This is a genomic window from Mesorhizobium sp. CNPSo 4671 (genome assembly GCF_057784245.1).
In genome coordinates this window covers 1-55684 of the sequence record NZ_JBWLUW010000020.1, presented here as the reverse complement: position 1 = coordinate 55684, position 55684 = coordinate 1, and the positions used below count along the sequence as shown (strand labels likewise).

General features: G+C 63.6%; 55 protein-coding genes, 1 tRNA gene and 1 riboswitch (1 of these 57 cut by a window edge). Of the genes, 25 read left to right on the top strand and 31 right to left on the bottom strand.

All coding sequences use genetic code 11. From position 1 onward, the window contains the following. Together AC04SF_RS33555 and AC04SF_RS33550 are read left to right on the top strand one after the other, a co-directional pair. Positions 1 to 6, top strand: the 3' portion of a protein-coding gene (locus tag AC04SF_RS33555; RefSeq protein ID WP_488481263.1) for a DUF2125 domain-containing protein. The gene continues 993 nt to the left of window position 1, outside the view; the window shows 6 of its 999 coding nt (coding positions 994-999); its start codon lies beyond the left edge, outside the window; the stop codon is at positions 4 to 6. 6 nt (positions 7 to 12) lie between these two features. Next, the gene (locus tag AC04SF_RS33550; RefSeq protein WP_488481262.1) at positions 13 to 942 is read left to right on the top strand and encodes a sugar kinase; all 930 of its coding nucleotides are present in this window, start codon (positions 13 to 15) and stop codon (positions 940 to 942) included. Here AC04SF_RS33550 and AC04SF_RS33545 read toward each other — a convergent pair. Beyond that, a complete protein-coding gene (locus AC04SF_RS33545; protein ID WP_488481261.1) occupies positions 939 to 1874 on the bottom strand; it encodes a prephenate/arogenate dehydrogenase family protein in 936 nt (311 codons plus the stop codon). The genes AC04SF_RS33550 and AC04SF_RS33545 overlap by 4 nt on opposite strands. A 21-nt stretch (positions 1875 to 1895) precedes the next feature. Continuing rightward, positions 1896 to 3005: a histidinol-phosphate transaminase gene (gene hisC / locus AC04SF_RS33540; RefSeq protein WP_488481260.1), complete on the bottom strand. Its 1110-nt coding sequence runs from the start codon at positions 3003 to 3005 to the stop codon at positions 1896 to 1898. A gap of 159 nt (positions 3006 to 3164) precedes the next feature. Beyond that, positions 3165 to 3242, top strand: a riboswitch (SAM riboswitch). A 106-nt stretch (positions 3243 to 3348) separates the two neighbouring features. On the opposite strand from hisC, the gene metX reads away from it, so the two are divergent. Both metX and metW read left to right on the top strand, forming a co-directional pair. Next, positions 3349 to 4518, top strand: coding sequence for a homoserine O-acetyltransferase MetX (metX, locus tag AC04SF_RS33535; RefSeq protein ID WP_488481259.1), 1170 nt, complete (start codon positions 3349 to 3351; stop codon positions 4516 to 4518). Further along, entirely contained in the window at positions 4515 to 5129 is a 615-nt protein-coding gene (gene metW / locus AC04SF_RS33530; protein WP_027047441.1) for a methionine biosynthesis protein MetW, read from the top strand. The genes metX and metW overlap by 4 nt, the downstream gene beginning before the upstream one ends. Positions 5130 to 5136: 7 nt before the next feature. Here the strand turns inward: metW and AC04SF_RS33525 are convergent, their stop codons facing one another. The 4 genes from AC04SF_RS33525 to AC04SF_RS33510 form a co-directional block, all read right to left on the bottom strand. Then, positions 5137 to 5457, bottom strand: coding sequence for a DUF1330 domain-containing protein (locus AC04SF_RS33525; protein ID WP_488481258.1), 321 nt, complete (start codon positions 5455 to 5457; stop codon positions 5137 to 5139). A gap of 140 nt (positions 5458 to 5597) precedes the next feature. Next, positions 5598 to 6401: a DUF1194 domain-containing protein gene (locus tag AC04SF_RS33520; RefSeq protein ID WP_488481257.1), complete on the bottom strand. Its 804-nt coding sequence runs from the start codon at positions 6399 to 6401 to the stop codon at positions 5598 to 5600. Positions 6402 to 6489: 88 nt separating this feature from the next. Beyond that, the gene (locus tag AC04SF_RS33515; RefSeq protein WP_488481256.1) at positions 6490 to 8316 is read right to left on the bottom strand and encodes an ABC transporter ATP-binding protein/permease; all 1827 of its coding nucleotides are present in this window, start codon (positions 8314 to 8316) and stop codon (positions 6490 to 6492) included. A 133-nt stretch (positions 8317 to 8449) separates the two neighbouring features. Beyond that, positions 8450 to 9238 carry a class I SAM-dependent methyltransferase gene (locus AC04SF_RS33510; protein WP_488481255.1) on the bottom strand — a complete coding sequence of 263 codons (789 nt, stop codon included), beginning with the start codon at positions 9236 to 9238 and terminating at the stop codon, positions 8450 to 8452. A gap of 164 nt (positions 9239 to 9402) precedes the next feature. On the opposite strand from AC04SF_RS33510, the gene gloB reads away from it, so the two are divergent. Both gloB and AC04SF_RS33500 read left to right on the top strand, forming a co-directional pair. After that, entirely contained in the window at positions 9403 to 10170 is a 768-nt protein-coding gene (gene gloB, locus AC04SF_RS33505) for a hydroxyacylglutathione hydrolase (protein WP_488481254.1), read from the top strand. A gap of 22 nt (positions 10171 to 10192) precedes the next feature. Further along, on the top strand, positions 10193 to 10633 hold the full coding sequence (locus AC04SF_RS33500; protein ID WP_488481253.1) for a cupin domain-containing protein: 441 nt from the start codon (positions 10193 to 10195) through the stop codon (positions 10631 to 10633). Here AC04SF_RS33500 and AC04SF_RS33495 read toward each other — a convergent pair. The 3 genes from AC04SF_RS33495 to AC04SF_RS33485 are packed head-to-tail and all read right to left on the bottom strand — an operon-like array spanning position 10608 to position 13027. Beyond that, a complete protein-coding gene (locus AC04SF_RS33495) occupies positions 10608 to 11282 on the bottom strand; it encodes a lysoplasmalogenase family protein (RefSeq protein WP_488481252.1) in 675 nt (224 codons plus the stop codon). The two genes, AC04SF_RS33500 and AC04SF_RS33495, sit on opposite strands and share 26 nt — an antisense overlap. After that, positions 11279 to 12193 carry an aromatic amino acid exporter YddG gene (gene yddG / locus AC04SF_RS33490; protein WP_202352494.1) on the bottom strand — a complete coding sequence of 305 codons (915 nt, stop codon included), beginning with the start codon at positions 12191 to 12193 and terminating at the stop codon, positions 11279 to 11281. The genes AC04SF_RS33495 and yddG overlap by 4 nt, the downstream gene beginning before the upstream one ends. A 45-nt stretch (positions 12194 to 12238) precedes the next feature. Further along, positions 12239 to 13027 carry a DUF3108 domain-containing protein gene (locus tag AC04SF_RS33485; RefSeq protein ID WP_488481251.1) on the bottom strand — a complete coding sequence of 263 codons (789 nt, stop codon included), beginning with the start codon at positions 13025 to 13027 and terminating at the stop codon, positions 12239 to 12241. Positions 13028 to 13286: 259 nt separating this feature from the next. Here AC04SF_RS33485 and rpmB point away from each other — a divergent pair, with 259 nt between their 5' ends. From rpmB to AC04SF_RS33470, 3 genes are all read left to right on the top strand, one after another. Further along, a complete protein-coding gene (gene rpmB / locus AC04SF_RS33480) occupies positions 13287 to 13583 on the top strand; it encodes a 50S ribosomal protein L28 (RefSeq protein WP_010911765.1) in 297 nt (98 codons plus the stop codon). 158 nt (positions 13584 to 13741) lie between these two features. After that, positions 13742 to 14422: a queuosine precursor transporter gene (locus tag AC04SF_RS33475; protein ID WP_488481250.1), complete on the top strand. Its 681-nt coding sequence runs from the start codon at positions 13742 to 13744 to the stop codon at positions 14420 to 14422. 3 nt (positions 14423 to 14425) lie between these two features. Next, on the top strand, positions 14426 to 15100 hold the full coding sequence (locus AC04SF_RS33470) for a spermidine synthase (protein ID WP_488481249.1): 675 nt from the start codon (positions 14426 to 14428) through the stop codon (positions 15098 to 15100). Positions 15101 to 15187: 87 nt separating this feature from the next. Here AC04SF_RS33470 and AC04SF_RS33465 read toward each other — a convergent pair whose 3' ends face one another. The 5 genes from AC04SF_RS33465 to AC04SF_RS33445 form a co-directional block, all read right to left on the bottom strand. Further along, positions 15188 to 16216: an esterase-like activity of phytase family protein gene (locus AC04SF_RS33465; protein ID WP_488481248.1), complete on the bottom strand. Its 1029-nt coding sequence runs from the start codon at positions 16214 to 16216 to the stop codon at positions 15188 to 15190. Next, entirely contained in the window at positions 16213 to 18111 is a 1899-nt protein-coding gene (gene cobT, locus AC04SF_RS33460) for a cobaltochelatase subunit CobT (RefSeq protein WP_096450776.1), read from the bottom strand. Before cobT ends, AC04SF_RS33465 begins: the two co-directional genes overlap by 4 nt. 9 nt (positions 18112 to 18120) lie before the next feature. Continuing rightward, positions 18121 to 18507 (bottom strand): hypothetical protein, encoded by a 387-nt coding sequence (locus tag AC04SF_RS33455; protein ID WP_488481247.1) that lies wholly within the window; start codon positions 18505 to 18507, stop codon positions 18121 to 18123. 78 nt (positions 18508 to 18585) lie between these two features. Next, complete coding sequence (gene cobS, locus AC04SF_RS33450) at positions 18586 to 19572, bottom strand: cobaltochelatase subunit CobS (RefSeq protein WP_023776798.1); 987 nt, start codon at positions 19570 to 19572, stop codon at positions 18586 to 18588. Between the two features lie 123 nt (positions 19573 to 19695). Continuing rightward, a complete protein-coding gene (locus AC04SF_RS33445) occupies positions 19696 to 20325 on the bottom strand; it encodes a J domain-containing protein (protein WP_019861454.1) in 630 nt (209 codons plus the stop codon). A 180-nt stretch (positions 20326 to 20505) separates the two neighbouring features. Between AC04SF_RS33445 and AC04SF_RS33440 the strand changes: the two genes are divergently transcribed. Beyond that, positions 20506 to 20808, top strand: a complete 303-nt coding sequence (locus AC04SF_RS33440; RefSeq protein ID WP_095204008.1) for a BolA family protein — start codon at positions 20506 to 20508, stop codon at positions 20806 to 20808. A 46-nt stretch (positions 20809 to 20854) separates the two neighbouring features. On the opposite strand, the gene AC04SF_RS33435 is transcribed toward AC04SF_RS33440, so the two are convergent. Then, complete coding sequence (locus AC04SF_RS33435) at positions 20855 to 22408, bottom strand: acetolactate synthase large subunit (RefSeq protein WP_488481246.1); 1554 nt, start codon at positions 22406 to 22408, stop codon at positions 20855 to 20857. A gap of 143 nt (positions 22409 to 22551) precedes the next feature. Then, entirely contained in the window at positions 22552 to 23358 is an 807-nt protein-coding gene (locus AC04SF_RS33430; RefSeq protein ID WP_488481245.1) for an alpha/beta hydrolase, read from the bottom strand. Between the two features lie 437 nt (positions 23359 to 23795). Between AC04SF_RS33430 and AC04SF_RS33425 the strand changes: the two genes are divergently transcribed. From AC04SF_RS33425 to AC04SF_RS33415, 3 genes are read left to right on the top strand one after another with little or no spacing between them, the layout of a single operon-like run. Further along, a complete protein-coding gene (locus AC04SF_RS33425) occupies positions 23796 to 25745 on the top strand; it encodes a PrkA family serine protein kinase (RefSeq protein WP_096450785.1) in 1950 nt (649 codons plus the stop codon). Between the two features lie 18 nt (positions 25746 to 25763). Continuing rightward, positions 25764 to 27077: a YeaH/YhbH family protein gene (locus tag AC04SF_RS33420; RefSeq protein ID WP_488481244.1), complete on the top strand. Its 1314-nt coding sequence runs from the start codon at positions 25764 to 25766 to the stop codon at positions 27075 to 27077. A gap of 9 nt (positions 27078 to 27086) precedes the next feature. After that, positions 27087 to 28628, top strand: coding sequence for a SpoVR family protein (locus AC04SF_RS33415; RefSeq protein ID WP_096450789.1), 1542 nt, complete (start codon positions 27087 to 27089; stop codon positions 28626 to 28628). A gap of 224 nt (positions 28629 to 28852) precedes the next feature. Here AC04SF_RS33415 and AC04SF_RS33410 read toward each other — a convergent pair whose 3' ends face one another. The 3 genes from AC04SF_RS33410 to AC04SF_RS33400 are packed head-to-tail and all read right to left on the bottom strand — an operon-like array spanning position 28853 to position 31489. After that, a complete protein-coding gene (locus AC04SF_RS33410) occupies positions 28853 to 29743 on the bottom strand; it encodes an HlyC/CorC family transporter (protein ID WP_096450791.1) in 891 nt (296 codons plus the stop codon). 1 nt (position 29744) lies between these two features. Further along, the gene (gene aroB, locus AC04SF_RS33405; RefSeq protein WP_488481243.1) at positions 29745 to 30881 is read right to left on the bottom strand and encodes a 3-dehydroquinate synthase; all 1137 of its coding nucleotides are present in this window, start codon (positions 30879 to 30881) and stop codon (positions 29745 to 29747) included. Then, positions 30878 to 31489 (bottom strand): shikimate kinase, encoded by a 612-nt coding sequence (locus AC04SF_RS33400; protein WP_488481242.1) that lies wholly within the window; start codon positions 31487 to 31489, stop codon positions 30878 to 30880. The genes aroB and AC04SF_RS33400 overlap by 4 nt, the downstream gene beginning before the upstream one ends. Before the next feature lie 211 nt (positions 31490 to 31700). Here AC04SF_RS33400 and AC04SF_RS33395 point away from each other — a divergent pair, with 211 nt between their 5' ends. The 5 genes from AC04SF_RS33395 to AC04SF_RS33375 all read left to right on the top strand — a co-directional run bounded on the left by AC04SF_RS33395 (position 31701) and on the right by AC04SF_RS33375 (position 35635). Further along, positions 31701 to 31853, top strand: a complete 153-nt coding sequence (locus tag AC04SF_RS33395) for a hypothetical protein (protein ID WP_015315495.1) — start codon at positions 31701 to 31703, stop codon at positions 31851 to 31853. 27 nt (positions 31854 to 31880) lie between these two features. Then, on the top strand, positions 31881 to 32798 hold the full coding sequence (locus tag AC04SF_RS33390; protein ID WP_488481241.1) for a site-specific tyrosine recombinase XerD: 918 nt from the start codon (positions 31881 to 31883) through the stop codon (positions 32796 to 32798). Positions 32799 to 32896: 98 nt separating this feature from the next. Continuing rightward, on the top strand, positions 32897 to 33847 hold the full coding sequence (locus AC04SF_RS33385; RefSeq protein ID WP_488481240.1) for an acetyl-CoA carboxylase carboxyltransferase subunit alpha: 951 nt from the start codon (positions 32897 to 32899) through the stop codon (positions 33845 to 33847). A 239-nt stretch (positions 33848 to 34086) separates the two neighbouring features. Beyond that, positions 34087 to 35385, top strand: a complete 1299-nt coding sequence (locus AC04SF_RS33380; RefSeq protein WP_488481239.1) for a L,D-transpeptidase family protein — start codon at positions 34087 to 34089, stop codon at positions 35383 to 35385. A gap of 7 nt (positions 35386 to 35392) precedes the next feature. Continuing rightward, complete coding sequence (locus tag AC04SF_RS33375; protein ID WP_488481238.1) at positions 35393 to 35635, top strand: sulfurtransferase TusA family protein; 243 nt, start codon at positions 35393 to 35395, stop codon at positions 35633 to 35635. A gap of 5 nt (positions 35636 to 35640) precedes the next feature. Here the strand turns inward: AC04SF_RS33375 and AC04SF_RS33370 are convergent, their stop codons facing one another. Both AC04SF_RS33370 and AC04SF_RS33365 read right to left on the bottom strand, forming a co-directional pair. Further along, entirely contained in the window at positions 35641 to 36771 is a 1131-nt protein-coding gene (locus AC04SF_RS33370; RefSeq protein ID WP_488481237.1) for a CobW family GTP-binding protein, read from the bottom strand. Positions 36772 to 36775: 4 nt separating this feature from the next. Then, positions 36776 to 37942, bottom strand: a complete 1167-nt coding sequence (locus AC04SF_RS33365; RefSeq protein ID WP_488481236.1) for a D-alanyl-D-alanine carboxypeptidase family protein — start codon at positions 37940 to 37942, stop codon at positions 36776 to 36778. Between the two features lie 232 nt (positions 37943 to 38174). Here AC04SF_RS33365 and AC04SF_RS33360 point away from each other — a divergent pair, with 232 nt between their 5' ends. From AC04SF_RS33360 to AC04SF_RS33345, 4 genes are all read left to right on the top strand, one after another. Then, positions 38175 to 39338: a M20 aminoacylase family protein gene (locus AC04SF_RS33360; RefSeq protein WP_488481235.1), complete on the top strand. Its 1164-nt coding sequence runs from the start codon at positions 38175 to 38177 to the stop codon at positions 39336 to 39338. Between the two features lie 84 nt (positions 39339 to 39422). Then, positions 39423 to 39499: transfer RNA gene (locus AC04SF_RS33355), tRNA-Arg, on the top strand. 253 nt (positions 39500 to 39752) lie between these two features. Further along, positions 39753 to 41309 carry a VOC family protein gene (locus AC04SF_RS33350; protein ID WP_488481234.1) on the top strand — a complete coding sequence of 519 codons (1557 nt, stop codon included), beginning with the start codon at positions 39753 to 39755 and terminating at the stop codon, positions 41307 to 41309. Positions 41310 to 41311: 2 nt separating this feature from the next. Then, positions 41312 to 41935 (top strand): cytochrome b, encoded by a 624-nt coding sequence (locus tag AC04SF_RS33345; RefSeq protein WP_488481233.1) that lies wholly within the window; start codon positions 41312 to 41314, stop codon positions 41933 to 41935. Here the strand turns inward: AC04SF_RS33345 and AC04SF_RS33340 are convergent, their stop codons facing one another. The 9 genes from AC04SF_RS33340 to AC04SF_RS33300 all read right to left on the bottom strand — a co-directional run bounded on the left by AC04SF_RS33340 (position 41936) and on the right by AC04SF_RS33300 (position 51343). Next, positions 41936 to 42370 (bottom strand): YqaA family protein, encoded by a 435-nt coding sequence (locus AC04SF_RS33340; protein ID WP_488481232.1) that lies wholly within the window; start codon positions 42368 to 42370, stop codon positions 41936 to 41938. 6 nt (positions 42371 to 42376) lie between these two features. Further along, positions 42377 to 43882: a multicopper oxidase family protein gene (locus AC04SF_RS33335; RefSeq protein WP_488481231.1), complete on the bottom strand. Its 1506-nt coding sequence runs from the start codon at positions 43880 to 43882 to the stop codon at positions 42377 to 42379. 201 nt (positions 43883 to 44083) lie between these two features. Continuing rightward, on the bottom strand, positions 44084 to 44437 hold the full coding sequence (locus AC04SF_RS33330) for a cupin domain-containing protein (protein WP_488481230.1): 354 nt from the start codon (positions 44435 to 44437) through the stop codon (positions 44084 to 44086). A gap of 136 nt (positions 44438 to 44573) precedes the next feature. Next, positions 44574 to 45467 (bottom strand): sugar phosphate isomerase/epimerase family protein, encoded by an 894-nt coding sequence (locus tag AC04SF_RS33325; protein ID WP_488481229.1) that lies wholly within the window; start codon positions 45465 to 45467, stop codon positions 44574 to 44576. Positions 45468 to 45638: 171 nt separating this feature from the next. After that, positions 45639 to 46577, bottom strand: a complete 939-nt coding sequence (locus AC04SF_RS33320) for an ABC transporter substrate-binding protein (RefSeq protein WP_096450820.1) — start codon at positions 46575 to 46577, stop codon at positions 45639 to 45641. A gap of 80 nt (positions 46578 to 46657) precedes the next feature. Then, positions 46658 to 47647, bottom strand: a complete 990-nt coding sequence (locus AC04SF_RS33315) for an ABC transporter permease subunit (RefSeq protein ID WP_488481228.1) — start codon at positions 47645 to 47647, stop codon at positions 46658 to 46660. After that, positions 47644 to 49188 (bottom strand): sugar ABC transporter ATP-binding protein, encoded by a 1545-nt coding sequence (locus AC04SF_RS33310; protein ID WP_488481227.1) that lies wholly within the window; start codon positions 49186 to 49188, stop codon positions 47644 to 47646. Before AC04SF_RS33310 ends, AC04SF_RS33315 begins: the two co-directional genes overlap by 4 nt. Next, positions 49185 to 50564 carry a carbohydrate kinase gene (locus AC04SF_RS33305; RefSeq protein WP_488481226.1) on the bottom strand — a complete coding sequence of 460 codons (1380 nt, stop codon included), beginning with the start codon at positions 50562 to 50564 and terminating at the stop codon, positions 49185 to 49187. Before AC04SF_RS33305 ends, AC04SF_RS33310 begins: the two co-directional genes overlap by 4 nt. Next, entirely contained in the window at positions 50561 to 51343 is a 783-nt protein-coding gene (locus AC04SF_RS33300) for a DeoR/GlpR family DNA-binding transcription regulator (RefSeq protein ID WP_488481225.1), read from the bottom strand. The genes AC04SF_RS33305 and AC04SF_RS33300 overlap by 4 nt, the downstream gene beginning before the upstream one ends. 183 nt (positions 51344 to 51526) lie before the next feature. Between AC04SF_RS33300 and AC04SF_RS33295 the strand changes: the two genes are divergently transcribed. From AC04SF_RS33295 to AC04SF_RS33285, 3 genes are read left to right on the top strand one after another with little or no spacing between them, the layout of a single operon-like run. After that, entirely contained in the window at positions 51527 to 52570 is a 1044-nt protein-coding gene (locus AC04SF_RS33295) for a class II aldolase/adducin family protein (RefSeq protein ID WP_488481224.1), read from the top strand. Positions 52571 to 52585: 15 nt separating this feature from the next. Then, positions 52586 to 53860, top strand: coding sequence for an FGGY-family carbohydrate kinase (locus AC04SF_RS33290; RefSeq protein WP_488481223.1), 1275 nt, complete (start codon positions 52586 to 52588; stop codon positions 53858 to 53860). After that, complete coding sequence (locus tag AC04SF_RS33285) at positions 53857 to 54708, top strand: TIGR01459 family HAD-type hydrolase (RefSeq protein WP_488481222.1); 852 nt, start codon at positions 53857 to 53859, stop codon at positions 54706 to 54708. Before AC04SF_RS33290 ends, AC04SF_RS33285 begins: the two co-directional genes overlap by 4 nt. Here the strand turns inward: AC04SF_RS33285 and AC04SF_RS33280 are convergent. Then, positions 54695 to 55684: sugar-binding transcriptional regulator (locus AC04SF_RS33280; protein ID WP_488481221.1), on the bottom strand; the 990-nt coding region annotated here is incomplete at its 5' end. The two genes, AC04SF_RS33285 and AC04SF_RS33280, sit on opposite strands and share 14 nt — an antisense overlap.

The following is a 55684-nucleotide window of genomic DNA, read 5'->3' as shown; positions in this document are numbered from 1 at the left end:
CAATAACCGGCCATGGCAAAACCCCCGAAGCTCCTCAGCGTCGGCGCGCTGACGCTGGACACCATCCTACGTGTCGAGACGCTGCCCACGCATCAGGGAAAGTTCATCGCCGCCGATGGCGTGCAGATCGCTTCCGGCATGGCGACGAGCGCCGCTTGCGCCGCGCATCGCCTGGGCGCCGACGTGTCGCTATGGGCGAGCGCCGGCGACGATGCGGTCGGCGATCAGTTGGTCGCCGGAATCGAGGCCGAGGGTGTCAACTGCAGCTATGTCCGCCACGTCAGCGGCGCGCGCTCGGCATTGGCCTCGATCCTGATCGACGCCCATGGCGAGCGCATCATCGTGCCTTTCTACGACAGGCTGGCCCAGACCGATCCCGAGGCTTTGCCTTTCGCAGACATCACGGCATTCGATGCCGTGCTGGTCGACTTGCGCTGGCCGGGTGCAGCGACACTTGCCCTCAAGGCGGCGCACGCCGCCAACCGGCCGGCGATCCTCGATGCCGATACCGCGCCGCTGGCGGTGCTGGAGCAGCTGCTGCCGCTGGCCTCGCACATCGTCGCCTCCGAGCCGGCGGTGCGTATCATATGCGGCCATGCGCTGGATCTTGAGACCGCCTGCACCGACATGGCCTCCCGCACCGATGCCTTCGTCGCGATCACCGGCGGCGCGGCGGGCACCTGGTGGTTCGATCGGGAAGCGGGATCATCCCGTCATGTCGCGGCGCCAAAGATCAAGGCGGTCGACACGCTCGCCGCAGGTGACGTCTTTCACGGCGCTTTTGCCGTCGGGCTGGCCGAAGCCATGCCGGTCGAGCAGGCCTTGCGCTTTGCCAGTGCCGCCGCCGCGCTCAAATGCCAACGCTTCGGCGGCAGGCTCGGCGCGCCGGACCGGGCCGAGACGCTGGCGATGGTCGCGGCAACCTGGCCCGAAACAGCCTAGTTCTTCGACGGGTGCTCGACCGCCTGACGGCCGAAATCGGGCACATCGATGTCCTGGCCGGCCTCGATGATCGAGCGGCGCACGGCGCGGGTGCGGGTGAACAGGTCGAACAGCTTGTCGCCGTCACCCCAGCGGATCGCCCGCTGCAGGAAGGCTAGATCTTCCGAAAACCGCGCCAGCATCTCGAGGATAGCGTCCTTGTTGTGCAGGCAGACATCCCGCCACATCGTCGGGTCGGAGGCGGCCAAACGCGTGAAGTCGCGAAAGCCGGAGGCGGAATATTTGATGACTTCCGTCTTGGTCACCGATTCCAGATCGTCGGCGGTGCCGACGATGTTGTAGGCGATGATGTGCGGCAGATGCGAGACGATGGCCAGCGTCATGTCGTGATGCTGCGGATCCATCGTGTCGATGTTGGCGCCACAGCCGCGCCAGAATTCCGACAGCCGCTCGAGCGCATCCGGATCGGTGTCTGGCAGCGGCGTGAAGATGCACCAGCGATTGTCGAACAGATCGGCAAAACCGGCATCCGGTCCGGATTTTTCCGTGCCCGCCAGCGGATGGCCGGGAATGAAATGGACGCCGTCAGGCACGTGCGGCTGCATCTGCGCGATGACGGAGGCCTTGGTCGAGCCGACATCGGTGAGGATCGCCCCCTTCTTCAGCGCCGGCGCGATTTCCTCAGCCACCGCGCCGGACGAGCCGACCGGCACCGAGACGATGACAAGATCGGCATCGCGGACCGCTTCCTTCGCGTCGGTCGTGTAGGAATCGCCCAGTCCAAGCTGCTGCGCCCGCTTCAGCGTCGCGGCGCCGCGGGTGGAGATGGCGACGTGACCGGCCAGGCCTTCGCGCCGGATGACACGGGCCAGCGACGAGCCGATCAGGCCGATGCCGACCAGCGCGATCTTTTCAAACATCGGTGATGTCATGGTGTGCAGCTTTCGGGCGTTCTAACTTTTCAGGAATGTCGTGAGCGCGGCGACAACGCCGCGATTGGCCTCTTCGGTGCCGACTGTCATGCGCAGCGCGTTGGGAAAGCCATAGCCGGAAACGCGCCGCAATATGTAGCCCCGCGCGGTCAGATAGTCGTCCGCTGCAGCCGCCGAATGCTTCTGATCGTCGGGAAAATGAATGAGCAGGAAATTGCCGACGCTGGGCGTCACCCGCAGCCCGAGCCCGGTCATTTGTTCGCTCAGCCAGGCGAGCCAGGTCTCGTTATGCGCCACGCTGCGCTCGACATGGGCGCGGTCGCGGATCGCGGCGATACCAGCCTCGATCGCCGTCGCATTGACGTTGAAGGGACCGCGCACGCGGTTGATGGCGTCGACAATGTGCATCGGGCCATACATCCAGCCGATCCGCGCTCCACCGAGGCCGATCTTGGAGAAGGTGCGCGTCATCACCACGTTCTCGGCGCCGCCGACCAGCTCGATGCCGGCCTCATAATCGTTGCGGCGGACATATTCGGCATAGGCCGCGTCGAGCACCAGCAGCACATGCCTGGGCAGGCCGGCATGCAGACGGCGCACTTCCTGGAACGGCACATAGGTGCCGGTCGGGTTGTTGGGGTTGGCCAGAAACACGATTTTCGTGCGCGGCGTGACGGCGGCCAGAATCGCATCGATATCGGCGCGCTCCTCGGTCTCCTTGACCGCGATCGGCGCCGCACCGGCCGACTGAATGTAGATCTTGTAGACCATGAAGGCGTGTTCGGTGAAAATGGCCTCGTCGCCGGGCGCCAGATAGGTCTGCGCCAAAAGGCCGAGGATCTCGTCGGATCCGTTGGAGCAGATGATGTTCTGCGCGTTGAGGCCATGCACCTCGGCGATCGCCTCGCGCAGCCGCCTGGCGGTGCCGTCGGGATAGATATCGAGCCTGGCGGCAACCTCACGCGCGGCCTCGATCGACTTCGGTGACGGGCCGAGCGGATTCTCGTTTGACGAGAGCTTGTAGACCTTAGCGACACCGGCGGGTGCGGCGCTCTTGCCCGGCACATAGGCGTCTATCTCCATGATGCCCGCGCGCGGGGTTGGACGTGCCTGATCCGGTGTCTGCGTCATGTCGTAAAAATCCGTCGAGAACGCCTCATCCGAGGCCGCAGCGGAAATACAAGCCATGGCCGGCAATGTCGAGAGGTGGCAGTGGGGTCAGCAGCCGGCCCGGATGCCGGTCCAGACAGCCGGCATTGACGGCAGGGCAAGCGAGTTCTAGAAGGACAGCAACAGTTCCGTGGTGATTTGGCCGGTCGGCTTGCAGCCACGTTAAACAATTCGCTAAAGGGCCGTTTGCGTGACGTAACCGGCTTTGCGAATGGCAATGCCGGTTTTTTATTGTCCGCGGCCGGCCGGACGGAAGCATCAGCGGCGACTTTTCGCCTGATGTGATGCAGCAAGTGAGACGAGAATGGCCGCTCTGCGCGCAGGAAAGACCAACAACGAGGCCGACCAGCCGTCGAGCCCGGTGTTGCGCTTCGGGGCGGACAAGCCGCTCAAGCTCGACGCCGGCACGCTTTTGTCGCCGTTCCAGATCGCCTACCAGACCTATGGCACGCTGAACGATGCCCGCTCCAATGCCATCCTCGTCTGCCATGCGCTGACCGGCGACCAGCATGTCGCCAGCACCAATCCGGTAACCGGCAAGCCGGGTTGGTGGGAGGTGCTGATCGGCCCCGGCAGGATCATCGACACCAACCGTTTCTTCGTTATTTGCTCCAACGTCATCGGCGGCTGTCTGGGCTCCACCGGCCCGGCCTCGACCAACCCCGCCACCGGCAAACCCTATGGGCTCGACCTGCCGGTCATCACCATCCGCGATATGGTGCGCGCGCAGCAGATGCTGATCGACCATTTCGGCATCGAGAAACTGTTCTGCGTGCTCGGCGGCTCGATGGGCGGCATGCAGGTGCTGGAATGGGCGTCGAGCTACCCCGAACGCGTCTTTTCGGCGCTGCCGATCGCCACCGGCGCGCGTCACTCCTCGCAGAACATCGCCTTCCACGAGGTCGGCCGGCAGGCGGTCATGGCCGATCCAGACTGGCATGGCGGCAAATATTTCGAGCACGGCAAGCGCCCGGAAAAGGGCCTGGCGGTGGCGCGCATGGCTGCCCACATCACCTATCTCTCGGAAGCCGCCCTGCACCGCAAATTCGGCCGCAATCTGCAGGATCGCGACCACCTGACGTTCGGCTTCGATGCCGACTTCCAGATCGAAAGCTATCTGCGCCACCAGGGCATGACCTTCGTCGACCGCTTCGACGCCAATTCCTACCTCTACATGACGCGGTCCATGGACTATTTCGACATTGCCGCTGACCATGGCGGCAGGCTGGCGGATGCCTTTGCCGGAACCAAGACCCGCTTCTGCCTGGTGTCGTTCACATCGGACTGGCTGTTTCCGACGGAAGAAAGCCGCTCCATTGTGCACGCGCTCAACGCCGCCGGTGCCTCGGTGTCCTTCGTCGAGATCGAGACCGATCGCGGCCACGATGCCTTCCTGCTCGACGAGCCGGAACTGTTCGCCGCCATCAACGGCTTCATCGGCTCAGCGGCACGGGCAAGAGGACTCGCATCATGAGTGTGAACGGCAGCCAGCGCGTCGACCTCGAGGTCGTCGCCAACCTCATCCCGCCGCAGTCCCGCGTGCTCGACGTCGGCTCGGGCGACGGCTCGCTGCTTGAATTGCTGCAGGACACCAAGCAGGTCGACGGCCGCGGGCTTGAACTGTCGCAGCGCGGCGTCAACGAATGCGTGGCGCGCGGCCTCTCCGTCATCCAGGGCGATGCCGACAAGGATCTCGAATTCTATCCCGACAAGGGTTTTGACTTCGTCGTCCTGTCGCAGACCTTGCAGGCGACGCGCAACCCGAAGCTGGTGCTCGACGAACTGCTCCGCATCGGTAACCGGGCGATCGTCTCCTTCCCCAATTTCGGCCATTGGCGGGTGCGGCTGTCGCTGTTCGTCAAGGGCCGCATGCCGGTAACCCAGGACCTGCCCTATTCCTGGTACGACACGCCCAACATCCATTTCTGCACCATCCGCGACTTCGTCAATTTGTGCGAGGAGCTTGGTGCGACGGTGGAAAAGGCGACCGCGCTCGACGCCGCCGGCCAGAAGATCGGCCTGTCCATGCCCTGGTGGTTCTGGAATTTCTTTGGCCAGCAGGCGGTTTTCTTGCTGAAGCGGTAGGGCGCGTCTAGCCCAGGACATCCGTGGCTTTGTGCGGATGTTCGACACCGTCGGCAAACACCACATCGGACTGGGAATTCTCCGAACGCAAGGCCAATATTGCTTGGTAAGCGGGCGAACTATACCACTCGCGCACATGCCGCCGGTCGGGAAATTCGATGATGATGAGGTTGCCCGGCCAGTCGTTCTCAATCATCTCGACGTTGCCGCCATGGACCAGGAAACGGCCGCCGAAAGGCTCCAGCGTGGCATCGATCTTGTGCAGATACTCGACGATCTGCGGACCCATCGTGACTTGGCGCATATGGGCTACAGCGTAAGCGATCATGACGTAACTCCCTTGTCTATCGAAGCCGATTTGCCGGCCTCGTGAGAGCAATCTGTCGGAATGCCTGACGCGAGGCGATTACGCCCGAGGTAATGGAATCGGTGCCTTCGACGGCCGGCCTCAGGCGCTCTCGCGCAAACTCACCGGTCGAGTTCCGGGAAATAGGGATCCGACAGGAATCGCCTGTCCCGCTCACCTTGCAGGCAGTCGATCGGTGCGTCCGCGTCGACGGGTACGGGATTGGCCTTGTCCTGAATGCCACTCACTTCGAGGATCAGCTTGCGCCGGATGGCGGTGGAAAATTCGGCTACCGCATAAATTGGCAGCACGAAGGAGCCTGGTCCGCCGGTCACGCATTGCGCGTAATACTGGTCGAGATGCTTGAAAGTGGGCGATGGGCTGATCAGGATCGGCAGGCCGTTGATGACGATGCCTTTGGCGGTTGCCGCATCGCGCATCGCGGTGACCGGCCGCCCGATGTTGTTGGGGCCATCGCCGGAAATGTCGATGACGCTGCGCTCGCCCTTGAAATCCGTCCTGTCGAAAAGTCCGGCGCCGAAGGCAAGTGCTGTGGAAATCGAGGTGCCGCGAAAACTCCGGAACGGGCGCGCCGCCACCTTGTCGGCAAAGCCGTTGGCGCTCTCGGCGCTGTCGATGATCTGCCAGTTGATGACCGCGTCATCGCGCACCGTGCCGGCCCATTCGAAATAGGCAATCGCGATGCGGCCCGTATTGCCGGACCGGACAGCCCTTATGAAATCGGGATGCCGCAGCGCCTCGACATAGCCGGCGCGCTGCAGCGCGAACTCCTTCTCGTCCATCGACAGGGAGATATCGACCGCCAACACCAACTCGACGTCGACAGTCAGCGCATCCGATGGCGACGCAACCGGAGTTGGCTGGGCACAGGCAAGACAGGCAAGCAGGCGCAGAGCATCAAGCATCGCCACCGCCAAATTCTGTTTCTCCGGGAAATCTTCCTTCGCGATCGCGGCGAAATAAAGCTTGCTGCGGCAGCGCGGGAAAACAGCCCTACTTCTTGCGGCGGGTGGCGGCCGGCGGCGGATCGATGGCGCCGGCCCTGACGCGGGCTGGTTTCAGCGGCTGGGCACCCGAATCCTTGACGATCGTCAGGCCGCGCGGAAAGAACTGATTGTTGTGCTGGCCGCGCCCGATGTTGATGATCGTGGCGCCCTTCAGATGCTTTTCCAGCATCGCCAGCACGCGCCGCAGTGCGGGTCCGTCGAACGCGTCCATCGCCTCGTCGATGATCACCCATTTCGGCCGCCGCAAGGCGAGCCTGGCCACACCCAGCAAGCGCTGTTCGTCATCGCCCAATTCATGATCCCAGCGCCCGACGCGATCCAGCGACGACGACAGCCGTTCAAGACCAACCTCGGCCAGCACCGCTGCAATATCGATATCACTCGCGGGCGCATGCCCGTTCGCGTGATTGAGCACCTCGCGCAACGTGCCGGCCGGCAAATACGGCACGCGTGGAACGAAGATGAGGGTTTCTCCAGCCGGCAGGCCGATCTTTCCGCCGCCCCAGGGCCAAAGCCCGGCAATGGCGCGGAAAAACAGCGTCTTGCCGGCGCCCGGCTCGCCGGTGATCATCACCCGTTCGCCGGGGCGTATCTCGACGTGCTGATCGGAGAGTTTTGTGCAGCCCTCCGGCGAAGCCACTTGAAGCTTCTCGAACGTCAGGCTGCCATTGGCATTTTGATCGAAGGTGATGCGCCTTTCGGTGTCGTGCAGCACATCGGTTTCATCGAGCGCGATGCGGAAGTCGGCGACGCGCATCAGCGTGGCGCGCCAATCGGCGATGCTGCCGATGTTGTTGATGAACCAGCGCAACGAAGAGTGCACCTGGTTGAAGGCACCGACCGCCATCATCAGCCCGCCGAAGCTGATGTCACCGGAAAAATAAACCGGCGACGCGACCAGAATGGGGGCCACGACCGTGATCCAGCCATAGGTATCGGTCACCCAGGATAGATTGATCTGGGCCGTGAAGATACGCCGCATCGCGCCCAGCACCGTGCCGAGGTCGAGTTCGAGCCGCAGTTTGGCGTCGTCTTCGCCATGGTAGAGCGCGATCGCATCGACATTCTCGTTGACGCGCACCATGGAGGAGCGCAGCTCGGCTTCGCGCGTGTAGCGATCGCTGTTGAGCCCGATCAGCGGTCGACCGACCAGCCAGCTCAGCCAGGAGGCGATGCCGGCATAGAGGAACGCGGCCCACACCATGTAGCCCGGTATGGCCAGCGACCAGCCGCCAATGTGGAAGACGAAGCCCGAGGACAGTTCCCACAGCACGCCGACAAAGGACAAGAGCAGGATGAGCGACTGTAAGAGCCCGACGCCGAGATCGGTCGACAGGTCCGAGAGATGCGCCGCATCCTGCTGCATGCGCTGGTCAGGATTGACGCCGATGGCGCCGGCATTGGCCAGCCGGAAGGCACGCGCCGGCCGCATCCACTGGTCGATCAGGTCCAGCGTCAGCGCCTCGCGCAGCTTCAGCCGGATCATCTGGTTGAGCCAGGTCTGGCCGATATTGAGCACCAGCAGCCCGCCAGCGATCATCGCAAAGACCAGAAGCTGGTGCACGAATGCCGCCATGTCGCGGCGCGCCAGCGCATCATAGAAGGGCTGGTTCCAGCGGTTGAGCAGGACCTGGCCGATCGACGTCGCAATGATGACGGCCATGATGCCGACCGACGTCCACAGCAACCACTTGCGAACCGGCGACACCACCAGCGCGCGTTTGATCGTCGCCACCTGCTCGCGCAGACTGCTGGCCTCGACGGCCACGGCGACGGGCTGAACGGTGGCCTGATTGTCCAGTTGATCAGCCATATCAGAGGTCCTTGCGTTCAGGTGCGATGCTGAAACCGGATGAAGGGAGCCGACGGCCGCCGCCTGTCAGTCCGTGAACCCAGCACGACAGATAGGACGGAAAAATGCCGCGCGAGGAAAGTTTCCGCGCTGATCACGAAGGTTTCACCTGGCGAGCCGCTACTGCCGCGCCTGTCGCCTCGGCCCGGCGGCCGAGCCGTGTCGCGCCGTGTGGCGATAGCACCGGTACGAAAACGCGGCGCGAGGCGCGCTGGGCGACCGGCACGCCTTGATAAAGCCGCTTCTGCGCCTCGACGACGATGACGCCGGAAAAGATCGGCCACAGCCGTCGGCCGGCGCGCTCCAGCACATTGTGGAAGCGCATCATGAAGCGCCGCCGCGATGGCGGGAAGAACAGGGCGTCGGACCATGCGGCAGGCGTGAAATTCGCCTCGCGCAGCAGTTCCGTCAGCTGCCCGCGCGAGAACGGCCGGCCATTGCCGAACGGCGTATGCTCGAAGCGCGCCCAGACACCGCGCCGGTTGGGCACCACGATGACGACGCGCCCTGCCGGCGACAGCACCCGCCAGATCTCGTTCAGCGTCTCGCGCGGATTTTCGACATGCTCGAGCGAGTGGACGAGCAGCATGCGGTCGATGCAGGAATCGACCAGCGGCAACTCCTCATCGAAGACCAGGGCCGTCGCCGTCGGCCCTGTCGCCGGCCAGACCACGGCACCCTGCGTCGCCGGCATGAAGGCAAAGACCCGCTCGGCGTCGGAGCCGAACCGTTCCAGCCAGGGCAGCGTATAGCCCAGCCCGACCAGCCGTTCGTTGGGGACAGTGGCCCATATCGACGACAGCGCCATGGTGATCGAGCGCTCGGCGAAGCGGCCGAGCGTTGTCGAATAGAAGGAGCGAAGGTCGACGATGTCGGAATGCATGTCAGGGATGTAGCCGTGATGTCGGCAGGTTTCAACAAAGAGCCCCTGAGGTTGCCGACGCATCCCCGGATGACATTCTTCATCTCCGGGAGTGACATTGTCATCTCCGGGATGACATCCGCCCTCTGGCGCCCTATGTCTGCGGCGACAAATGGAGAGATACGATGGCGGTCGAAATCGAACAGTTCATGTGCCGCAGCGATAATTTCGGCGTGCTGGTGCATGACCGCAAAAGCGGGCTGACCGCGATCATCGACGCACCCGAGGAAGCGCCGATCCTGGCCGCGATCAAGCGCACCGGCTGGACACCGACGATGATCCTGACCACACATCATCATACGGACCATGTCGAGGCCAATCTGGCGCTGAAGGAGCGCTTCAAGCTGCGCATCGTCGGCCCGGAGGCGGAAAAGGCCAAGATCCCCGGCATCGACGAAACCGTCGAAGAGGGCTCCGTGCTTCATCTCGGCGACGAGCGGATCGAGGTGATCGCCACTCCCGGCCATACCGCCGGCCACGTTTCCTATCATCTACCGGCGTCGCAGGTGGCGTTCACCGCCGACACGCTGTTCGCGCTGGGCTGTGGACGCCTGTTCGAATGCAAGCCGCCGGTCATGTATGAATCACTGAAGAAACTTGCAGCCCTCCCGGCTACAACGACAATCTATTGCGGCCACGAATACACGCTCGCCAACGCCCGTTTCGCGCTGACCGTCGACCCGACCAATTCGGCCTTGAAGGAGCGTGCCGCCAGGATCGAGGCGCTGCGGGTCGAAAACAGGCCGACGCTGCCAACGACGATCGGCGAGGAATTGTCGACCAATCCCTTCCTGCGCTGGCATGATCCGGCGATCCGCAAGCATCTCGGCATGGAAAAGGCCGGGGATGCCGAAGTGTTTGCGGAGATCCGCAAGCGCAAGGACAATTTTTGAGCATCGTGCAGGCCTTCGACCGATGACCAGTTCAGCAGAAATCATCGCGACACTCGGACTGAAGCCGCATCCGGAAGGCGGCTGGTACACGGAAACCTTTCGCGACGAAGCCGGCGGTGCACGCGGCCATTCGACCGCCATCTATTTCCTGCTGGAGCAGCACCAGCTTTCCGCCTGGCATCGGGTCAAGGACGCCGCCGAGGTCTGGCATTTCCATGCCGGCGCGCCGCTGGCGCTGTCGATGTGGGAAGAACGGTCAACCGTGATCGAGCAGGTGCTCGGCATCGAGCTCGCGGCGGGCGAACGGCCGCAGATCGTTGTGCCGGCGGGCTGGTGGCAATCGGCGCGCAGCCTCGGCGAATGGACGCTGGTTGGCTGCACCGTCGCGCCGGGTTTTGATTTCGCCGCCTTCGAACTGGCCGAACCGGGCTGGAATCCTAGCCCAGCAGGAACCCCAGCGTAATCGCGAGCTGGGCGGCGTAATACAGCACCCAGACGGCCAAACGCATCCAGGCGCGATGCGGCGAGATGGCTGCCACTAAGAATTTCTCGGTGGCGAGCAGCCCGTCCGAAGCCATGAACAGCACCGCGCCGCCGATGACCCAGGCGCTGTTGGTGGTCAGCGCCGCCATGCCCATCGCCAGGATCGCTACGACATAGACTGCGATCGGAATACGCAGGCTGGGGCCGACGCGGCGCCAGAGCGCGGCGAACATGACGATTGCGAACACCGCCAGCGCCAGTGCAATCGCCCCGCGCCAGGATTCGGCACCAAGCAATCCCACCCCGCCACCGCTGCGCAGGAACAGAACGACATAGACGATGTGGGCGACGAGAAAACTCGCCAACCCACCGAGAAAGGCTTTTTCGCCGTCGCGCGACAGGAAGGCGTCGCCGACCGCGCTGAGCGCGAGGGCCGCGACCAGCAGCAGCGGGCCGCCTTGCAGCGCCGAAAGCACGGCAAGCATCGCGACGCTAAGCGTCTTTGCCGCGGAGCGGGCGAGGCTCTGCGGCATGCCCAGCGTGAAAGCGTAGATCACCGCCGCCACCAGCGAGAAGATCAGCGTCGCATTGGCGTTGGCGTCGATGCCGCCGGCAAACGGCATGGTCATGCCCCGGCTCCGCTTTCGGCTGCCTCGGCGCGGCTCTCAGCTACGGCCGGCTTGCGCAGGAACAGCGATTTTGCCGCCAAGGCCGCACCGCCGGTGATGAGCACGCAGGCAGCGAGGATGCGCAGCGATGGCTCGGCGACGCCGGCCGCGATCAGCACCAGCGTCGAGAGCAGCGGCGCCGCATAGCTTGCCGCGCCCAGCACCTGGATATTGCCGCGTTTGACGCCGATGTCCCAGGCATAGAAAGCCGCCCCCACCGGCATCAGGCCAAGCCCAAGCACCGCCAGCCACTGGCCGACGCCTTCAGGCAACACCGTTTGCTCCAGCGCCAGATGGCAAACGAGCGACAGCACGGCAGTCGCCGCGCAGAACCAGGTGACGATGCTGGTCGGCACCGACGGAAAGCGCCGCGACAAAAGCGAGTAGGACGACCACAGCAGCGCGCAGACGGCAGCCATGGCATAGCCGAAGGTGTAGCGCGCATCAAAAGCCAGCCCGCCGCCCTTGGTGACGATCAGCACGGTGCCGGCAAGGCCGAGCAGCGCGCCAACGACATGGTTCCACGCCAGTTTTTCGCCCGGCATCAGCGCCGAGCCGAGCACGATCAGCAGCGGCCACAGATAGGCGATCAGGCTCGCCTCGACCGCCGGCGCGTTGCGCAGCGCGGTGAAATAGAAAAAATGGTAGCCGAACAGGCCGGCAATGCCGATCAGCCAGACCTGCGGTGGAATCTTCTGGCTCTTGTCGGCGGCCGGCATGAAGAGCCGCGCGACAAGCCCGACGCCGGTGCCGATCGAGAAGGTGATCGCCGACAAAAGGAATGGCGGCACCTTGCCCGACGCATCGGTGAGCAGCGCCAAAAGCGCCCACATGGCGACCGCCGAAAAGCCGATCAGTGTTGCGCGCGCCATGTCCTCTCCCCGTGGCGCGCCCTGCTCTGTCCCCAGGGGCGTGCCCTATTGTACCGCTTCGAAACGCCCGGCGCTGATGGTCAAGGTGCCGATCTGCGTTCCCACCGTGGCATGGATCGGCGCATATACTCCGGTTTGGCCGAGCGGCGCAAACGTCACCATCATGCGGCTTTTGTTCTTGAGATAGTTGAGCGCCTTGCGGCCCTTGCGATAGCCCGCCACCGGCTCGAAGCCCATGCGGCAGGTGATGGTCTCGCCCTTGTAGCCCGGCACCGAGATCGTGCCTTTCGAGACGTAGTTCAGCGTCAGGTCGGCGCGCATCTCGCCATCGTAGAACTTGACCTTGCGGCCGCAGACTTGGTCGAGGCTGTCGGCATGGATGACGGTGGCGGCCATCGGATCGAGCACGGATGCCAGGTCGCCGGCACCGATCGGCACCCAATTGTTGGGATCGCGCTTTTCCGGCGCCGGAATGACCTGCGTCGAGGTCACAGCGCCATTGGTGAAGCGGATATCGACCACCGATGCTTTCTTGCCGGAGGTGTAATCGGCCCGGAAAGCCTGCGGCACCATCTTCTTGCCAGAAATCGTGCCCTTGGAGGAGATCGTGCCACGCGTGTCGTCGAACAGTTTGGCCAGGCCTGCGGCGGACACGCTGCCTTCGATCGCGTAGGCGCCATTCTCGTAATGGCTGGAGAAGGTCGATCTCGCGATCGAGAGACCAAGGAACGACACCGTGTATTCGCCCTTGAAGGACTGCGGCGAGGCAGCCGAAGCGGCGGACGGCAAGGCAACGGCAAGCACGGCAACAAGCGCGTAAGACAAACGAGGCATGGCGGGATCGGATCCTTGATTTTCGGCCGGAGGTGGGCGACTCCGGTCTGGCATGTCCCTATGAGACCGCTTATAGGATGAAATCCGGCCTTAATATGAAATGCCGGGCGCTTCCGTGGCAAAGCCGGAGCTTGACGCCCCGGCGAAATGCAACTATGGAACGCCAACTTTTTCCATAAGGCCGCCTGACCAGAACCGCGCGCCACCCGGCGTGGGCACAAAGGTTTGGCAGGTCCCGAGAGAATTGAAGGTTAGAATTATGTCCCGCACCTGCGAACTCACTGCCAAGGCAGTCCAGACCGGCAACAATGTGAGCCACGCCAACAACAAGACCAAGCGTCGCTTCCTGCCGAACCTCGTCAATGTGACGCTGATTTCGGAAGCGCTGAACCAGAATGTGCGTCTGCGCATCTCGGCCAACGCACTGCGTTCGGTCGAACATCGCGGCGGTCTCGACGCTTTCCTGGCCAAGGCCGACGTCAAGGAACTGTCGCAGCGCGCGCGCCTGCTGAAGAAGCAGATCGCCAAGAAGCTGGCCGAACAGGTCGCCGCGTAACATCGGATCAAAGGCGGGGGACGACCGCCCTGGCCAACCTCGTGTTGGCTTTGGGCATCGGGTAGATCCGCAAGGTTCGACATCCGGTGCTCGACTACGAAGCGAGCACCGCCTGATGGGCATGATGCTCCGCTGGTTCCATTACCCAGGATAAAAAAATGACTTCCTTCTCGCGATATTTGCCCTTCGTGGCCGCCATGGCGCTTGTCGTCGTGGCATCGAACATCCTCGTGCAGTTCCCGATGCAGGGCCAGATCGGTGGCCTGTCGCTGGCCGACCTGCTCACCTGGGGCGCTTTCACCTATCCCTTCTCCTTCCTGGTCACCGACCTCGCCAATCGCCGTTACGGACCTGCCGTGGCGCGCCGGATCGTCTTTGTAGGCTTTATGACGGCTGTGGTCTGCTCGATCCTCGTGCCGCCCTTCCTGTTCCGCCATGGCCTGATCGAATTCGAGACCGCGGCCGCCCGGCTGGTGCGCATCGCGGCCGCTTCCGGCGCCGCCTTCCTGTCCGCGCAACTGCTCGACGTCACCGTGTTCAACCGGCTGCGCCGGCAGAGCTGGTGGCGGGCGCCGATCGTCGGCACGCTGGTCGGATCGGTGTTCGACACCATGGTCTTCTTCACCGTCGCATTTTCGGCGGCCTTCGCCTTTGCCGGCCCGAATGACGGTTTCGCGCTCGAAACGGCGCCGCTGATGGGTGTCTTCCACGTCGAGGCCATGCGCTGGGTCTCCTGGGCGCTTGGCGACCTCTCGGTGAAATTGATCATCGCCGTGGTCGCGCTCATCCCCTACCGGCTGCTCGCCGCCCGCTGGAGCCAGCCGGCAGTCGCGGTCTAAACCATGATCCCCTGGGTCCAGCTCGATTCGGCAAAGACCGGGGATGGTGCCCAGGAACTTCGCCTCAAGCGGCGTGGCAGCGAGTTCTCGATCATGCTCGGCACCAACGAGCTGATGAACAGCCGCCTCAGCGGCTCCGAGCAGGCGCTGGCGAAACTGTCTTGCCAAAGGATTGCGAGCCATCGCCAGCCGAAGATCCTGATCGGCGGCCTCGGCATGGGTTTTACATTGCGCGCCGCCTTGGCCGAACTCGGCAACGATGCCAGCATCGTTGTTGCTGAGCTGGTGCCGGCGGTGGTCGCCTGGGCACGCGGCCCGATGGCGGAGGTGTTTGGCGGCTGTCTCGATGACCCCCGCGTCACCATAGAGGAGATCGATGTCGGCCAGCTGATACGGTCCGAGCCTAAAGCCTGGGACGCGATCCTGCTCGATGTCGACAATGGCCCCGAGGGCATCGTCCACAAGGGCAACGACGCCCTCTACAGCCTGGCAGGCCTCGGCGCCGCGCGCAGCGCCCTCAGACCGGGCGGTGTGCTAGCCGTGTGGTCGCAAGGGCCGGACAATGGCTTTGTCAGGCGGCTGAAGCAGGCCGGCTTCGCTGTCGAGGAGGTCAACACGCGCGCCAACGGCAAGCGTGGCGCGCGTCATGTCATCTGGATCGCCACAAACGGCTCCTGACTGAAGCCGTCGTAACTCTCCAAATCGAACCCGCCCCAATCGAACCCGCCGTTGAAGACCCTCAACTTCAGGCAGGCCGAGTCTCACTCAATCCTGGTGCAGAATAAATTCCAGATAGAGGTTGCGCTGCAGGATCGAGTGGTTGTCGTCGGAGACCAGCGACACCATCACCGCGCCATCGTCGCGGGTCCAGACGTCGAGCCCCTCCATATTGTCGATCTGGTAGCCCATGTCGGCGTCCAGCAGCACCGGTCCGTCGGCGACGGCGCCCTTATCGACACTTTCGCCATAGATGCGCCGCAGCCGCATCTTGAGTCCGCCGGCCATGGTGAAACTGCGCTCCAGCAGCAACAGGTCGCCATCCGGCAGGAAGGCGCCGTCGGTGATGTCGAAATCGCCATTGCGCTTGACGGTGAAAACGCCTTTGTGCGGCCCTTCGATGATGGCGGCATAGATGTTGCCTGATTTGTCGAGGCTCTTTTCCGAGACCACGACCAGACCGCCCTCGTGCTGGCCGTTGGAATTGGCATGGGTGACGGTCTCGAAGCCGCGGTTCTGGCGCAGCTCGCGCGCCGGCACCAGGAAATCCAGCTGCCGGTATGGCCCCTTCATATCAGTCGGATCGATCTTGAACTGGGCGACGCGGTGGTTGCGCTCGAAACCGACCGTGGCGATACCATCCTTGACCGCAAGGCCCTCGGCATCGACCTCCCATTTCTCGTCGATCGGCTGGCCGCTCTGGTCGACCATCTGCTGCATGCGGAAGTTCTGGATGCCCACGGGACGCCTGTCGGCATCGCGGGCCACCGTGCCGAAGAACCAATAGCCGGTGTCGGCCACGCCGATGAAATCGCTGCCCGCTTTCAGAAACCGGAACGCCGACAGCGCGCCGAAGTCGGGCGATTTCGAGGTCATTTCCAGCCCGCCGACGAATTCGAGCGAACCGAACTGCCTGTCGGTCCGGCCAATGCGGAATTCAGTGATCGGGCGGGCCGAAACCTCGATGGGTTCAACCGGGGCCGAGCCAGCCGCGCCCGCTGGCGCGGACGCCACGCCGGCGAACAGGACGATGGCGGCGAAGAGCGTCTGCCGAAAGCCGCCGCGCGAAAAGATCATCCGGCGCGCCGCATGCCGCCACGCCGCGTGTCGCGTGCGCTTTCCTCGGCAAACAGCGAAGCCAGCTGCTCGGTCATGGCGCCGGCCAATTCCTCGGCATCGACGATGGTGACGGCGCGCCTGTAATAGCGCGTGACGTCATGGCCGATGCCGATGGCCAAGAGTTCCACCGGCGAGCGCGTCTCGATCAATTCGATGACGGCGCGCAGATGGCGCTCGAGATAATTGCCCGGATTGACCGAAAGCGTCGAATCGTCGACCGGCGCGCCATCCGAGATCATCATCAGAATCTTGCGCTGTTCCGGCCGGGCGATCAGCCGGTTGTGCGCCCACAGCAGCGCCTCGCCGTCGATGTTTTCCTTGAGCAGGCCTTCGCGCATCATCAGGCCAAGATTGCGCCGGGCCCGCCGCCACGGATGGTCGGCGGATTTGTAGATGATGTGGCGCAGATCGTTGAGCCGGCCGGGGTTCGGCGGCTTGCCGTCCTTCAGCCATTTTTCGCGCGCTTGCCCGCCTTTCCACGCCCGCGTGGTGAAGCCGAGGATCTCGACCGAGACGCCGCAGCGCTCCAGCGTGCGCGCCAGGATGTCGGCGCAGGTGGCGGCGACCGTGATCGGCCGGCCGCGCATCGAGCCCGAATTGTCGAGCACCAGCGTCACCACCGTGTCGCGGAATTTGGTGTCGCGTTCCTGCTTGAAGGACAGCGGCTGCATCGGGTCTATGACAACGCGCACCAGCCGCGCCGGGTCGAGATAGCCCTCTTCCAGGTCGAAATCCCAGGACCGGTTCTGCTGCGCCATCAGCCGCCGCTGCAGCCGGTTGGCGAGCCGCCCGACGACGCCGGACAGATTGGCCAGTTGCTTGTCGAGGAAGGCGCGCAGCCGGTCGAGTTCTTCCTCTTCGCAAAGCTCTTCGGCGCCGACCGTCTCGTCAAAGGCTGTCGTGAAGACCTTGTAGTCGATTTCCTTCGGCAGATTGGTGAAGGGATTGTCGTTGCGGCGCGCCTCGCCGGGCGTCTCGGCATCGGCATCGTCGTCGTCGGACAGATCGTCGGCGGTGGCGTCGGAGGCCTCCGTCTCGGACGACTGTTCGTCATCGGCCGAAGCCTCGGCATCCTCGGACTGCGACTGCTCGGAGCCGGAATCCTCTTCGCCGCCCTCCTCGCTCTGCTCCTCGCCTTGCGGCTGGTTGTCGTCATTGTCCTCGGAATCTTCCGTCTCCTGGTCGTCGCCGAGTTCCTCGGCCATCTCCATGGAGGCGAGCATCTCGCGCACGACGCGGGCGAAGGCCTGCTGGTCGTCGAGCTTGGCCGACAGACCGTCGAGGTCGGCCTTGGCCTTCTCTTCGACCCAGGGCCGCCAGAGTTCGACCAGCCGCTCGCCGCTCTTGGGCACCGGCCGGCCGGTCAGCTTCTCGCGCACCATCAGGGCGAGTGCTTCCTCGATCGGCGCGTCGGCCTTGTCCTTGACGTCGACGAGGTTGGCCTTGGCGTATTTGTCCTCCAGCATCGAACCAATATTGTCGGCGACGCCTTGCATGGCACGGCTGCCGATCGCCTCGACGCGGGCCTGCTCGACCGCGTCATAGATGGCACGCGCCGCCTTGCCTTCCGGCGCCAGCTTGGTGTGGATGCGCGCATCGTGGCAGGCGCGCTTCAGCGCCATGGAATCGCCGAGGCCGCGGGTGATCGCGATGTCGGTCTTCGACGCCTTCTTGGGCAGTTCGGGCAAGCGCGCGCGGCTGCCGGCGAGCGCCGGCCGATCCTTGGCGAAGCCGACTTCCATCTCCTTGTCGCCGGCAATGGCGCGCATGCAGACGGTGACGGCGCGCTTGAAGCTGTCTGCTTCAGACCCCGTCTTCGACTTGTTGCGCGTGTTGTCGCCCGGACCCGCCATTATCTATCTCTATTTCGCCACAGGCTGTTGACCAAGCTGAGAGCGGAGGAGGCCGACAATCTCTTCCACCGAGATTGTAAAGTAACCACCCTTTCCACTGCCATATGCCTGTCTCCACAGACCATATCCATGGCCGAAGCCATCTGGAATTGTACCCGTCCCCTCAAGCTCAACCACACTCTCCCTAAGCAGGTTAGCCGCTATAGGGAGGTGGGGAACAGTTTGCAGCGGCTTTCCGTCATTCGGTATCGGCGCATCGGTGACTGAAATCGACACGACCGGTTGATCTTCACCTTCCAGATTGTCGACCGCACCTATGATCACCCGCGAGGATATCGGCGTCGCTCCCCGATACGTCCAAGTCTGCCCGGGCTTGAATGGTTCATCCTGGGCCATGGCTACCTGTCCGAGACCAAAGCAGAGGACTGAGAAACTCCACAGGAACGTCCGACGGGTTGCTCCCATGGAGTGATGTTACCCCAGCACCACGTTGGCGGCGCTCTCGGGCAGATCCTCGCCGAAGGCGCGCTGGTAGAACTCGGCCACCACCGAGCGTTCGAGCTCGTCGCACTTGTTGAGGAAGGTCAGCCGGAAGGCCATGCCGATATTGCCGAAAATCTCGGCATTCTCGGCCCAGGTGATGACGGTACGCGGGCTCATCACGGTCGACAGGTCGCCATTGATGAAGGCCGAGCGCGTCATGTCGGCAACGCGCACCATCTTGTTGACGATGTCCTTGCCCTTGCCGTCACGATAGTGCTTGGCCTTGGCCAGCACGATGTTCACTTCATTGTCGTGCGGCAGATAGTTCAGCGTGGTGACGATCGACCAACGGTCCATCTGCGCCTGGTTGATCTGCTGCGTGCCGTGATAGAGGCCGGTGGTGTCGCCGAGGCCCACCGTGTTGGCGGTCGAGAACAGCCGGAACGCCGGGTGCGGGCGGATAACCCGGCTCTGGTCGAGCAGCGTCAGCCGGCCCGAAGATTCCAGCACGCGCTGGATGACGAACATCACGTCCGGACGGCCGGCGTCATATTCGTCGAAGCAGAGCGCGACATTGTGCTGGTAGGCCCAGGGCAGGATGCCGTCGCGGAATTCGGTGATCTGCAAGCCGTCCTTGACCACGATCGCGTCCTTGCCGACGAGATCGATACGGCTGACATGGCTGTCGAGGTTGACGCGCACGCAGGGCCAGTTGAGGCGGGCGGCGACCTGTTCGATATGGGTCGACTTGCCTGTGCCGTGATAGCCCGACACCATCACGCGGCGGTTGTAGGCAAAGCCGGCAAGGATGGCCAGCGTCGTCGCCTTGTCGAACAGATAGTCCGGATCGACGTCCGGCACATGTTCCGATGTCACCGAATAGGCCGGCACCACCATCTTGGAGTCGAAGCCGAATTTATCCTTCACCGACACCGTCGTGTCGGGCAGGTTGGCGATGTCGCGATCGACCTTGTTCATATCTCTCAACGTCTCCACGGGCGAAACGTCCCGTTTCGCCGGCAATCGATTTTGTTCGGGGGCGGTCTTAGAGCCTTTTCCAACCTTATGAAAGTTGGAAAACGACACAAACCGTAGGGTCGCTCAGCACAGGCCCGCCTGTTTGAGCACGCGATAAGCCTGCAGCACATCGCGGAACCGGTCTTCCGAACCTCTGTCGCCGCCATTCGCATCCGGATGGTGACGTTTCACCAGTTCCTTATAGCGCGCCTTGATATCCTTGCCAGTCGCCTTTGTATCAAGGCCAAGCGTTTCCAGCGCCTTGGCCTCAAGCGGCTTGGCCTTGCGCTCGCGCGCCTCGCGCGGATCCTTCGGCCCCTTGAACAGGTCGAACGGGTCGCGCATGCGGTTGTAATAACCGGCGCGGCCGGAGCGCATCTGCGCCATATCGGGCGATGAACGCGTCGAGGCGCCGTTGACGCCCATCTTCCAGGTCGGCCGGTGGCCGGTCATGGCTTCCTTCTGGAAACGGGCGACTTCGGTGTCCGGCACGCCGGAAAAATAGTTGAAGCCCTTGTTGTACTCGCGCACATGGTCGAAGCAGAAGCGGAAATACTCGCCTTCCTTCATCCGGCCCACCGGCGCGCGATGGGTGCCCGGCTCCTTGCAGCCGTCCCACTGGCAGATCGGCGAGTGCGACTTCAGCTCCGCATCCTTCTCCGGGCGGATGCGAATCTTCTCGAAATATTTGGGGTACGGCTTCATCTCACCCATTTATGGGGCGTTCGCAGATGCGAAACAAGAATTGACATTTTCGCGATCATCGCCCTAACCGCTGAATCGCGGCTTAAAGCAGGCGAATGGCGGATTTAGTTGCGCGACAGCGGCCCCTGTGGAACCGATTTCCGGTTTTCACGCTGGTGCGCCAGTCATATGTGGTGAACGGAGACGGCAATGTCCATACAGGCGACCATGGAAGACAAGCTCAACAAGGCATTTTCACCGGAGCGGCTGGTCATCATCAACGAAAGCCATCTCCACGCCGGCCACCACCATCACGGCTCCGATCATCACGGCGCCTATGACGGTACCGGCGAGACGCATTTTCGCGTCCGCGTGGTCTCAGCCACCTTTGCCGGCATGAGCCGTATCGACCGCCATCGCGCCGTCAACGAACTGCTGGCCGACGAATTGAAAGCCGGCGTGCACGCGCTGGCGATCGAGCCGGCGGCTCCCGGCGAAAAGACGCGCTGGTAGGTTCCAGTTCAACCGTTCACCTTCCGCAGCGGGCCTTGCTCCGCGCTCAGATCACCGCTTCGATCAGAAACGGTCCGCGCCGCAATAAGGCGCTCTCCAGCAACGCGTCGAACTGCTCGCAGGTATCGGCGCGCGCCGCCTCCACGCCCATGCCTCTGGCCAGCGAAACCCAGTCCAGCGCGGGATGGTCGAGGTCGAGCATGCGCCTGGCATTCTCGCCGATCGCGTTGACGCCGACATTCTTCATCTCGCCATGCAGGATCGCGTAGGTGCGGTTGGAGAAGATGATCGTGACCACGTCGAGGTTTTCCCGCGCTTGCGTCCACAGGCCCTGCACCGTGTACATGCCGCTGCCATCGGCCTCCAGATTGATCACCTTGCGGTCCGGACAGGCGATCGCCGCTCCTGTTGCCATTGGGATGCCGCCGCCGATCGATCCGCCCGTGCCCATCATGTAGTCGTGCGGCGCGGCAAAGGCCGACAGCGTGAAGAAACGCCTGGCCGAGGTTACCGCCTCGTCGCAGACAATCGCATTGTCCGGCAGTTTGCGCGCCACCGACAGCGCGATGGCGTCGTCGGTGAGCTTGCCGCCTGGCGCAGCTTCGTCCGGGAAAGCGGTCGCAACCACCGTCTGTTGCGATGGTTTGACGCCGAGTTCGTCGCGAAGCGCTTCCAGCGCCGCATGCAAGTCCTGCCCATGGGCGGCGAGCGTCAGCACCTGGCAGTCGTCGCGCACAAGCCGTCCCGGTTTTCCCGGATAGGCGAAGAAGGCGACCGGCTCCTTGCCGCCGACCAGCACCAGAACGTCAATGTCGCTTAGCAACGCCGTCGCCGCATCGATCGGATAAGGAATGCGTGTCGGCGCGACACGCCCGCGCCCGCGTTGCATGCGCGCGATCAGGACCTCGCTGAACAGGCGGACATCGCAGGCCGTCGAGATCTGGCCGGCGATCTCGAGCGCATCGGCCCGCGCGGCGTGGCCACGAACGATCATGCCAACACGGCCCGGAGCCGCACGGATCGCCGCAGCGACCTCGCGCACGGCATCCCTGTCGACAGCCGGCGGCGGTGAAAGCACGACCTTGCCCGGCGACGCCGGGGCAGCATCGCCCCAGGCGGCATCCGCCGGCAGGATCAGCGTCGTGACGCCAGGCGGCGTCAGCGAGGCGCGGAAGGCCGCCTCCGTGGCCGGCTGGACATCTTCTGGCCCCGCGATGCGGCGAACCCAGTTGGACATCGGCGCCGCCAGACCTTCGATATCGCTGGTGAGCGGCGCATCGAGCGGCAGGTGATAGGAGGCATGGTCGCCGACGATGTTGATCATCGGGCTGAACGCACGCCGGGCATTGTGCATATTGGCCAGCCCATTGGCCAACCCTGGACCGGTATGCAGCAAAGTCGCCGCCGGGCGGTCGGTCATGCGCGCATAGCCGTCGGCGGCACCGGTCACTACGCCCTCGAACAGGCCGAGCACGCAACGCATCTCAGGCTTGCGGTCGAGGGCGGCGACGAAATGCATTTCGGACGTGCCGGGATTGGCGAAACAGACCGTCACATCATTGGCCAGCAGCACGTCGCACAGGACATCGGCGCCATTCATGCATTTCTCTCCCGTCCGGCGATCAGCGGAATTGCGTCAAAACAGCCAGATGAGAGCAATTGCAACTATGGACGTCTGCACGGCAATATCCCGCCGCCGCTTTTGGCATGATCCAACGACAGGCAAGCGGAATTCGACGGGGATCAGCCGACCGTCGATTTCAGGAACTTCAGCGCTGCGACGGTCAGCGCATCGCCATCCCTGCCGAAATCGCGGTTGATCGACATATGCGTATAGGTGCTGCCATCGAACAGCGTGACCTTTGTACCCGTGGCGCGCAGACGCTCGGCAAAGGCCTTCGAATCCTCGCCACGCCCAGAGGCCCCCGAATAGGCGATGAAGGTCGGCGGATGTTTGCGGCCATCGACATAGCTGGCAGGCGAGAGCGCCGCCCATTGCGACGGATCGGAGAACACCCTTGCATAGGCCCGCACCATGCCGCCATTTGTCTCGAGCGCCGCGAGATCATAGGCCCTGGTATCGTCAAGCAGCAGCCCGGCGACGCCGGGCAGCCCGCCGCGCATGCCGGTCAGGGCGATCAGATGGCAGCCGGCCGAATGGCCCATGCCGACAACGCGGCTGGGATCGCCGCCATGGCCGGCGATGTTGGCCCTGACATAGGCATAGGCCTTTTCGACATCATTGGCCTGGGTCGCGACATCGGCATCAGGCAGCATGCGGTAATCGATCGAGACGAAGCAGAAGCCGTTGGCGAGCAGGAAAGCCGGCTTGGCACCGACCTGGCTGCGTTTGCCAAACTCCCAGGCGCCGCCATGGACGAAGAAGACGACAGGCAGGTTTTTCGCGCCGTCGGGCGCGTAGACATCGAGCTTGGCCGGACCGTAGTCGAAGGTTTTTTGCGCGGGTTGGCGCGGGCGCCACGCGGCCGATGCTCCCAATGGCAGCACCGCCGCCACGGAGGCCAGAATGAGGCTTCGTCGATCGATCATCGTGGTCTCCCGACCGTGTAGCCAACAGTGCCCGCAGGCACCGCGAGCGTCCAGTTAAGGATTGGTAATGCTTAGCGGTCTGGCTCGGCGATCGACCATCGATGCGGACCTCAAGCTTTGGCGACCCATCCGCTATGGAGGAGGCTGGATCGGCCGGGCTTCGTTGAACTCGCATCGGGTCGCCACGCCGCTTCAGACCGCATCAATGCACTGCCCTTGTCGTTCAGTTCACGAAATCAATATCTACCCCTTGACGGCCTCATCTGGCCATCACCACTTAAGTATTTGGACAGGAATTTCAGTGACATGGGTAGTGTCCCAGGTCTCAACGACAGATGCGCACGCTCTCCTTCATGTGAAGGAACCCAAATGCGTTGCGGCAGTTGAATATATGATGAGCCAGCCGGCAGCCAGAACGGCTCTGAGGGCAAAGTATCATGCGTGAGAATCAGTCCGACGTCTTCGATCTGTTTTCGGAGATTTATGCGAACGCGGCCCAGGAAGAAATCAGCCTCCAGCAGTATCTCCTTGCTTGCCGAGAGGACAAATCAATGTATGCCTCGGCGCCTGAACGGATGGTCGAGGCAATCGGCGAGCCGAACCTGGTCGACACCAGCAAGGATGAACGGCTCGGCCGCATTTTCTCGAACCGCACCGTTAAGATCTATCCCTCCTTCTCCGACTTCTACGGAATGGAGGAAACGATCGAGCGCATCGCCGGGTATTTCCGATATGCGTCCCAGGGACTCGAGGAGCGCAAGCAGATCCTCTACCTCCTTGGCCCTGTCGGCGGCGGTAAATCCTCTCTGGCCGAACGGCTGAAGAAATTGATGGAGCTGCGCCCGATTTACACGCTGAAGGTCGGTAACCAGATCAGCCCGGTTTTCGAATCGCCACTTGGCCTTTTCCATCCCGATCGCATGGGCGACCTGCTGGAGGATAAATACGGCATAGCCCGACGCCGGCTGAACGGGCTCATCTCACCATGGGCGGCCAAGCGGCTCGACGAACTGTCCGGCGACATTTCCAAATTCAGCGTGGTCAAGTTGATGCCTTCGCGGCTGCGCCAGATCGGCATTGCCAAGACAGAGCCCGGCGACGAGAACAATCAGGATGTCTCGGCCCTGGTTGGCAAGGTCGACATCAGACAACTGGAAAATTTCAGCCAGTCCGATCCGGACGCCTATTCCTACAGCGGCGGACTGAACCGGACCACGCAAGGCCTGCTCGAATTCGTCGAGATGTTCAAGGCGCCTATCAAGGTCCTGCATCCGTTGCTGACGGCGACCCAGGAAGGCAGCTACAACGGCACCGAGAATTTCGGCGCCTTTCCCTATCAGGGCATCATCATTGCCCATTCCAACGAATCGGAATGGCAACAGTTCAAGAACAACAGGAACAACGAGGCCTTTCTCGACCGCATCCTCGTGGTCAAGGTGCCGTATTGCCTGCGGATCACCGAAGAGAGGCAGATCTATGAAAAGCTGCTGCGCGAGAGCGACTTGGCCACCAGCCCCTGCGCACCCGAAGTGCTGGACATTCTCAGCCGATTCACGGTCTCGACCCGCCTTGCCGAGCACGACAATTCGCCGCTCTACACCAAGATGCGCGCCTATGACGGCGAGAACCTCAAGGAGGTCGATCCCAAGGCGAAGTCGGTCCAGGAATATCGCGATACCGCCGGCGTCGACGAAGGCATGACCGGCGTCAGTACACGCTTCGCCTTCAAGATCCTGTCGCAGACATTCAACTACGACACCAAGGAGGTGGCTGCCGATCCCGTGCATCTGATCTACATCCTGGAGGAGGCGATCAAGCGCGAGCAGTTTCCAAAGGAAACGGAAGCTGCCTATCTCGACTTCATCAAGTCGGAACTGGCAACGCGCTATGCCGAGTTCATCGGCCACGAAATCCAGAAGGCCTATCTGGAATCATACAGCGAGTATGGCCAGAACCTCTTCGACCGTTACATCGCCTATGCCGATGCCTGGATTGAGGATCAGGACTACAAGGATCCCGATACGGGCCAGATTCTCAATCGCGAGGTATTGGACAAGGAATTGTCGCAGGTCGAGAAACCAGCCGGCATCGCCAATCCCAAGGACTTCCGCAATGAAGTGGTCAAATTCACGTTGCGTGCCCGGGCGCGAAACCACGGCCGCAACCCATCGTGGACAGGTTATGAGAAACTTCGCGAGGTCATCGAGAAGCGCATGTTCGGCCAGGTCGAAGACCTCTTGCCGGTGATCAGTTTCGGCTCCAAGCAGGACAGCGTCACGGAAAAGCGGCACAATGAATTCGTGCAGCGCATGGTGGAACGCGGCTACACCGAGCGGCAGGTGCGCCGGCTTGTCGACTGGTACATGCGCGTGAACAAGGCGGGTTGAGAAAGCCCGAATGGTTCCATGCCTATCTTTATCGACCGTCGCCTGAATCCGAAGGACAAAAGCCTGGGCAATCGCCAGCGCTTTGTTAGGCGCGCGCGGGAAGAGCTCAAGCGGAGCATTCGCGATCAGATCCGCATCGGCAGGATCGCAGACGTGGATGCCGAGCACGCCGTGCCCATGCCCGAAAGAGGCACGGGCGAGCCGGCCTTCAACAACGCCAGGAACGGCGGCAGGCGCCAGCACATCCTGCCGGGCAATAGGCATTTCTCCCCTGGAGACCTGATCCCCAAGCCCGGCCAGGGCGTCGGCGCCGGGGCGTCGTCCCCGGGAAACACGGCGTCTGAAGACGACTTTCGTTTCGTGCTGTCACGCGAAGAGGTGCTCGATCTTTTTTTCGAGGATCTCGAACTCCCGGATATGGTCAAGCTCAACCTCAAGGAAATCCTTGCCTTCAAGCCGCGCCGGGCTGGCTTCGCCGCCACCGGTTCACCGACCAACATCAATGTTGGGCGCACGATGCGTAACAGCCACGGCCGGCGCATCGCGCTGAGGCGCCCTAAGCAGGAGGAGTTGGACGCGATCCTCGAGGAAATCGCCATGCTTGAGTTGGCGCCATCCAGCGAAGCGGCGCACCAGCGCATTGCGGCATTGCGGCAGGAGCTTGACCGGTTGGAGCGGCGGCGCAGGCGAATTGCCTTTGTCGATCCTGTCGACATCCGATTCAACCGCTTCGATCCCCAGCCTGTGCCGAACGCCAATGCCGTCATGTTCTGTCTGATGGATGTGTCCGGGTCCATGGGCGAGCGCGAAAAGGATCTGGCCAAGCGCTTCTTCGTGCTGCTGCACCTGTTCTTGAAACGGCGCTATGACCGCATCGAGATCGTCTTCATCCGCCATACCCACGAGGCGCAGGAGGTTGACGAGGAGACGTTCTTCAATTGCACGCAAAGCGGCGGTACCATCGTTTCCACCGCGCTCGAGGAAATGCATCGCATCATCAGGCAGCGATATCCGCCCAGCGAGTGGAACATCTATGCCGCCCAGGCCTCTGACGGAGACAATTCCGTCACCGATTCCGAGCACTGCATAGCCCTGCTCGACGGGAAGCTCATGCGGCTGTGCCAGTATTTTGCCTACGTCGAGATCATCGACAAGCGCGAAGCCCATATCTTCGGCACGACCGAAAACGGGACGTCGCTATGGCGTGCCTATAGCGCGATCGACCTGAAATGGTCGAACTTCCAGATGAGCCGCATCGCCACGCCCGCCGATATCTACCCGGTCTTTCGCCAGCTCTTCGGCAAACAGCCTGCTGTCCTTAAGAGAGCATGAGAGGGGCCGATGGCCAGACAAGCCGGTAAATCCGATCTGCTTTTTTCCGGATCCGACTGGGATTTTACGAAATTGTCGCGGACCTATGACGCGATCGAGGCAATCGCGGTCGAAGAGCTTCATCTCGATACCTATCCCGTGCAGATGGAGATCATCTCCTCCCAACAGATGCTCGACGCTTACTCGTCAGTCGGTATGCCACTGATGTACCACCACTGGTCTTTCGGCAAACACTTCCTCTACCAGGACCTGCTCTATCGCAAAGGCGGGCGCGGGCTTGCCTATGAACTGGTCATCAATTCCAATCCCTGCATCGTCTATCTGATGGAGGAAAACACCATGGCCCTGCAGGCCTTGGTGACGGCCCATGCCGCGCTCGGGCATAACCATTTCTTCAAGAACAATCATTTGTTCAAGCAGTGGACGGACGCTGGGGCGATCCTCAGCTACCTGGACTTCGCCAAGAGCTACATTGCTCGTTGCGAGGAGCGGCACGGTCTCGCTACCGTCGAGGCTGTCCTCGATTCCACCCACGCGCTGATGGAACAGGGCGTGTTCCGCTATCGCCGGCCACCGAAGCTGTCGTCGGAACGGCAGCGCGAAGGGCTTCGCGAGCGTCTCGAATACGAAGAGCGCTCCTACAACGATTTGTGGCGCACGCTGCCGCCTTCGCAGCAAAGGGTCAACGACAAGGCCCAAGACCCGGAGTGGAAGAAATCGCTCAACCTGCCCGAGGAAAACCTGCTCTATTTCCTGGAAAAGAACAGCCCGATCCTGGATCCCTGGCAGCGTGAGATCATCAGGATCGTTCGTGTCATAGCACAATATTTTTATCCGCAACGGCAAACACAGGTGATGAACGAGGGCTGCGCCACCTTCGTGCACTATACGTTGATGAACATGCTGTTCGACCGCGGCCGGATCAGCGAGGGCGCCATGCTCGAAATCCTGCGCAATCATTCCAACGTGATCTTCCAGCCGGCGTTCGACGATCCGCGCTTTTCCGGCATCAACCCCTACGCTCTCGGCCTCGACATGATGCAGGAAATTCAGCGCATCTCGACCGAGCCGACGGCCGAGGATCGGGATTGGTTTCCCAACATCGCCGGCCGCGGAAACTGGCGCGAGGTCCTGCTCGACGCATGGGCAGAGCACCGCGACGAGTCCTTCATCCGCCAATACCTCAGCCCGGCCTTGATCCGGAAGTGGCGGTTTTTTGTGCTCGGCGACGTTGCCGACCAACCGCATTTTCAGGTTGCCTCGATCCACAACGAGCGCGGCTATGAAAAGATACGCGCCGCGCTTGCTCACAGCTACGATGTCGGCGCGAACCGACCGGACATTCAGGTGGTGGATGTCGATCTGCTCGGCGACCGGCATTTGCGACTGCAGCACAAGGTGAATCACGGCATCCTTCTCGAGGATGCCAGCCGTGACGCCACGCTTCGTCACATCCGGAGGCTTTGGGGTTATGAGGTCAGTTTGGCGGCTGTCGACGCTGAGACGGGCCTGACGATCCACGAACGCTCGACGAGCCAGATCGCAGAATGAGGCTCGGTGGTTGCGCTGGTCCCCACGGCTCTCGGCCTGACGCATGTCGCCCAAAAGTGCGCAGCGGCGGGACAAACGACAGGCATAAAAACAAGGGCTGTAGAACAATTCCAGGAAAAGTGTGAAACGGTTTTCCCGGGAAAGCGCATAGCGCTTTCCCTTGGGAATTGCGTCAAAACAAAGAGTTAGAGCGGTTCGCCGTTTCCGTGAAACGGTGAACTGCTCTAAGCGTCGCCGGCTGGCCTGATCCTCAACCGGGCGATGCGGTTCTTGTCGCGCTTCATGACGATGAAGCGCTTGCCGTGGAAGGTGAAGGCCTGCTTCTCATCGGGGATCGACTGCGCCTCGTGGATGACGAGGCCGGCAATCGTGGTTGCTTCCTCGTCCGGCAGGTTCCAGTCGAGCGCCCGGTTCAGGTCGCGGATCGGCACATTGCCGTCGACGACGACGGAACCGTCGGCCTCCTGCTTGACGCCCTGGATATCGACATCATGCTCGTCGGCGATTTCGCCGACGATCTCCTCGATGATGTCCTCCAGTGTCACCAGCCCTTCGACCTCGCCATATTCGTCGACGACGACGGCGAAATGCGCCTTGCGGCGCAGGAAGGCGTTGAGCTGTTCCTGCAAGGTCGTGGTGTCGGGCACGAACCAGGGTTTCGAGGCGATCTTCATCACATCGATCTTGGAAAAATCATTGCCGACTTCGTTCAGAGCGCGCAGCAGATCCTTGGCGTGCAGCACGCCGACAATGTTGTCGAGCGAGCCCTTCCACAGCGGCATGCGGGTGTGCGGGCTCTGCAGGATCTCGCGCACCACCGCTTCCGGCGCATTGTCGGCATTGACCGAGCGCATATTGGTGCGGTGGACCATGATGTCGGAGACTTCGAGCTCTTCGAGGTCGAACAAGCCACCAATGCGGTCGCGATCCTCGCGCACCACCTGGCCGTCGCGGCGGAAATCGTCGACCGCACCGCGCAACTCGTCCTGGCTCGAGCGCTGCGGCTCGATGCGCGACAGTTCGTAGCCGAACATGGCGAGAAGGCGCGTGCGCACCGCAATGACCAGCAGGATGAGGATGGCAAGGACGGTGACGATGACCCAGCCGTTGTCCATCTCAGCCGGCTTTCCGGCTGGCTGGATGGATTTCCCTCAGGAACGACAGCACTTCCGAAGCCGGAACGTCCTTGGCAATAAAAGCCTGGCCGATGCCGCGCGTCAGGATGAAGGTCAGCGCGCCGCGTGACACCTTCTTGTCCTGGGTGATGAAGGCAAGCAGCGCCTCGGCATCGGGCAATTCGCCCGGAATGTCGGCCATGCGCCAGGGCAGGCCGACGGCGCGCAGATGCGTCTCGACGCGCGCCGCGTCGTCGGGGCTCGCCAGATTGAGCCGCGAGGAGAACCGATGCGCCAGCGCCATGCCGATCGCGACCCCCTCGCCGTGAACGAGACGGGTTCCGTCATACTGCGTGGCGGCTTCGAGCGCGTGGCCGAATGTATGGCCGAGATTGAGAAGCGCGCGGTCGCCGGTCTCGAACTCGTCGCGGGCGACGACATCGGCCTTGGCGCGGCAGGCCTCGGCAATCGCCTGCGCCCGCTCCGGCCCGCCGGCGAACACCTTTTCCCAGTTCGCTTCCAGCCAGGCGAAAAGTTCCGGCCGGTCGATCAGCCCGTATTTGGCGAGTTCGGCATAGCCGGCACGGAATTCGCGGATCGGCAGCGTGTCGAGCACTTCCGTGTCGGCCAGCACCAGCCTGGGCTGCAGAAAGACACCGACCAGGTTCTTGCCGCGCGGGCTGTTGATGCCCGTTTTGCCGCCGACCGAGGAATCAACCTGTGCCAGAAGCGAGGTCGGGATCTGCACGAAATTCATGCCGCGCCGCACGATGCCGGCGGCAAAACCGGTGAGATCGCCTATGACGCCGCCGCCCAGCGCGATGACGACGTCGCCGCGCTCCAGCCTGGCGGCCAGAATCCCGTCGACCACCGCTTCGAGATGGGCGAAGCTCTTGGTCTTCTCGCCGGGCGGCATCGTGATGACGGTGGGCTGGATGCCACCCTTCTCAAGCCCGGCCTTCAGCGTATCGTGATGCGCGGCGGCGACATTCTCATCGGTGACGACAGCCGCGCGTGTGCCCGGCAGCCGACGCGAAATCTCCTCACCCGCGCGCGATAAAAGGCCGGAGCCGATCAATATGTCGTAGGCCCGGTCGCCAAGCCCGACTTCGACGGTGACGGGCCGGTCCGCGCTCACGATTCGACCTCGCCCGTCGCTGCGATTTCATCGATGCCGAAATGCCGGCACAGTGCGTCCAGCACCTCGGCGGCGATGACCTCCTTGCGGTCGTCGCGGGTCGGCACGGTGACATCTGACGTCGCGTAGACCGGATAGCGCTCGCCCATCAGCCGCTCCAGCACGGCGCGGGGGTCGGCGCTCCTCAAAAGCGGCCGGTTTTGCTTCTTGGAAACCCGCTCCATCAGAAGATCGAGTTCGGCCTTCAGCCACACCGACACGCCATGGCCGACGATAGCCTCGCGCGTCTGCACGTTCATGAAGGCGCCGCCGCCGGTCGAAAGCACCTGCGGGCCGTTCTCCAACACACGCAGGATCACGCGCTGCTCCAGGGCCCTGAACTCGGTCTCGCCATAGCGTTCGAACAGCTCCGGAACGGTCATGCGCGAGACGCTTTCGATCTCCTGGTCGCTGTCGATGAAAGGCAGCGAAAGCATCGTCGCCACTTTGCGGCCGATCGCCGTCTTGCCGGCACCCATCAGGCCGACAAAGACGATGGACCGGCTGCCCAGCCGGTCAAGCAGCGCGGCGTAGGTCTCGCCTGGAGGATTTGCCTGGTGCGCGTTCATCAGCTGTTTCTTGGGCCCTCTTTGCCGGCGTATCGACATGAAAAGCCGGTTTGCGTCAAGCGTGCCTAGCGGCCAGAACCCTATATCGGCTGGCGGACGCCTGCATCAGAAGTTGCTAACAGGCCTCCGCTTCTTCCTTGAATTGGCCGGATTGGCGTCCCATAAGGGCACAGGGTTTGGAAACGCAGAACAAGAAGACGAGCGAAAATTGATGCCGACACTGTTTCGCTTTGTCGTGACTCTCGCGATTCTGGCCGGCATTGCCTATGGTACGATGTTCGCGCTGGTGATGTTCGTCGAGCCGAAAAAAGCGGAGATGAGCGTCCGCATTCCGCCGGAAAAGCTGAATCCCAAGAAAAACTGAATCCCGAAGAAAACTGACCCGCAGGAAATGAACAGCGCCGCCCGCATCGAGGCCTTCCTGGAAATGATGAGCGCCGAGCGCGGTGCTGCCGAAAACACGCTGTCCTCCTACCGCCGCGACCTCAAAGACGCGTCGACCGAGATCGAGGGCGGGCTTGCCGGTGCGGCCGCCGGCGATATCCGCGCCTATCTGGACGATATCGCCGCGCGCGGCTTCGCGCCGACCTCGCAGGCACGCAAGCTGTCGGCGATCCGCCAGTTCTTCAAATTCCTCTATGCCGAGGGCCTGCGCACCGACGACCCGACCGGCACGCTGGACAGCCCGAAAAAGGGCCGTCCGCTGCCCAAGACGATGAGCGAGGCAGACACCGGCCGGCTGATCGACCGCGCCGCGCAGGAAGCCGGCGATGCCGGGCTAGGCCACAGCGACCGGCTGGCAGCCCTGCGCCTGCATGCGTTGGTCGAGGTGCTCTATGCCACGGGCTTGCGCGTTTCCGAGCTGGTCGGCCTGCCGGTGACGGTAGCGCAGCGTGACGACCGCTTCTTCATGGTGCGCGGCAAGGGCGACAAGGAACGCATGGTGCCGCTGTCAGCCAAGGCACGCACGGCAATGCGTACCTGGCTCGCCGCTCGGGCCGGGGTGCCCACCTTCGCCGACAGTCCGTTCCTGTTCCCGGCGGCATCCGACAGCGGCTATCTCTCGCGCCAGGTCTTTGCCCGCGACCTGAAAGGGCTGGCGGCACGGGCCGGCATCGCCTCGGCGAAAATATCGCCGCACGTGCTGCGCCATGCTTTCGCCAGCCATCTGCTGCAGAACGGCGCCGATCTCAGGGCCGTGCAGCAGCTGCTTGGCCATGCCGACATATCGACGACACAGATTTACACCCATGTGCTGGAGGAGCGGCTGGTGCGGCTGGTCAACGATCATCATCCGCTTGCCGACTAGGCCTCATATCGCTATGTGAGGACGACATTTCACCGCCCGGAGCCCTGGTTTCAACGGTTCCGCAGTCCTTGCCTTCCGACGTATCGGTCCGCTCAAGCATGTACAATTACCTCGATTTCGAAAAGCCGGTGCAGGATCTTGAGCTCAAGATCCTCGAGCTGAAGAAGCTTGCCGAGAATGGCGAGGCGGTCGACGTTGCCGACGAGATCACTAGGCTCGAGAAGCGTTCGCGCGACGCGCTGCGCGATCTCTACAGGGCGCTGACGCCCTGGCAGAAGGTGCAGGTGGCGCGCCACTCCGACAGGCCGCACTGCGTCGACTACATCAAGGGCCTGTTCAGCGACTTCACGCCGCTCGCCGGCGACCGCAATTTCGGCGAGGACCAGGCGATCGTCGGTGGTTTCGCCCGCTTCCGCGGCGAGCCTGTCGCGATCATCGGCCAGGAGAAGGGCTCGGACACGACCAGCCGCCTGAAGCACAATTTCGGGTCGGTACGCCCCGAGGGCTATCGCAAGGCGGTGCGGCTGATGGAACTGGCCGACCGCTTCAAGATTCCACTGTTGACGCTGGTCGACACGGCGGGCGCCTATCCCGGCGTCGGGGCCGAGGAGCGCGGCCAGGCCGAAGCCATTGCCCGCTCGACCTCGGCCTGCCTTGCGCTGAAAGTGCCGTCGATCTCGGTGGTCATCGGCGAAGGCGGTTCGGGCGGCGCCATCGCCATCGCCACCGCCAACCGCGTCTACATGCTCGAACACGCCATCTATTCGGTGATTTCGCCGGAAGGGGCGGCCTCGATCCTGTGGCGCGACACCACGCGCTCCAAGGACGCGGCGACCAACATGAAGATCACCGCGCAGGATCTTCTGGAGCTGAAGATCATCGACGCCATCATCCCCGAGCCGATGGGCGGCGCCCAGCGCGCGCCCGAAACGGTGATTGCCGCGACCGGCGACCTCATCGCCAAGACGATGAAGGACTTCGCCGGCGCCAACACCGACTTCCGCGAACAGCGCCGCGAGAAATATCTGGCCATGGGCCGCAGCCTCTGACGGCCCTCTGACAGCGGTACGAGGCATCGGAAGCCCTTCCCCGCGGCAATGTGGCGGCAATGAGCAATTTCGCCACAAAAATGCCGCCGGATTCGGGTCAATGAAATTGCCGTGAGGGGTTGGTCGAAGCTTGCGGTAAGGAATTTTCAAGGTTAACGGGCTTACGGTCCGTCGGTGTTCAGCATACGGGCTCGGCCGTTTCGAAGCCATTGGCCCGAGGGAAAGACATAGCCGTATCCATGTTTGCCAAGCTCGCCCGCACCGGAGTCCTCGTCACCTCGATAGCCGTCGCCGGCTGCAATGATTCGTCGATGAAGGACTTTGCCCCGGAAGCCAACAAGCCGCTGCCGGACAAGATCCTGGCCGATATGAAGGCCAAGGGCATGATCCGCACCTCCTCGGTGATGGCGCGCATCTTCAAGGAAGAGGGCAAGCTCGAGATCTGGAAGGCCAAGACCAACGGCCGCTACGACATGGTGGCGAGCTATGACATCTGCAAATGGTCGGGCAAGCTCGGGCCGAAGTACACCGAAGGCGACCGCCAGGCGCCGGAAGGCTTCTACACGGTGCGGCCGTCGCAGATGAATCCGCGCTCGAACTATCATCTGTCCTTCAACATCGGCTTTCCCAACGCCTATGACCGCGCCAATGGCCGCACTGGCCAGAACCTGATGGTGCACGGCGCCTGTTCGTCCTCGGGTTGCTATTCGATGACCGACGCGCAGATCGAGCAGATCTATGCCTTCGGCCGCGATGCCTTCCAGGGTGGGCAGACCGAGTTCCAGGTCGAGGCCTTTCCGTTCCGCATGACCGCCGCCAACATGGCGCGTTACCGCAACGACCCGAACTACGAGTTCTGGAAGATGCTGAAGGTCGGTTACGACAATTTCGAGATCACCAAGGTGCCGCCTAAGGTCGATGTCTGCGAGAAGCGCTATGTCTTCAACCAGGTCGCCGCCGACGGCCAGACATTCGATCCTACCGGACCGTGCCCGGCGACCACCCAGCCGGATTCGCTGAAGAGCGCCTACAACGCCTATCAAAGCACCTACGACGCGGCGTTCAGCGGCGCGGTCAAGGCGAGCGTTCCCCCGCCCAAGCCGACAATCGCCGGCATCAAGGAAGCCAGCATCGTCTCCGACTGGTCGAAGCGCCGGGCGCGCGGCGAGCGGGTGCCGATCGATCCGCCCTCGCTCAACAACGACGGCACGGTGACCGAGACCGCACGCATGGGCCGCATCGATTCGCCCGCCGGCCGCAAGATGGCAGCACTCGATGCCGAAAAAGCCGCCAAGCAGAAGGCCGAGGAGCAGAGGCTGGCTGCCATTGAGGCCGCCAAGCAAGCCAAGGAAGCCGCCAAGGCACAAGCGCTCGCCGAAAAGGAAGCAGCCAAGGCCGCCAAGGAAGCCCCGGTCGCGACCGCTACCATCGCCGCCCCCACCGAGGCCGCACCGGTAGCCGAGACGCAAGCCGCCGACGCCGGCGAAGGCACGGTGACGAAGCTGAAGAACAAGCTGCTCGGCATGTTCGGCGGCTGAGCCTACCTTGGCCGGGGACACTGCTATCTACGACCTCAAGGGCCTGAACTGCCCGCTTCCCGTGCTCAAGGCGAAAAAGCGCCTGGCCGGAATGGAGCCGGGCAGCCGGCTCTGGCTAGAGACCACCGATCCGCTGGCTGTCATCGATATCCCGGCATTCTGTGCCGACAGCGGCCATCATCTGGTCGAAACGTCAGCCGTTTCCGGCGGACATCGCTTTCTGGTCGAACGCGGCGGACAAGAGTCTTAAGGGGACTACCGCCCGGCGATCGCCAGCGGATTGTTTTCCAACGCCGCGCGGTCGGGCGTGTCGATCGACGGCCGGTTGGTGAAGGCGGCGAACAGCCGGCGCACATAGTCCTCGGGCATATCAAGTGTGATCAGCACCAGCCGCGTGCCACGCTGGCCGTCCGGCCAGACTGGCAGCCGCGCCGGCGGATGCAGGATCTTCTGCACGCCGTGTATGACCAGCGGCCGTGAGCGATCTTCCTGTAATTCGATCACGCCCTTCATGCGCAGCAGCTTCTCGCCATGCGTCGAACGCAGCAGATCGAGGAACATCTCGATGGCCGAAAACGGCACCGGACCGTCATGGACCAGCGAATAGGAGCGCACGCGCCGATCGTGGCGATGGCCATGATCGTGACTGTGCTCGCGGTCATGGTTATGCCCGTGGTCATGACCATCATGGTGGTGGTGATCGTGATCATGCGCTGCTTCCTCGCCGAGCCAGCGCCGCACGTCGGCGGATTTGGTGGCGGGATTGTAGAGGCCGCAGTCAAACAGTGCCGCCACGCCCGTTTCTGAATCACCGGCCTCGAGCAGTTCAGCGCCTGGATTGACCTGCCGCAGGCGCGCCCGCAGCGTTTCGAGGTCGCCGGCATCGGTCACCAGATCGGCCTTGCTGAGCACGATGCGGTCGGCGACGGCGACCTGCTTGACCGCCTCGACATGGGCGTCGAGCGTGGCTTTGCCATTGACCGCGTCGACCAGCGTGATGACCCCGTCGAGCCGAAACGCCTGGACAAGTGCCGGATGCGCCATGATCGACTGCAGCACCGGTGCCGGGTCGGCAAGGCCGGTGGTCTCGACGATGACACGGGCAAGCCGGGCGATGCGGCCGGTCTGCAGCCGGTCGACCAGGTCGGCCAGCGTGTCGACCAGTTCGCCGCGCACCGTACAGCACAGGCAGCCGTCCGAAAGCTGGATGATGCCGTCGGAAGCCTGCTCGACCAGGAGATGGTCGATCGCCACCTCGCCATACTCATTGATGATAACCGCCGTATCGGCCAGCGCCGGGTCCTTCAGCAGCCGGTTGAGCAGCGTCGTCTTGCCGGCACCGAGGAAGCCGGTCAGCACCGAGACGGGGATCGGGAATCCGCTCATCAGTTTAGTTCGCGGCCTTGATCGGCTGGTCACCTTGGGCTGCTGAACCCACCACAGCCGGACCGATGCCGGTCGGCGCAGGCCGATCGGGCCGCCAGCTCGGGATCGGCACGTCGGCATATTCCTGGCCGCCCTGGTCGAGCATCGCCTTCGGCGCCGGACCGGTGGCGCCGCCGAGGCCGACGGCAACCAGCGTCGGCACATGGTCGAGCTTTTCCTGATAGGGCGATTTCGGCGCGTCCTTGACGGCGGCGGCAGGCGGCGCCTCGGACTGCTCCTCCTTCGTCTTCTTCTTGCAGACCTCGTCATGCATGTCGTTGGGCGAGAGCGTGTCGCCATAGGGCGCCAGCGTCGCGACGGTGGCCAAGCCGGCAGCTTGCGTGTCAAACCCCTGGTCGAGCAGTTTTGCCGCGGTCTCGGCGCGGCTGACCGCCGACTTCTCGCCGAGCACGACCGCGACCAGCGTACGGCCGTTGCGCGTCGCCGAACCGATCATGTTGAAGCCGGAGGGGCAGACGAAGCCGGTCTTCATGCCATCGGCACCGGGATAGCGGCCAATCAGGAGATTGTAATTCGGGATAGCCTTCTTGCCGACCGCAAGACCTTCGATCGAGAACCACGGCGCATATTGCGGAAACTCGCTACGGATCGCCATCACCAGGACCGAAAGGTCGCGCGCCGTCGTGTACTGGTCGGGCGAGTAAAGCCCGTTCGGGTTGACGAAATGGGTGCCGTTCATGCCGAGCCGGGCGGCCTCGGCATTCATCCTGTCGGCGAAGGCTGCTTGCGAGCCGCCGACATTCTCGCCGACCGCCATGGCGATGTCATTGGCCGATTTGACCAGCATCATCTTCAGCGCGTTGTCGAGCCGCATCACCGAGCCCGGCTTGAAACCCATCTTGCTCGGCGGTTCGCCGGCGGAGTGCTTGGTCACCTTTATCGGCGAATCGAGCTGGACTTCGCCTGCCGCGATCGCCCGGAAGGTCACATAGGCGGTCATCAGCTTGCTGAGCGAAGCCGGATACCAGCGCTTGAACGCATCCTGGTGCTGCAGGATCTGGCCGTTCTTCAGGTCGAAGACCACCACCGGATTGGCCGGCGCCGGCCCGGCCAGGACCGACAGCATGATTGCGCCAGCCGGGAATAGTTTGAGGAAATGCCTGTGCCGCATGATCTAATCCGAAATCGCCTCTTGCCGTAGTCGCCCCTGGCTCCGTAAGATTTCGTTACGTGACCGCCAGCATAATGAGTCCGCCCCTCAAAAACGGACTGCATCGTTGCGGTGCTATTTACCCTATGTGACGCCAACATGGCAAAGTGCCTGACAATCACAATCGAAAGACCGGGCACAATTGCAAAACACCAGGCTGAAGCCGGCTGCTCCAACAACGAATGGAACCATCATGCCAATCCTGAACCGCGCCGCTGAAATGCAGGACGAAGTCGCCGGCTGGCGCCGGCATCTGCACCAGACGCCGGAGCTGAATTTCGACGTCTTCAAGACGGCGGCTTTCGTCACCGAAAAGCTGAAAGAGTTCGGCTGCGACGATGTGGTCACCGGCCTCGGCAAGACCGGCGTCGTCGGCATTATCCGCGGCCGCCGGGGCGAAGGCGCCACCATCGGCCTGCGCGCCGACATGGACGCGCTGCCGCTCAACGAGGTCACAGGCAAGCCCTACGCCTCGACCGTTCCCGGCAAGATGCACGCCTGCGGCCATGACGGCCACACGGCGATGCTGCTGGGTGCCGCGAAATATCTCGCCGAGACGCGCAATTTCGCGGGCTCCGTGGCGGTCATCTTCCAGCCGGCGGAGGAAGGCGGCGGCGGCGGCAACGAGATGGTCAAGGACGGCATGATGGAGCGCTTCGACATCTCGAAGGTTTTTGGCATGCACAACATGCCGGGCCTGCCTGTCGGCCAGTTCGCCATCCGCCCGGGTCCGATCATGGCGGCGACGGCCGAATTCACCATCACCGTGAAAGGCAGGGGCGGTCATGCCGCGATGCCGCACGGCACGATCGACCCGATCGTCATCACCAGCCAACTGGTCGGCGCGCTGCAGACAATCGCATCGCGCAGCACCGATCCGGTCGAGGCCGTGGTGGTGTCGGTGACCAAGTTCCATGCCGGCGACGCCTACAACATCATTCCCGAATCTGCCGAGATCGCCGGCACCGTGCGCACCTTACGCAAGGAGATCGCCAAGAAATCCGAGGAGCGCATCCGCACCATCTGCGAGGGGCTGGCGACCGCTTTCGGTGCCAAGATCGAGGTCGACTACCAGGCAAACTACCCCGTGACCTTCAATCATGCCGAGGAGACGGTATTCGCCAGCGACATAGCGGCGACCGTCGCCGGAGACGCCTATGTCCATCGCGGTATCCAGCCGGTGATGGGCGGCGAGGATTTCTCCTACATGCTGGAAGCCCGTCCCGGCGCCTTCATCTTCATCGGCAATGGCGAAACCGCCGGTCTTCACAACCCGGCCTATGATTTCAACGACGAGGCCATCCCGCATGGCATGAGCTACTGGGTGAAACTGGCGGAAACCGCGCTCGCCGCGTGACGAGCACCGCACAAAAGGCTGGCCGATTGCATGCGGCCGGCCTCTTGGCGAAACGGTCCGAAGCGGCTATGTGTCGGGCCGCGTGGTCCCGTAGCTCAGTAGGATAGAGCGGCAGATTCCTAATCTGTAGGTCACAGGTTCGATTCCTGTCGGGATCACCAATCAGTCACTGCAAATATGAGTCGCAGCAGCTGGCTCGAAATTCGGGTGATTTGTCCGAGGGTTAGCCGCAGCTCTGGCTCGGCCAGTGGGTCGACTAGACTGGGCACGGAGCCTTTGCGCGCTTTAGCTATCACCCGAAGCCGGCCGCGCCCAGCAATTCGGCGGCGGCGTTGCCGCAAGGCAATTTGTTCAACTCGGATCACCGGCACGCGCCGATGATGGCAAGGAAAGGTTGAGGAAGGCATCGACCGAATGACATCTGGCATCCACCACATCACGCTGGTTACACGCAAAGTCCAGGCCAACGTTGATTTCTATGTCGGCTTTCTCGGACTGCGCCTGGTCAAGCGGACCGGTGGTTTCGAAGACGCCGAGCAACTGCATCTGTGTTATGGCGACAGCATCGGTTCGCCGGGGTCTCTGATCACCTTCCTCGTGTGGGAGGACGGATCACCCGGCCGGATCGGCCTCGGTCAGGTCGCGGAAGTCGCGCTGTCCGTTCAGCCCGGCGCCATCGGCTTCTGGATCATGCGGTCATTGCAATTCGGACTGAATGCGAGCGGACCAACACAGGAATTCGGCGAGCCCGTGCTGCGCCTGACCGATCCGGACGGCGTAGCGATCAAGATCGTCGGCAGCGCCCTGCCCGCATATGCGTCACCGGCCGCCGGCCCGGGAATCGAACCGGCCAACGCAATCCAATGCATCCGCGGCGCGACGATCTTCTCGGCGGTTGCCGAGCAGACGTCGGCATTCCTGCAGGATTACTTCGGCTATCGCCCGCTCAAGCACGCCGGAACCGTGCAGCGCCTCATCTCGGACAGCGGGGACGTTGTCGATATCCGTGACGCCGTTGGCTTCTGGCCTGGCGTACCAGGGACCGGCGTCGTCGACCATATCGCCTTCCGCACGCCGGGCGTCGCTGCCCTGGAGACGGTGGAGCGCCGACTTGCGAGCCGCAACTCCAGCGTCACCAATGTTCACGACCGTAAATATTTCGTGTCGCTCTATGTCCGTGAGCCGGGAGAGACCTTGTTCGAACTCGCAACGGATGGACCCGGAATGACGGTCGATGAACCTGCCGAGACCCTCGGTTCGGTGCTCTTCGTTCCGCCTTCCGATGCCGAGCGGGCCGAAGCCATCCGCACGCGGCTGCCGCAGTTTTCGCTGCCTGGCGAGGACCGCATCCGGTATCTCGACCTGCCCTTCGTGCACCGGTTCCATGTCCCAGCCGACCCGGACGGCACGACGCTCGTTCTGTTGCATGGGACCGGCGGTAACGAGGCCGACCTGATGCCGTTCGCGGCAAGCCTGGCGCCGCGCGCCACCTTGCTGGGGGTGCGCGGGCGCAGCGTCGAGGAGGGGACCCTGCGCTGGTTCCGCCGGTTTTCGGCTACCGCGTTCGATCAAGCCGACATAAGGGCCGAGGCAGAAGCCTTTGCCGCCTTCGTGGAAGGCGCGATCAATGGTTATCGGCTGGACCCGGGCAAGCTGGCGTTCCTCGGATATTCCAACGGCGCCAACTTCCTGGCAGCGGCGATGCTGCTGCATCCGCCCCTGGCCGAGCGCGCCATCCTGCTTCGCCCCTCCCTGGTCCTCGAGGCCCGGCCGGACGCGGATCTGTCGGGCTGCCGGATAGTGATGATCGAGGGACGCGATGATCCCTATGCATCGCTTCTCCCCGGTCTTGCGGCGGTCCTGAGCGAGCGTCACGCGACAGTGTCCGCGCTAACAGTGCCTGCGGGCCACGAGTTGAGCGATGCCGATCTGCACGCCCTGGGACCGTCGATAGAAAACTGGTTCGCCTGACCATGCGCACCCTTGAGAACCGTCGGGCAGCGGAGGCGAGCGGGAAACCTCGCCTGCATTGGCATTTCGGCATTCGTCTGCTGCATTGGTTGACCGTGATCGCGCTCGCGGCGCAAATCGCCATTGCCTTCGGGCCGATGCGGGGGCCGGGCATGGCGATGATGAACTGGCTGCCGCTTCACATGTCGATTGGCGTGACGATCCTGGCCATCATCGTCCTCAGGCTTTGCTGGCGCAGCTTCACCCAGGTTCCGGTCAGGCCAACCTCGCGGTTCATGCGGTTTGCGACGGCTTTCTTCCACATATTTCTCTACGCCACGATCCTCGCCGTCCTGATAACGGGATGGCTGGGCTACCGGCCAATGCCTTTCATGCCTCCCGCACGGCTGTTCGGAAACTTGCCCGTGCCGCTGGCGCCATCGGTCGGCGCACTGTCGGCAAGGGGCTTCGCGTCCATTCATCAGAAGCTGGTCTGGATACTGCTTGGACTTGCCGGTGTTCACGTCCTGGCTGCCCTGGCGCATTTCGTGCTGTTGCGCGATGGTGTCATGCAAAGCATGGTTTTTGGCGGGTCGAGCACGGCCTCTCAGGACCAGAGCGATTCCAGGAAAACGGGTAACGGCTGATCACGCCGTCGCCCACAACCCTGCCGCAATGATCACCGCATAGCGTGCAGCCTTGCCTGTTGCGACAAGAGCGACGAACACGCCGAGGTTCACGCGTGCAGCCCCCGCCGCAAGCGTGAACGCATCCCCGACGACCGGCAGCCAGGCAAACAACAGCGTCCATCCGCCAAAGCGCCGGAACGTTCGGCATGCCTGCTCGTAGCGATCCGCAGTGACAGGGAACCAGCTTTTGTTCCGCAGCGTGTCGATGCCACGCCCCAGAACCCAGTTCACCACGGAGCCCAGCGTGTTGCCTATCGTGGCGACGGCAAGAAGCAGCGCGGGATCGCCGCGGCCCGAGACGATCATGCCGGCGAGCACCGCCTCCGATGAGACGGGCAGGACGGTTGCGGCGAGGAACGCGCTGAGGAACAGTGCGCCGTAGAGCGCCGCCACGTCGGGCTATGCCTGCACGTCGACAATGCCCATCATACCGAGTTGCTCATGCTCGAGGATATGGCAGTGATACATCTTCGGCCCCGGCCGGTCCTGCCGCAACAGCAGCCTGACCGTCTCTCCACGCGCGACGTTGACGGTGTCTTTCCAGGCGCGATAGGCCGGCTTGGATATGTTGCCGCCGCGTTCGTGCTCGATCACCTGGAATTGCGTTCCGTGCACGTGAAACGGATGATCCATGTCCGCCTGGTTGACGATCTCCCAGAGTTCAACCTGCCCAGCCTTGGCGACGACGTCGATGCGCTTCATGTCGAAAGCGGCGCCGTTGATCAGGAACCCCATCTCCATGCCATTGGCGTTCATGGCCATGGTTTCGGTGAAGACGAAACGCCGGCTGACGGCAGGAGGTCCGAGCTGCGCGATCGGCCGCAGCCTGTCCGGTAGTGGCGGAACAGGGTCCGCCTCGGTCTGCGAGACATTGACCGTGAACAGCGTCAGCCCAGCATCGGCAGGCCGCCCGGGACCCATCCAACCCCGATCGTAGTCAAGCGTGGTAAGCGCGGCCGCGCCGACCTGGTCGAAAGAGACGATCAGTTCAAGCCGTTCCGCCGGACTGAGCAGGATGTCGTCGGCTGCAACCGGCGCTTCCAGCAGACCGCCGTCGGTTCCAATGATGGTCATGAGCGCGCCGGCGAAGGAGAGCCGCAAAAACCGCGCGTTGGTCGCATTATACAGCCGAAAGCGCCGCTTGGTGCCAAAGGGGACCGTCAGTGTAGGATTCTTCTGCCCGTTGACCAGCACATGGTCGCCGACGCGCCCATTCATCAGGTCCGTCATCGTGTTGTCGGGCAAGGTGCCGTCGGCGGCAAGGCGAAGGTCGGTGAACACCAGCACGGTGTCGCCATAGGCGGCCGGGATCGGATCGGTCTTCGACCTGACCACGAACGCGCCGGCAAGGCCGCGATAGACCTGCTCTGCCGTCTTGCCGTGCGGATGCGGGTGATACCAATAGGAGCCGGCACTGCCTTCCGGCAGGTCGAAGCTGTAGGTGCGATCAGTGCCCGTCGCGACAGGATCCATCGGATTGCCGTCCTGGTCGGCGGGCACCGGCATGCCGTGCCAATGGATGGTGCTTGCCTCGTCCGCGATCCGGTTGGCGAAGGTGATCTCGACGCGGTCGCCCTCGGCCGCCTCGATGAGCGGCCCGGGGCTGGTGCCGTTATAGGCTAGGATCGGGGTGTCCAGCTCTTCCGCAAAGCGCACTGTGGCGGACTGAGCCGTCAGCGTCGCCTTGAACAGGCCGGGCGTGCTGGCTTCGTTGGCGAGGCGCGGCAGATCGCGAAGGGCTTCTCCTTCCGGCAGCACGGGCGCGCCTTGTGGCGCCGCGCCCATGTGGCCTGCGTGGCCGCCCATATCCATGCCGGGCATGTCGTCCATCTTCATCTGGGCAACAGCACGCTCACTCACAAGAACCGTCGCAAGACCTGCCGCCAGAAAACCTCGCCGATGCATCGGTCGTCTCCTCGATCAGTCGTTGAACACCAGAGGCGATCCTAAGAGACCGCCGATGCCCGGCCAGGTCAATGCGGCGTTTGGGCCACCTGGTTGGCCCGATACCGTGGCTGTTGGAGGCTCTCCCATACTGGCGCTATGCGGTCGGCACCAAATGTCCGCCATGGTGCCGACCATTGGCGGCTACGCGAACAAGCCGCCTCAGCCGACCCTGACCACAAAATGCTTGGTGACCGGCTCAATGACCTTCCAGGTTCCCTTGAAATCGGCTTCCACCACGAAGGCATCGCCAGGGCCGACTTCGACAGGTGTGCCGCCGTCGGGCGTGATGATGATGCGGCCGGCGATCATGTGCACGAACTCATAGTCGGTGTAGGTCGCGTGATAGGTGCCGGGCGACGCCCGCCACGTTCCCGACATCACCTTGCCGTCCTCGGTCGTGTGCTGGACTGCGGTCTGCATGGTCGGGTGGCCTTCGACCACGATCCAGCCAGGCAGATCGCCGGCTTCCGCGTGTTCGATCGCGCCGAATTTGAGGATCGTCTTGTTCGTCATGCCGGGTTCCTTCTGCTTCATGTGTCGCAGAGGTCGGATAGCTGATGCATGGCACGGGAGCAATGCATGCTCGATGACAACGTGCGGGCGTATACGCGCCTCGGCGTCTTGGGAAATCCTGCCGCCCGCGGCCGCCTTATGGCTTGTGCCTGGCCGAGACCAGTTCCGCCTTGCGCCGCGCCGTCTCCAGTCCGAGGCCGATGAAGGTGCGGGCGTGCTTGGCGAGCGCCATATTGTCGGTCCACAGATTGCGCCAGATGGCGGTCTTCTTCGACAGGTTCTCGTCGACGATCTCCGACGAGAAGGATTCGAAGCTGAGATCGTCGGCATAGCCGATGGCGGTCAGTGCATCGAAGATCGCCGCGAAGTCGATATTGCCGGTGCCGAGGAAGCCGCGATGGCTCTCGCCGATATGGACATAGCCGATCTTGCCCGCGGCGTGGCGTATGGCCAGCCCGACATCGGCTTCCTCGATGTTCATGTGGAACGTGTCGAGGTGCAGGAAGATGTTGTCCGAGCCCGTATCCTCGATGAAGGCGAGACCTTGCGCGGCGGTGTTGAGCAAATTGCTTTCGAAACGGTTGACGATCTCGAGGTTGAGCGTGACACCGGCCGCCTTCGCCGTCTCGGCGACCTTGGCCAGCGCAGCAGTGCTGCGGTTCCATTGATCGCGCGTCGGCGCTTCGACCTGCAGGCCGTGGCTTGCCGACAGAATACCGGCGACCTTGCTGCCGCCGAGATCGCGCGTCAGCGCGATGGTCTGGTTGAGGATCTCGACGCCGCGCGCGGCGACCCCCTTGTCGGCGCTCGATATGTCGCCATCTCCGGGCAATCCGATGCTGATCGCCACGCCGAGGCCGAGATCGGCGATGCGTTTGGCAAGCCCGCCAATGTCGACATCGGCAGGGTCGAGATAGGAGAATTCGATCAGGTCGAAGCCGGCCTCCCTGGTGTTGGCCAGCGTGCGTTCAAGTGCGCTTTGCGCCGAGCTTGCCGACCAGACGAAAGAATGGATTCCGATGCGCGCCATGATCGTCTCCGGTTTGCGATGATGAAGAAGGGCGCGGCCGGATCAACCCAGCCGCGCCTTTAGAGCAATTCCAGGAAAAGTGTGTAGCGGTTTTCCGTTCGGAATTGCGTCAAAACAAAGAGTTAGAGCGGTTCGCTGTTTCCGTGAAACGGCGAACCGCTCTAGGCGTGATCAGCGGGCCGCGGTCCAGCCCTTGTAGTCTTTCAGGTTCTCGGCGGTGATCAGCTTGGGATCGAGCAGCACGGTCGGCTCCGCCGGCTTCTTGCCGGCGAGCAGTTCCGCCGCCATCGTCAGCGACTGGCCGGCCATCACATAGGGATCCTGCGAAGCCGAGGCCTTAATCATAGACGTGCCGGAAGAAAGCTCCTTCTCGATATCCGGCGCGCCGTCGACCGCAGTGAAGATGAACTCGGAGCGGTTGAGCTGCTTGGCGGCAAGCTGGGCGCCGATCGCCGTCGGATCGTTGATGGCGAACACCGCGTCGATCTTGTCGAAACGGGTGAGCAGCGACTGGAACACTTTCAGGCCGCCGTCGCGCGAGCCTTCGGCGTTCTGGTCGTCAGACAGGATCTTGATGTCGGCATGCTGCGAAAGCACGTTCTTGCAGCCCTTGACCCGCTCCAGGATCGACGACGATGCCGGACCGTTGAGGATGACGTAGTCGCCCTTGCCGCCGGTATGATCGACCAGATACTGGCAGGCCTCCTCGCCGGCCTTGACGTTGTTGGTCATCACGGTGACGTCGGCGCCCGGCGCCGAGACGTCGAAGGCGGCAACAATGATGCCGGCGGCCTGTGCCTTCTTCACCGCCGGCGCGATCGCCTTGGCATCGACCGCGTTGAGCATGATGACGTCGACGCCGGCGGCGATGAAGGAATCGACCTGCGAGACCTGCTTGTTGAGGTCGTAGTCGGCCGACACCGACGTCACCTCGACCTTCGGGTTGATCTTCTTGGCCGCGTCCTCGATGCCCTTGATGGTGGCGACGAAGAAGGGATTGCCGAGCAGGCCGACCGAGATGCCGACCTTGTTGAGGTCCTTGGCCGATGCCGGCGCGATGGCGACGGCCGCGAACGCGGCGCCGCAGAGCAGTTTGGCGATGGTCTTCATTACGCTTACTTCCTCCTGATGCACCGAGCCTCTCACGGTGCGTTACACAAGCCGGTCTTTGATGCCGGCGACCAGGTCACTCACGTTCTCGCCCCTGCCTGGAGCCGGTAGCGGTCGAGGGCGACCGCCACGATGATGACCAATCCCTTGATGATGTACTGCCAGATGTCCGAAACGCCGGCCAAGATGAGCCCGTTGGACAGCACCGCGATGATCAGGCCGCCGATCAGCGTGCCCCAGATCGAGCCGACGCCGCCGACGAAGCTGGTGCCGCCGAGGATGACGGCGGCGATGGCGTCGAGCTCGTAGGACTGGCCGAGCTGCAGGCCGTTGGCGGCGTAAAGCCTGGCCGCCGACATGGCGCCGCCGAGGCCGGCGAGCAGGCCGGACACGCCATAGACGAAGAGCAGCACCAGCGGCACCTTGATGCCGGTCAGCCGCGCCGCTTCGGCATTGCCGCCGACGGCATAGATCCAGGTGCCGAGCACGGTGCGCTTGAGCACCAGCCAGGACAAAACGACCACCGACAAAGCGATGACGACCAGCCAGGGAATGCCTAACAGCGAACCATTGCCGATGAAGTCGAACGGCAGGTCCGAGTTGAACACGGTGGTGTCCTGCCCGAGCAGGCGGGCAATGCCGCGCACCGCCGTCAGCGACCCCAGCGTGACGATGAAGGGCGGCAGCCTGATATAGGCGACGAGCAGCCCGTTGATGAGACCGAAGCCAAGCCCGGCCAGGATGGCCGCCGGCACGCCGAGCAGTCCCCAATCCGGCACCAGTGACACCAGCACCGCCACCATTGCCGATGCGGCGAGGATGGAGCCAACCGACAGGTCGATCCCGCCAGTCAGGATGACGAAGGTCATGCCGGCGGCGAGCACAATATTGATCGACGATTGCTGCGTGACAATGAGCAGGTTGGTCTCGGTGAGGAAGCGCGGATTGATGAACTGGAAGCCGGCCGCCAGCAGCACCAGCACCGGCAGCATGCCAAGCGCGGCGAAGGCGGTGCGCAGCCGCCGGCTCCTGACCGTCTGATCCACGCTGGTCATCGTTTTGTCGGTCATTCCTGGGCCGCTCCCGTCGCAAGTTCCATGATCGCTTCCTGACGAAGCGGCTCGCCCCCGGATGCCGTCACCTCGCCGGCTATGGCGCCATCGCGCATCACCAGCACGCGGTCGGCGACGCCGATCACCTCGGGCAATTCGCTGGAGATCATCAGGATGGCGATGCCGCTGTTGGCGAGATTGTCGATCAGCCGGTAGATTTCCGACTTGGCGCCGACGTCGACGCCGCGCGTCGGCTCGTCGAGGATGACGACCTTCGGCTCGGTCTCCAGCAGCCGGGCGAGCAGCACCTTCTGCTGGTTGCCGCCCGACAGCGAGCCGGCATTGGCCTGCGCCGAGCGGGTGCGGATCGACAGGTCCGCGATCGCCTTTGCCGCGCGCCTTTCGGCGGCGCTGAAGTCGCGCAATCCGCCGGTCCGCGCGTCCCTGGCTAGCACGCCCATGCTGATGTTGTCGGAGATCGACATGTCGAGGAACAGGCCGAGCTCCTTGCGGTCCTCGGTCAGATAGGCAATGCCGGCATCGAGCGCCTCGCGCGGCGAGCCGATGGAGATCGGCTTGCCATCGAGTTCCAGCGTGCCGGCGCTGCGCCTGTCGGCGCCGAAGATCAGCCGTGCAAGCTCGGTACGGCCGGAGCCGACGAGACCCGCCAGAGCCAGCACCTCCCCCTTGTGCAGGTCGAACGAGCAGTTCTTCAGCAGGCGTCCGTCGGACATGCCGCGCACCGAGAGTGCGATGGCGCGCTTCGCGTCCGGCGGACGATGATCCTTCTTGTAGAAGGCGGAGAGATCGCGGCCGACCATCATCGACACCAGCCGCGAGGCGTTGAGGTCGGCGCGCTCCAGCGTGCCGACATAGCCGCTGTCGCGCAGCACGCTGACGCGGTCGGCGAGCTGGTAGACCTCTTCCATGCGATGGCTGATGTAGATGATGGCGATGTCTTGCGCCTTCAGCGTCGCGATCACTTCGAACAGGCTGTCGGTCTCGCGCGAGGTCAGCGACGTCGTCGGCTCGTCCATGACGATGATGCGCGCATTGGTCGACAGCGCCCGCGCGATCTCGACCAGCTGGCGTTCACCGAGCGACAGGCTGGAGACCAGCGCACGCGCCGAGAAGGAGACACCGAGCCGCGCGATGATTTCGTTCGCGCGCCGGCTGCACTGCTCGCGGTCGACGATGCCGAAGCGCCGCGGCTCGTTACCGAGGAAGATGTTCTGCGCCACCGTCAGATTGGGCGCCAGCGACAGCTCCTGATAGATAACTGCTATGCCTGCGGCACGCGCCTTGATCGGATCGCCGGTCGCGGCGGCCATGCCATCGATCAGAATCTCGCCGCCGGCATCCGGCCGATAGGCGCCCGACAGCACCTTCATCAGCGTCGACTTGCCGGCGCCGTTCTCGCCCATCAGCGCGTGCAGCTCGCCGGCATGGACGGTGAGCGAAACATCCTGCAAGGCGCGGATCGCCCCGAAGGTCTTGGAGATGTGACGCATCTCCAAGACCGGCTGGCGGGTTGCCTGGATCTTTGCGGCCGCTGTCATCGTCCTCCACCCGCCGCCTTGATGGCCGCGCCCTGCCCGCCAACGCGATCGCGCCAGGCGTCGCGATAGCCGGCAAGGCCGGTGAAGCGCGTCGCATGCACCGGCTCCGGCGTCTCGGCGGCGAAGTCGCGGCCGACGCTCTCGAAGGCAAGCGCCGCCGCGCCCGTGGCGCTGCCCTCCAACGTGGCGCCTTGCAGGAAGGCCTGGCCGGGACGCAGCTCGGCCAACAGCCCGGCGAGCAGGCCGCCAGTGTTCAGCCCGCCATCGACGATGACGGTGTCTTGCGAATGGATGAGGTCTAGGCAGAGATCGACCATCAGCGCCACGTAAAGCAGCGCCGCCGCGGCGCGTTCTGCGGCATCGGGCGTGCGCCCGACCAGGCGGCCGTCACGGTCCGGCATCGGCCCGCCCGGCGCGAAGCTCGGCAGCGCCATGATGCCGGCGTCGATCGCCTGCTGGATCGAGCTGTGCGGGATCGCGCCTTGCCAGCCGCCGCTGATGGCGGCGAATTCGCGCCCGCCCATGAAGCGGATGGTCGGCACCGGGCCGCCGTCAACATCGACATTGACCAGCATGTCGCGGTCACGGTCGAGCACGTCCAGCGGACGGTCGGGATTGAGCACGACGACCCAGGTTCCGGTCGACACCACGGTCAGCCGGCCAAGCTCCTGGCGCCGATAGGCATGGAGCGCCGCATTCGAATCGTGGACGCCATTGTGGATGGCGATCGGCCGCGCCGCGCCGCCAAGGTGCCGCTCGCCGATCACGGTGCCGGCGCGCGCGAAGGCCGGCATCTGGCCGCGCCACCCCTCGGCATCGACCAGCGAGGAGAAGTCCCGTTTGCGCGGCGCCCACAAATGCGAATGGCAGCCGAGATAGGACACTTCCGAAACGGCTCGGCCACCGAGGCGCCAGCTCCAGTATTGGGGATAGCCCAGGATCGATTTCGCCGCCGCGAACGCGTCGGGATCGACTTCCTGCAGCCACAGCATGTGACGGCCATAGTTGAAGCCGAGCGGCAGGCGGGGCGAGAAGGTCTCGGCGAAATCCGGAATACGGCGATCAATTTGGGCCGCGATTTCGGCCGGCGGCTCCTGCTCGTAATCGAGGATCGGATGCGTCAGCGCGGCGTCATCGACCAGGGCGAAGGTGCAGCCATGGCCCGACACCATCACCCCGTCCACGCCATGGCTTTCGACCACGTCCGTGACGGCACCGAGCGCCCAGTCATGGAGAGCGGCCTCGTCGAGCACGCTGAAGCCGTCCTGGCGCGTCCATTTCGGCTGTGTGCGGCGCTCGTCGAGGATGCGTCCATCCTGGCCGAAGACGAACAGCTTCGAATTGGTCTTGCCGAAATCGAGAACCGCCACTTTCACGGGACGGCTCCCAAGGTGGACGCAATCCGCACCATGACGCCGGCATCCTCCAGCATCCGCGCATCGGCATCGGACAGGCCATCATCCGTCACCAGCGTGCCGATGCGCGACAAAGGCAGCGCGACATTGCGCGCGTGGATCGACAGTTTGCGGCTGTCGGCCAGCACCACGATCTGGTCGGCGCAGAGGCTGAGGTCGACGATGGAGCGCACCAAAAGCGGATGCGATTCCAGCACGCCTTCCTGGTTGAGGCCTTGCGCGCCGAGAAAGAATTTCGAGGCGTAGAAGGGCGTCGCCTGGGCCGACGAATGGATGATGCCGGGTTCGCGATGCAGGTCGCCGCCGGCAACCGTCAGGCTGCAATGGCCATGGTCGCTGAGATAGGCCGCGAGCGGCATCGAGTTGGTGTAGAGGCGGATGTTTCGGTCGGCGAGCCTGACGCCGAGATGGAAGCAGGTCGAGCCGCCATGGACGATGACCGCGTCGCCGTCGCGCACCATGGTCGCCGCGAGGGCCGCGATCTGCCGCTTGGCCTCGACGGCGAGGTCACGGTTCTCGTCATAGGGCCGGGCATAGGCGACGCCCGCATGCGATGCGCCGTCGAGCGCTGAAATCCCGCCATAGACCTTGCGCGCCTCACCGGCCTCATCGATCCGGTCGATGTCGCGCCTGACCGTCGCCGCCGAAACGCCAAGCCGCTCCTGCAGCTCGCGCACCGAGGCGAACGGGCGATCCCGCAGCAGTTCGACGATCTGACGCTGGCGGCCGAGGTCGCTCAACTTTTTCCTCCCAATGCCATTTTTCCATGGCAATTGGCGCAACTTACTCAACATTAGTCAGATTGCAAGGCAGTTTTGACGATAGTAGATCACTGTTGACGCAGATCGCTCATATCTGCGATATCAGCGCCAACAGCGGCCCGGGCGACGGGATTTCGTGCAAGCGTTTGAAGGAAAGGCGCCATGGCAACCCAAGCTGACGCGCAGGAACTGGCGGCCTTACGGGCGCTTTCGGCCAGCATTGGGCTCAATCCGCATATGACCCAGGCGGCGGGCGGCAACACCTCGCTCAAGGCCGGCGACACGCTGTGGATCAAGGCCTCCGGCACATGGCTGAAGGATGCGCTGAGCGACGACATCATGGTGCCGGTGGCGATGGCGCCGCTGCTCGAGGCGGTCGAAGAACGCGATCCGGCCGCCGACACGCCGCAGGCCTTCACCATCGACGAATTCAACCCGCGCGGCCTGCGCCCGTCGATCGAGACCACGGTGCACGCCTTGATGCCACAGCGCGTGGTTCTCCATGTGCACTGCGTCGATACGATTGCGCTTGCCGTGCAGGCCGATGGCGAGGCCGAGGTCGCCAGACGGCTCGGCGGCATCCAATGGGCCTACGTGCCCTATTTCCGGCCGGGCCTGCCGCTTGCCCGCGGCATTGCCGAGAAAATGCGGCCCGGTGTCGACGTGCTCATCCTTGGCAATCATGGGCTGGTCGTCGCCGCCAAGACCGTTGCCGAGGCGGAGCGACTGCTCCACCGCGTCCGCTCGCTGTTGGCACGGCCGGCGCGCGAGACTGCAGCGCCCGATATCGCGGCCCTGACGGCGCTTACCCACAACAGCGTCTACCGCTTGCCCGCGGATGCCGAAGCCCATGCGGTCGCGCTCGATCCGGAAAGCCGCCGCATGGCGGAGGCCGGCAGCCTCTATCCGGACCATGTCATCTTCCTCGGTCAGGGCTCGGTGGTGGCAAGACCGGGCGAGGATTCGGCCGGTGTCACCACGCGTCTCGGTGCCACACCAGCGGCAATCCTGTTTCCCGGCACCGGCGTGCTGATGCGCGGCGACGCCAGCGCCGGGGCCGATGCCATGCTACGTTGCCTCGCCGATGTGACGGCACGCGTCGATGTCGCGGCGCGGCTGAACTACCTCACCGCCGCCGAGAATGACGAACTGGTCAATTGGGACGCCGAACAGTATCGCCAGAAGCTGAATGCCACAGGCGGCTAGCAAAGGACTGAAGACATGATGCCTCTTGTCATCGGCATCGACATCGGCACGTCGGGCGCGCGCGCCGTCGCCATGCGCCCGGATTTTTCCATTACCGCCCAGTCCGCCGTTCGGCTCGACAAATTCGGCCAAAATCCCCGTGACCCCTCGGCATGGTGGCAAGCGGTCGAGGCGGCTCTGACGGAACTGCTTGCGGGCATCGACCGCACTGCTGTCCGTGCCATCGCCATCGACGGCACGTCCGGCACGCTGCTGCCGGTCGACGCCGCCGGGCGACCGCTGGCCGAACCGCTGATGTACAACGACAAGGTCGACGACGCCGGCATCCTGGCCGACATCGGCCGCCAGGCGCCTGAAGCGAGCGCCGCCCACGGCGCGACCTCAGGCCTCGCAAAGGCGTTGCGGTTCCAGCATCTGCCCGGCATCACGGCCGTGCTGCACCAGGCCGACTGGATTGCCGGAAATCTCTCAGGCCGCTTCGACGTCAGCGACGAGAACAACGCGCTGAAGACAGGCTATGACGTCGAGGCGCGCCGCTGGCCGGACTGGATTGCGGCGACCGGCATGCGCATGGATCTGTTACCTGATGTCATCGAGCCAGGCGACGTGATCGGCACGCTCACCGCGGCCGCCGCGCAGCTGTTCGGTCTGCCGCGCGATGTGGCCCTGGTCGCCGGCACCACGGATGGCTGCGCCTCCTTCCTGGCGACCGGCGCTACCACGGCCGGCGACGGCGTCACGGCGCTGGGATCCTCGCTCACCATCAAGATCCTTTCCGACCGGCCGATCTCGGCGCCGCGCTTCGGCATCTACAGCCATCGCCTCGGCGACACCTGGCTGGCCGGCGGCGCGTCGAATTCCGGCGGCAAGGTGCTGGCGCAGCACTTTTCGCTGGCGCGGATCATCGAACTCAGCGCGGCAATCGACCCCACGACAGAGACCGGGCTCGACTACTATCCGCTCGGCATGGCCGGCGAGCGCTTTCCCATCGCCGATCCGGCCCTGCCGCCGCGCCTTTCGCCGCGGCCCGCAGACGACGCCGACTATTTCAAGGCGATGCTCGAAGGCATGGCCGCGATCGAGGCGCTCGGCTACCGCAGGCTGGCCGAACTCGGCGCGCCAGCGCTGACTTCGGTCAGGAGCGTCGGCGGCGGCGCTGCAAATAAGGCCTGGACGGCAATCCGGCAGCGCAAGCTCGGTGTCGCATTCCTGCCCACACTTTCCGATGAGGCGGCCGCCGGCACGGCGCGACTGGCGCTGAAGGGTGCAAGCAAGGCAGGACCGCTATGAGCGCGAAAACCATCGAGCGCCTCGAGGGCATCGGACCGCTGGTGGAGCGCTACCAGACCTTCCTGCTCGACCAGTTCGGCGTGCTGCATGACGGCCAGGCTCCTTATCCCGGCGCGGTGGAGGCATTGTCGGCGCTGAAGCGCGCCGGCAAGACGGTGGTGCTGATCTCCAATTCCGGCAAGCGCGCCAGACCCAATGAGGACCGCCTGCTGAAGCTCGGCTTCGCCGCCGGAAGCTGGGACCATTTTGTCTCCTCCGGCGAGGTGGCGTGGCGGTCCTTCAATGACATGGCGGCATCGGGAATGCTGCGTCCGGGGACAAAATGCCTGCTGATCAGCCGCGACAACGACCGCACGGCGATCGAAGGCCTGCCCTTCGTGCTGACCGAGGCCGGTGAGGACGCCGAATTGGTGCTGATCTCGGCCAGCGAGGGCGATCGCCATGACCTCGACCATTATCGCCAACTGCTTGCCCCACCGGCAGCGCGAAAGGTGCCGTGCTTCTGCACCAATCCCGACAGGATCATGCTGACGGCAGTCGGACCCCGCTTCGGCGCCGGAGAGATCGCCGATCTCTACGAAAACCTGGGCGGCAGCGTCACCCGCATCGGCAAGCCCTATCCGGCGATTTTCTCCGCGGCGCTGGCGTTGGCCGGCGAGCCTGGGCGCGGCAGCGTGGTCTGCATCGGCGACAGCGTCGAACATGACATAGCGGGCGGTAATGGCGTCGGCGTCGCCACGGCGCTGGTGCTCAGCGGAATATTGGCGGACACACCGGATCTTGCCGCCGTTTTCGACGAGCAGCAGGCCTGGCCCGATTACATTACGGGGTCCTTCAGCTTGCGCTGACCGCCTCGAGCATGCGCTTGGCGCTTTCCTCGTCGGTGATCAGGATCGTCGGCGCGATCAGGTGCATGGCGCCGAGCAGCGCCTCGGTCTTCTCCTCGCCGCCGGAGGTGAGGATGCGGATCGGCGCCGCGCGCAGGCGGTCGACTTCCACCGACATTACGTGGCTGTTGACGGGATGATCGACGAGATCGCCGTTGCGGTCGAAGAAATGGAACAGAAGGTCGCCGACGGCGCCACGCTCGAGCAGGGCCTCGCGGTCCGCTTCCCTGAGAAAGCCACCGCGCGAGAAGGTGGTGGCCGAGGCGATGCCGCCGACGCTCAGCAGAACGGCATCGAGCACGTTGGCCATTTCAAAAACCTCCTGCAGGCCGCAGCGCTCGACCAGCGCGACCTTGGTCTCCACGCTGTCGACGACGGCCGGCGTCGGGATCAGGTAGCCGTCGCCCTGGAAGATCTGGGCGAAGCGCCAGGCGAACTCAGCCGGGTTATAGCGCCTCACGACGCCGACACCGCCCAGCAGCGAAATGACCTTGAAGTCGGTAAGCGATTTGGCGCTGATGAAGGGCAGGCTGGAGAACAGCGTCCGGCCCCAGCCAACGCCGACGCGCATGCCGGACTTCATCGTGTCGGACAGGAAACTGCCCGTCTTGGCGCTGATCGCGGGGATCGGATCGGCATTGGGTGCGGTGAGTGGGGCGACCAGCGCCTGCTGCAGGCCGAACGTCCGCTCCAGCGCGCGCTCCAGCCGCACGATCTCCGACAATTCGCTCTCGATGGTGATCTTCACCTCGTTGCGCGAACGCGCCTCGGCCAGCATGCGCACGATGGTGACGCGGCCGACGCCCAGCACGTCGGCGATCTCGTTCTGCGTCATCTGCTCGACGAAATACATCCAGGCGGCCCGGATCCTGAGGCGGTCCGTCCGGCTTTCACTAGCGACCTGTTCAGTCGTTTCGGCTCCCGCCCGCCCCTCTTC

Excerpts from the sequence above, each read along its gene's own strand:
- AC04SF_RS33550 (WP_488481262.1), top strand. The coding sequence starts at position 13 with ATGGCAAAACCCCCGAAGCTCCTCAGCGTCGGCGCGCTGACGCTGGAC.
- AC04SF_RS33545 (WP_488481261.1), bottom strand. The coding sequence starts at position 1,874 with ATGACATCACCGATGTTTGAAAAGATCGCGCTGGTCGGCATCGGCCTG.
- hisC (WP_488481260.1), bottom strand. The coding sequence starts at position 3,005 with ATGACGCAGACACCGGATCAGGCACGTCCAACCCCGCGCGCGGGCATC.
- metX (WP_488481259.1), top strand. The coding sequence starts at position 3,349 with ATGGCCGCTCTGCGCGCAGGAAAGACCAACAACGAGGCCGACCAGCCG.
- metW (WP_027047441.1), top strand. The coding sequence starts at position 4,515 with ATGAGTGTGAACGGCAGCCAGCGCGTCGACCTCGAGGTCGTCGCCAAC.
- AC04SF_RS33525 (WP_488481258.1), bottom strand. The coding sequence starts at position 5,457 with ATGATCGCTTACGCTGTAGCCCATATGCGCCAAGTCACGATGGGTCCG.
- AC04SF_RS33520 (WP_488481257.1), bottom strand. The coding sequence starts at position 6,401 with ATGCTTGATGCTCTGCGCCTGCTTGCCTGTCTTGCCTGTGCCCAGCCA.
- AC04SF_RS33515 (WP_488481256.1), bottom strand. The coding sequence starts at position 8,316 with ATGGCTGATCAACTGGACAATCAGGCCACCGTTCAGCCCGTCGCCGTG.
- AC04SF_RS33510 (WP_488481255.1), bottom strand. The coding sequence starts at position 9,238 with ATGCATTCCGACATCGTCGACCTTCGCTCCTTCTATTCGACAACGCTC.
- gloB (WP_488481254.1), top strand. The coding sequence starts at position 9,403 with ATGGCGGTCGAAATCGAACAGTTCATGTGCCGCAGCGATAATTTCGGC.
- AC04SF_RS33500 (WP_488481253.1), top strand. The coding sequence starts at position 10,193 with ATGACCAGTTCAGCAGAAATCATCGCGACACTCGGACTGAAGCCGCAT.
- AC04SF_RS33495 (WP_488481252.1), bottom strand. The coding sequence starts at position 11,282 with ATGACCATGCCGTTTGCCGGCGGCATCGACGCCAACGCCAATGCGACG.
- yddG (WP_202352494.1), bottom strand. The coding sequence starts at position 12,193 with ATGGCGCGCGCAACACTGATCGGCTTTTCGGCGGTCGCCATGTGGGCG.
- AC04SF_RS33485 (WP_488481251.1), bottom strand. The coding sequence starts at position 13,027 with ATGCCTCGTTTGTCTTACGCGCTTGTTGCCGTGCTTGCCGTTGCCTTG.
- rpmB (WP_010911765.1), top strand. The coding sequence starts at position 13,287 with ATGTCCCGCACCTGCGAACTCACTGCCAAGGCAGTCCAGACCGGCAAC.
- AC04SF_RS33475 (WP_488481250.1), top strand. The coding sequence starts at position 13,742 with ATGACTTCCTTCTCGCGATATTTGCCCTTCGTGGCCGCCATGGCGCTT.
- AC04SF_RS33470 (WP_488481249.1), top strand. The coding sequence starts at position 14,426 with ATGATCCCCTGGGTCCAGCTCGATTCGGCAAAGACCGGGGATGGTGCC.
- AC04SF_RS33465 (WP_488481248.1), bottom strand. The coding sequence starts at position 16,216 with ATGATCTTTTCGCGCGGCGGCTTTCGGCAGACGCTCTTCGCCGCCATC.
- cobT (WP_096450776.1), bottom strand. The coding sequence starts at position 18,111 with ATGGCGGGTCCGGGCGACAACACGCGCAACAAGTCGAAGACGGGGTCT.
- AC04SF_RS33455 (WP_488481247.1), bottom strand. The coding sequence starts at position 18,507 with ATGGCCCAGGATGAACCATTCAAGCCCGGGCAGACTTGGACGTATCGG.
- cobS (WP_023776798.1), bottom strand. The coding sequence starts at position 19,572 with ATGAACAAGGTCGATCGCGACATCGCCAACCTGCCCGACACGACGGTG.
- AC04SF_RS33445 (WP_019861454.1), bottom strand. The coding sequence starts at position 20,325 with ATGGGTGAGATGAAGCCGTACCCCAAATATTTCGAGAAGATTCGCATC.
- AC04SF_RS33440 (WP_095204008.1), top strand. The coding sequence starts at position 20,506 with ATGTCCATACAGGCGACCATGGAAGACAAGCTCAACAAGGCATTTTCA.
- AC04SF_RS33435 (WP_488481246.1), bottom strand. The coding sequence starts at position 22,408 with ATGAATGGCGCCGATGTCCTGTGCGACGTGCTGCTGGCCAATGATGTG.
- AC04SF_RS33430 (WP_488481245.1), bottom strand. The coding sequence starts at position 23,358 with ATGATCGATCGACGAAGCCTCATTCTGGCCTCCGTGGCGGCGGTGCTG.
- AC04SF_RS33425 (WP_096450785.1), top strand. The coding sequence starts at position 23,796 with ATGCGTGAGAATCAGTCCGACGTCTTCGATCTGTTTTCGGAGATTTAT.
- AC04SF_RS33420 (WP_488481244.1), top strand. The coding sequence starts at position 25,764 with ATGCCTATCTTTATCGACCGTCGCCTGAATCCGAAGGACAAAAGCCTG.
- AC04SF_RS33415 (WP_096450789.1), top strand. The coding sequence starts at position 27,087 with ATGGCCAGACAAGCCGGTAAATCCGATCTGCTTTTTTCCGGATCCGAC.
- AC04SF_RS33410 (WP_096450791.1), bottom strand. The coding sequence starts at position 29,743 with ATGGACAACGGCTGGGTCATCGTCACCGTCCTTGCCATCCTCATCCTG.
- AC04SF_RS33400 (WP_488481242.1), bottom strand. The coding sequence starts at position 31,489 with ATGAACGCGCACCAGGCAAATCCTCCAGGCGAGACCTACGCCGCGCTG.
- AC04SF_RS33395 (WP_015315495.1), top strand. The coding sequence starts at position 31,701 with ATGCCGACACTGTTTCGCTTTGTCGTGACTCTCGCGATTCTGGCCGGC.
- AC04SF_RS33390 (WP_488481241.1), top strand. The coding sequence starts at position 31,881 with ATGAACAGCGCCGCCCGCATCGAGGCCTTCCTGGAAATGATGAGCGCC.
- AC04SF_RS33385 (WP_488481240.1), top strand. The coding sequence starts at position 32,897 with ATGTACAATTACCTCGATTTCGAAAAGCCGGTGCAGGATCTTGAGCTC.
- AC04SF_RS33380 (WP_488481239.1), top strand. The coding sequence starts at position 34,087 with ATGTTTGCCAAGCTCGCCCGCACCGGAGTCCTCGTCACCTCGATAGCC.
- AC04SF_RS33370 (WP_488481237.1), bottom strand. The coding sequence starts at position 36,771 with ATGAGCGGATTCCCGATCCCCGTCTCGGTGCTGACCGGCTTCCTCGGT.
- AC04SF_RS33365 (WP_488481236.1), bottom strand. The coding sequence starts at position 37,942 with ATGCGGCACAGGCATTTCCTCAAACTATTCCCGGCTGGCGCAATCATG.
- AC04SF_RS33360 (WP_488481235.1), top strand. The coding sequence starts at position 38,175 with ATGCCAATCCTGAACCGCGCCGCTGAAATGCAGGACGAAGTCGCCGGC.
- AC04SF_RS33350 (WP_488481234.1), top strand. The coding sequence starts at position 39,753 with ATGACATCTGGCATCCACCACATCACGCTGGTTACACGCAAAGTCCAG.
- AC04SF_RS33345 (WP_488481233.1), top strand. The coding sequence starts at position 41,312 with ATGCGCACCCTTGAGAACCGTCGGGCAGCGGAGGCGAGCGGGAAACCT.
- AC04SF_RS33335 (WP_488481231.1), bottom strand. The coding sequence starts at position 43,882 with ATGCATCGGCGAGGTTTTCTGGCGGCAGGTCTTGCGACGGTTCTTGTG.
- AC04SF_RS33330 (WP_488481230.1), bottom strand. The coding sequence starts at position 44,437 with ATGACGAACAAGACGATCCTCAAATTCGGCGCGATCGAACACGCGGAA.
- AC04SF_RS33325 (WP_488481229.1), bottom strand. The coding sequence starts at position 45,467 with ATGGCGCGCATCGGAATCCATTCTTTCGTCTGGTCGGCAAGCTCGGCG.
- AC04SF_RS33320 (WP_096450820.1), bottom strand. The coding sequence starts at position 46,577 with ATGAAGACCATCGCCAAACTGCTCTGCGGCGCCGCGTTCGCGGCCGTC.
- AC04SF_RS33315 (WP_488481228.1), bottom strand. The coding sequence starts at position 47,647 with ATGACCGACAAAACGATGACCAGCGTGGATCAGACGGTCAGGAGCCGG.
- AC04SF_RS33310 (WP_488481227.1), bottom strand. The coding sequence starts at position 49,188 with ATGACAGCGGCCGCAAAGATCCAGGCAACCCGCCAGCCGGTCTTGGAG.
- AC04SF_RS33295 (WP_488481224.1), top strand. The coding sequence starts at position 51,527 with ATGGCAACCCAAGCTGACGCGCAGGAACTGGCGGCCTTACGGGCGCTT.
- AC04SF_RS33290 (WP_488481223.1), top strand. The coding sequence starts at position 52,586 with ATGATGCCTCTTGTCATCGGCATCGACATCGGCACGTCGGGCGCGCGC.
- AC04SF_RS33285 (WP_488481222.1), top strand. The coding sequence starts at position 53,857 with ATGAGCGCGAAAACCATCGAGCGCCTCGAGGGCATCGGACCGCTGGTG.